This window comes from Micromonospora jinlongensis (genome assembly GCF_013410645.1).
Classification (GTDB): domain Bacteria; phylum Actinomycetota; class Actinomycetes; order Mycobacteriales; family Micromonosporaceae; genus Micromonospora; species Micromonospora zamorensis.
In genome coordinates this window covers 1,539,666-1,597,336 of record NZ_JACCHK010000001.1, presented here as the reverse complement: position 1 = coordinate 1,597,336, position 57,671 = coordinate 1,539,666, and the positions used below count along the sequence as shown (strand labels likewise).

42 protein-coding genes and 3 pseudogenes (2 of these 45 cut by a window edge) are annotated in these 57,671 nt (G+C 70.2%); 24 read left to right on the top strand and 21 right to left on the bottom strand.

Features of this window, described 5'->3' with window-relative positions; genetic code table 11:
• The 3 genes in view from HNR22_RS06770 to HNR22_RS06760 are tightly spaced (each overlapping or abutting the next) and all read right to left on the bottom strand, a layout consistent with a single transcriptional unit that may run on beyond the window.
• Positions 1-1,069, bottom strand: the 5' portion of a protein-coding gene (locus HNR22_RS06770; RefSeq protein ID WP_246380708.1) for a WXG100 family type VII secretion target. Its footprint begins 77 nt before the window's first position; 1,069 of the gene's 1,146 nt are visible here — the first part of the coding sequence; its start codon is at positions 1,067-1,069; the stop codon falls past the left edge of the window.
• Entirely contained in the window at positions 1,066-1,410 is a 345-nt protein-coding gene (locus HNR22_RS06765) for a type VII secretion target (protein WP_179779594.1), read from the bottom strand. Before HNR22_RS06765 ends, HNR22_RS06770 begins: the two co-directional genes overlap by 4 nt.
• Positions 1,397-1,795 (bottom strand): YbaB/EbfC family DNA-binding protein, encoded by a 399-nt coding sequence (locus HNR22_RS06760; RefSeq protein ID WP_179779593.1) that lies wholly within the window; start codon positions 1,793-1,795, stop codon positions 1,397-1,399. Before HNR22_RS06760 ends, HNR22_RS06765 begins: the two co-directional genes overlap by 14 nt.
• Positions 1,796-1,966: 171 nt before the next feature.
• On the opposite strand from HNR22_RS06760, the gene HNR22_RS06755 reads away from it, so the two are divergent.
• From HNR22_RS06755 to HNR22_RS06720, 8 genes are all read left to right on the top strand, one after another.
• Positions 1,967-3,901, top strand: coding sequence for a Na+/H+ antiporter NhaA (locus HNR22_RS06755; protein WP_179779592.1), 1,935 nt, complete (start codon positions 1,967-1,969; stop codon positions 3,899-3,901).
• 163 nt (positions 3,902-4,064) lie between these two features.
• Complete coding sequence (locus tag HNR22_RS06750; RefSeq protein WP_179779591.1) at positions 4,065-5,264, top strand: MFS transporter; 1,200 nt, start codon at positions 4,065-4,067, stop codon at positions 5,262-5,264.
• A 148-nt stretch (positions 5,265-5,412) separates the two neighbouring features.
• Entirely contained in the window at positions 5,413-7,086 is a 1,674-nt protein-coding gene (locus HNR22_RS06745) for an ABC transporter substrate-binding protein (protein ID WP_179779590.1), read from the top strand.
• A 6-nt stretch (positions 7,087-7,092) separates the two neighbouring features.
• Positions 7,093-8,049 (top strand): ABC transporter permease subunit, encoded by a 957-nt coding sequence (locus tag HNR22_RS06740; RefSeq protein WP_099854507.1) that lies wholly within the window; start codon positions 7,093-7,095, stop codon positions 8,047-8,049.
• Positions 8,046-8,930 (top strand): ABC transporter permease, encoded by an 885-nt coding sequence (locus tag HNR22_RS06735; protein ID WP_179779589.1) that lies wholly within the window; start codon positions 8,046-8,048, stop codon positions 8,928-8,930. Before HNR22_RS06740 ends, HNR22_RS06735 begins: the two co-directional genes overlap by 4 nt.
• A complete protein-coding gene (locus HNR22_RS06730; RefSeq protein WP_179779588.1) occupies positions 8,927-9,934 on the top strand; it encodes an ABC transporter ATP-binding protein in 1,008 nt (335 codons plus the stop codon). Before HNR22_RS06735 ends, HNR22_RS06730 begins: the two co-directional genes overlap by 4 nt.
• Positions 9,931-10,932, top strand: a complete 1,002-nt coding sequence (locus HNR22_RS06725) for an ABC transporter ATP-binding protein (protein ID WP_179779587.1) — start codon at positions 9,931-9,933, stop codon at positions 10,930-10,932. The genes HNR22_RS06730 and HNR22_RS06725 overlap by 4 nt, the downstream gene beginning before the upstream one ends.
• A complete protein-coding gene (locus HNR22_RS06720) occupies positions 10,929-12,719 on the top strand; it encodes a gamma-glutamyltransferase family protein (protein WP_179779586.1) in 1,791 nt (596 codons plus the stop codon). The genes HNR22_RS06725 and HNR22_RS06720 overlap by 4 nt, the downstream gene beginning before the upstream one ends.
• On the opposite strand, the gene HNR22_RS06715 is transcribed toward HNR22_RS06720, so the two are convergent.
• Positions 12,716-13,396 (bottom strand): FCD domain-containing protein, encoded by a 681-nt coding sequence (locus HNR22_RS06715; protein WP_179779585.1) that lies wholly within the window; start codon positions 13,394-13,396, stop codon positions 12,716-12,718. The genes HNR22_RS06720 and HNR22_RS06715 overlap by 4 nt on opposite strands.
• A gap of 70 nt (positions 13,397-13,466) precedes the next feature.
• On the opposite strand from HNR22_RS06715, the gene HNR22_RS06710 reads away from it, so the two are divergent.
• The gene (locus HNR22_RS06710; protein ID WP_179779584.1) at positions 13,467-14,183 is read left to right on the top strand and encodes a DUF1275 family protein; all 717 of its coding nucleotides are present in this window, start codon (positions 13,467-13,469) and stop codon (positions 14,181-14,183) included.
• Between the two features lie 2 nt (positions 14,184-14,185).
• On the opposite strand, the gene HNR22_RS06705 is transcribed toward HNR22_RS06710, so the two are convergent.
• Genes HNR22_RS06705 through HNR22_RS06690 form a run of 4 tightly spaced genes read right to left on the bottom strand, consistent with a single transcriptional unit; the run spans position 14,186 to position 17,428 of the window.
• Positions 14,186-14,812, bottom strand: coding sequence for a response regulator (locus HNR22_RS06705; protein WP_179779583.1), 627 nt, complete (start codon positions 14,810-14,812; stop codon positions 14,186-14,188).
• Positions 14,809-16,047 carry a histidine kinase gene (locus tag HNR22_RS06700; protein WP_179779582.1) on the bottom strand — a complete coding sequence of 413 codons (1,239 nt, stop codon included), beginning with the start codon at positions 16,045-16,047 and terminating at the stop codon, positions 14,809-14,811. Before HNR22_RS06700 ends, HNR22_RS06705 begins: the two co-directional genes overlap by 4 nt.
• A 5-nt stretch (positions 16,048-16,052) precedes the next feature.
• Entirely contained in the window at positions 16,053-16,505 is a 453-nt protein-coding gene (locus tag HNR22_RS06695; RefSeq protein ID WP_179779581.1) for an ABA4-like family protein, read from the bottom strand.
• Positions 16,502-17,428 (bottom strand): hypothetical protein, encoded by a 927-nt coding sequence (locus HNR22_RS06690; protein WP_179779580.1) that lies wholly within the window; start codon positions 17,426-17,428, stop codon positions 16,502-16,504. The genes HNR22_RS06695 and HNR22_RS06690 overlap by 4 nt, the downstream gene beginning before the upstream one ends.
• A 308-nt stretch (positions 17,429-17,736) precedes the next feature.
• Here HNR22_RS06690 and HNR22_RS06685 point away from each other — a divergent pair, with 308 nt between their 5' ends.
• Positions 17,737-18,909, top strand: coding sequence for a lactonase family protein (locus HNR22_RS06685; protein WP_179779579.1), 1,173 nt, complete (start codon positions 17,737-17,739; stop codon positions 18,907-18,909).
• A 91-nt stretch (positions 18,910-19,000) separates the two neighbouring features.
• Here HNR22_RS06685 and HNR22_RS06680 read toward each other — a convergent pair whose 3' ends face one another.
• Entirely contained in the window at positions 19,001-19,303 is a 303-nt protein-coding gene (locus tag HNR22_RS06680) for a helix-turn-helix transcriptional regulator (RefSeq protein ID WP_179779578.1), read from the bottom strand.
• A 62-nt stretch (positions 19,304-19,365) separates the two neighbouring features.
• On the opposite strand from HNR22_RS06680, the gene map reads away from it, so the two are divergent.
• Entirely contained in the window at positions 19,366-20,139 is a 774-nt protein-coding gene (map, locus tag HNR22_RS06675; protein ID WP_179779577.1) for a type I methionyl aminopeptidase, read from the top strand.
• An 8-nt stretch (positions 20,140-20,147) separates the two neighbouring features.
• Here map and HNR22_RS06670 read toward each other — a convergent pair whose 3' ends face one another.
• A complete protein-coding gene (locus tag HNR22_RS06670; RefSeq protein WP_179779576.1) occupies positions 20,148-20,492 on the bottom strand; it encodes a DUF1330 domain-containing protein in 345 nt (114 codons plus the stop codon).
• A gap of 131 nt (positions 20,493-20,623) precedes the next feature.
• Between HNR22_RS06670 and HNR22_RS06665 the strand changes: the two genes are divergently transcribed.
• The 4 genes and pseudogenes from HNR22_RS06665 to HNR22_RS06650 all read left to right on the top strand — a co-directional run bounded on the left by HNR22_RS06665 (position 20,624) and on the right by HNR22_RS06650 (position 25,140).
• Positions 20,624-21,433: a helix-turn-helix domain-containing protein gene (locus tag HNR22_RS06665; protein WP_179783440.1), complete on the top strand. Its 810-nt coding sequence runs from the start codon at positions 20,624-20,626 to the stop codon at positions 21,431-21,433.
• A 186-nt stretch (positions 21,434-21,619) separates the two neighbouring features.
• Positions 21,620-22,312, top strand: a pseudogene (locus HNR22_RS06660) (CDP-alcohol phosphatidyltransferase family protein); the annotation flags it as partial.
• Between the two features lie 305 nt (positions 22,313-22,617).
• On the top strand, positions 22,618-24,285 hold the full coding sequence (locus HNR22_RS06655) for a sulfatase-like hydrolase/transferase (protein ID WP_246380702.1): 1,668 nt from the start codon (positions 22,618-22,620) through the stop codon (positions 24,283-24,285).
• A gap of 33 nt (positions 24,286-24,318) precedes the next feature.
• Entirely contained in the window at positions 24,319-25,140 is an 822-nt protein-coding gene (locus HNR22_RS06650) for an FkbM family methyltransferase (RefSeq protein ID WP_179779573.1), read from the top strand.
• 6 nt (positions 25,141-25,146) lie between these two features.
• On the opposite strand, the gene HNR22_RS06645 is transcribed toward HNR22_RS06650, so the two are convergent.
• Positions 25,147-26,715 (bottom strand): TROVE domain-containing protein, encoded by a 1,569-nt coding sequence (locus HNR22_RS06645; RefSeq protein ID WP_218906219.1) that lies wholly within the window; start codon positions 26,713-26,715, stop codon positions 25,147-25,149.
• 535 nt (positions 26,716-27,250) lie between these two features.
• Positions 27,251-34,192 (bottom strand): DUF11 domain-containing protein, encoded by a 6,942-nt coding sequence (locus HNR22_RS06640; RefSeq protein WP_179779572.1) that lies wholly within the window; start codon positions 34,190-34,192, stop codon positions 27,251-27,253.
• A gap of 127 nt (positions 34,193-34,319) precedes the next feature.
• Here HNR22_RS06640 and HNR22_RS06635 point away from each other — a divergent pair, with 127 nt between their 5' ends.
• The 6 genes and pseudogenes from HNR22_RS06635 to nrfD all read left to right on the top strand — a co-directional run bounded on the left by HNR22_RS06635 (position 34,320) and on the right by nrfD (position 42,255).
• Positions 34,320-34,607, top strand: coding sequence for a hypothetical protein (locus tag HNR22_RS06635; RefSeq protein WP_179779571.1), 288 nt, complete (start codon positions 34,320-34,322; stop codon positions 34,605-34,607).
• Positions 34,608-35,302: 695 nt separating this feature from the next.
• Positions 35,303-35,722: an ASCH domain-containing protein gene (locus HNR22_RS06630; protein WP_179779570.1), complete on the top strand. Its 420-nt coding sequence runs from the start codon at positions 35,303-35,305 to the stop codon at positions 35,720-35,722.
• A 92-nt stretch (positions 35,723-35,814) separates the two neighbouring features.
• Positions 35,815-36,798, top strand: a pseudogene (locus HNR22_RS06625) (PrsW family intramembrane metalloprotease).
• A 145-nt stretch (positions 36,799-36,943) separates the two neighbouring features.
• Positions 36,944-40,192 (top strand): annotated as a pseudogene (gene fdh, locus HNR22_RS06620) (formate dehydrogenase); the annotation flags it as partial.
• 30 nt (positions 40,193-40,222) lie between these two features.
• The gene (locus HNR22_RS06615) at positions 40,223-41,266 is read left to right on the top strand and encodes a 4Fe-4S dicluster domain-containing protein (RefSeq protein ID WP_179779568.1); all 1,044 of its coding nucleotides are present in this window, start codon (positions 40,223-40,225) and stop codon (positions 41,264-41,266) included.
• Entirely contained in the window at positions 41,263-42,255 is a 993-nt protein-coding gene (gene nrfD / locus HNR22_RS06610; RefSeq protein ID WP_179779567.1) for an NrfD/PsrC family molybdoenzyme membrane anchor subunit, read from the top strand. Before HNR22_RS06615 ends, nrfD begins: the two co-directional genes overlap by 4 nt.
• A gap of 92 nt (positions 42,256-42,347) precedes the next feature.
• On the opposite strand, the gene HNR22_RS06605 is transcribed toward nrfD, so the two are convergent.
• From HNR22_RS06605 to HNR22_RS06570, 8 genes are all read right to left on the bottom strand, one after another.
• Positions 42,348-43,907 (bottom strand): OFA family MFS transporter, encoded by a 1,560-nt coding sequence (locus HNR22_RS06605; protein WP_179783438.1) that lies wholly within the window; start codon positions 43,905-43,907, stop codon positions 42,348-42,350.
• A gap of 247 nt (positions 43,908-44,154) precedes the next feature.
• Positions 44,155-45,735 (bottom strand): MDR family MFS transporter, encoded by a 1,581-nt coding sequence (locus tag HNR22_RS06600; protein ID WP_179779566.1) that lies wholly within the window; start codon positions 45,733-45,735, stop codon positions 44,155-44,157.
• Positions 45,736-45,808: 73 nt separating this feature from the next.
• The gene (locus tag HNR22_RS06595) at positions 45,809-46,429 is read right to left on the bottom strand and encodes an acyl-CoA-like ligand-binding transcription factor (RefSeq protein ID WP_179779565.1); all 621 of its coding nucleotides are present in this window, start codon (positions 46,427-46,429) and stop codon (positions 45,809-45,811) included.
• 41 nt (positions 46,430-46,470) lie between these two features.
• Complete coding sequence (locus HNR22_RS06590; RefSeq protein ID WP_179779564.1) at positions 46,471-47,331, bottom strand: alpha/beta fold hydrolase; 861 nt, start codon at positions 47,329-47,331, stop codon at positions 46,471-46,473.
• Entirely contained in the window at positions 47,328-48,200 is an 873-nt protein-coding gene (locus HNR22_RS06585) for an SDR family oxidoreductase (protein ID WP_179779563.1), read from the bottom strand. Before HNR22_RS06585 ends, HNR22_RS06590 begins: the two co-directional genes overlap by 4 nt.
• A complete protein-coding gene (locus HNR22_RS06580; protein ID WP_179779562.1) occupies positions 48,190-49,683 on the bottom strand; it encodes a flavin-containing monooxygenase in 1,494 nt (497 codons plus the stop codon). Before HNR22_RS06580 ends, HNR22_RS06585 begins: the two co-directional genes overlap by 11 nt.
• Positions 49,684-49,983, bottom strand: coding sequence for a DUF4873 domain-containing protein (locus HNR22_RS06575; RefSeq protein ID WP_179779561.1), 300 nt, complete (start codon positions 49,981-49,983; stop codon positions 49,684-49,686).
• Positions 49,980-50,708, bottom strand: coding sequence for a TetR family transcriptional regulator (locus tag HNR22_RS06570; RefSeq protein ID WP_179779560.1), 729 nt, complete (start codon positions 50,706-50,708; stop codon positions 49,980-49,982). The genes HNR22_RS06575 and HNR22_RS06570 overlap by 4 nt, the downstream gene beginning before the upstream one ends.
• Positions 50,709-50,756: 48 nt before the next feature.
• On the opposite strand from HNR22_RS06570, the gene HNR22_RS06565 reads away from it, so the two are divergent.
• Positions 50,757-51,653 carry an AurF N-oxygenase family protein gene (locus HNR22_RS06565; RefSeq protein ID WP_179779559.1) on the top strand — a complete coding sequence of 299 codons (897 nt, stop codon included), beginning with the start codon at positions 50,757-50,759 and terminating at the stop codon, positions 51,651-51,653.
• Between the two features lie 39 nt (positions 51,654-51,692).
• Here the strand turns inward: HNR22_RS06565 and HNR22_RS06560 are convergent, their stop codons facing one another.
• Positions 51,693-52,268, bottom strand: a complete 576-nt coding sequence (locus tag HNR22_RS06560; RefSeq protein WP_179779558.1) for a winged helix-turn-helix domain-containing protein — start codon at positions 52,266-52,268, stop codon at positions 51,693-51,695.
• Between the two features lie 285 nt (positions 52,269-52,553).
• Between HNR22_RS06560 and HNR22_RS06555 the strand changes: the two genes are divergently transcribed.
• Together HNR22_RS06555 and HNR22_RS06550 are read left to right on the top strand one after the other, a co-directional pair.
• Entirely contained in the window at positions 52,554-56,879 is a 4,326-nt protein-coding gene (locus HNR22_RS06555; RefSeq protein ID WP_246380700.1) for a S8 family serine peptidase, read from the top strand.
• Positions 56,880-57,027: 148 nt separating this feature from the next.
• A protein-coding gene (locus tag HNR22_RS06550) for a threonine aldolase family protein (protein ID WP_179779556.1) crosses the window boundary here: on the top strand, positions 57,028-57,671 show its 5' portion. The gene runs 457 nt beyond the window's last position; only the first 644 of its 1,101 coding nucleotides appear in the window; it begins with the start codon at positions 57,028-57,030; the stop codon falls past the right edge of the window.

Genomic DNA, 57,671 nt, shown 5'->3' with positions numbered 1-57,671 from the left:
CGTCGATCTCATGACGGGTGGCCGGGTACGGGCGCCCCTGGCGGAGCTCGGCGACGTGGAACCGCTCGTGTTCGAGCGTACGGGCCAGGTCCTCCTCACTGCGGAAGGCTTCTCGACAGAGCATGACCGACTCGTCAGGCTTCGTCAGCCCGCACACACCAGAAACCCGATTGTTGATGATGAGCCGGATGTCGGAGATATCAATCCCGTACTTGGCGGCGAGGCTCGTCACCGCCTCCATCCTCATCGGCATTCGAGGACCAGCTCCGCGACCGCGAACCCGACTGAGGTCGCCCGGGTCTGCCCCGGAACGCTGGAGTCGACCCAGCGCCTGCTTGAGTTTGTCGATCAGGTCGCCGAGTCGGCGTACCTCCGGGATCAACCGCCGCAGGCTGGCCAAAAGCCCCCGCAACAGCCGCGCGATCCGCGCCGCCCACGACGCCACCAGGGTCGTGACCTGCTCCACGACCAGCGGTGCGGCCAGTCCGCCGGTGACGACAAGTTCGCCCGCGTACACGATGAGACGGGACACGCAGGTGGCGATGGCGTCGCGGACCAGGAGCCGGACGGCGGCCACGAGGCCGGCGGCGCCTTCGGTGATCGCGGCCATGGTGTCGGCGCCCCGGGCGAGGCCGGTGATGGCCTGTTGTTGTTCGGCGGCCCAGGCGCGGTAGGCGGGGCCGGCGCTGCCGCCCCATCCGGCGACGTCGGTGCGGACGGCGCGGGTCAGCGCACCGGCCTCGTCCCGGAGCGATGCGGCGACGTTGCGCCACGTCTGGGCGTGAGCGGTGATCTGCGCCGGGTCGCCGGCGAGCCAGTCCAGTGCCTCGCTGAGCGGCTTGACGTGCTCGATGAGCCAGGCGATCCCGTACTGGAGCAGGGCGCCGACCGGGTCGGAGACGAAGGCGAGGGCGTCCAGGCCGGCGCTCACCACGCCGAGGCTGCCGTCGATCCAACTGCCGTTGCGTACGCCCTGGGCGATGAGTTCGATGTCCTCGCAGATCCAGATGCCCGCCCATGCGCTGGGTGGAGTGTCCGCTGCGGCGGCGACGAGCGGGTTGGACGTCACCGGTGCCGCCGCACCTCATCGAGGTGCTGCTGCCGTACCCCGTCGAGCAGTTGCTTCGCGTGGGCGTCGGAGGTTCGGTAGCGGTCCGCTGCGACCAGCAGCTTGCCGGCGGTGTCCCGCACCGACGTGGCGGCGGCGCCGATGCCGTCGACCAGGGTCCGCTGGAGGCCGTCGAGCAGTGTCGGCATCAGCGCGCAGAGCTGGCCGTACGCGTCGGTGCCCAACCGGACGTGTTGGCCTGCCTGTTGGGCGGTGTCGAGGCTGCCGGCGCAGCGGTCGAGGCGAGCGGCGTGGGCGGTCAGGTCGTCCGGGTCGACGTGGATGCCGTCACCGGTCGGCATCGCTCGAACCCTGGTCACCAGCCAGCCGGCTGCGGTACGAGTCGATGATGGCCTGGGCGCTCGCGTCGTCGCCGAGGAACTCCACTGTCAGTTCGCGGACCTGGCGTAGCAGGTCGGTGCGTGCGGCTCGGGTGGTCTCCAGGATCTGCTGGGCGGTGCGCGCCGCGGGTTGCTGTCGGATGCGTTCGTCGAGCCGCAGGCCGATCAGCAGGCCGGAGCATTCGACGGTGACGTCGATCGTCCGGTCGTTGTTGTGGGCGGTGCCGGTCAGCTCCTGCATCCTCGCCGAGAGCGTCTTCGCGCGTGCCGCCCGTTCGGCGAGCGACGACTCCCACTCGTCGAGCCGGCGTCCGGCCGCGCCGAGCGCAGCGTCGTCCGCCCACATGTTGACCCTCCCCAGGGGACCACCGCCGACGGCAGCCGGCGGGATCACCCGCACGTTACCAACTGGTGGCGCTCCGTGTATGCCCCGCGCCCGACCCGGTGCTCGTATCGGCTGGTCGCCATGTGCCCCAATCCGGACCACGCGACGATGAGGTCAACGAAGATTGTCTCCGTGACGAGCGACAACCCGCACCGGGGATGGACCAGCCGAACCGCCTGGGAGGGTCGGTTCAACGCTCCGCTGCGCTCGTTCCTGCGCACCGAGACCGGCGGCGCCCGGGTGGTGCTGGTCGCCGCGGCGGCGGCGCTCGTGTGGGCCAACCTGCACGTGTCGTCCTACGAGTCGGTGTGGGGCACCTCGCTCTCGGTTCGGCTCGGCGACTGGTCCCTGTCACACGACCTGCGTACGTGGGTCAACAGCGGGCTCATGACGTTCTTCTTCCTGGTCGCGGGGCTGGAGCTGCGCCGGGAGTTCGACATCGGCGAGCTGCGGGAGCGGCGTCGACTGGCGTTGCCGATGCTGGCCGGGTTCGGTGGGATGCTCCTGCCGATCGCGATCTATCTCGCGTTCAACGTCGGGCAGACCACCGCCGCGGGCTGGGGCGCGGTGATGGCCACGGACACGGCCCTCGCGCTCGGCGCGCTGGCCGTCTTCGGGCCGCGCTTCTCGGATCGGCTGCGGGGATTCCTGTTGACCGTCGCCGTCGTCGATGACGTGGTCGCGATCGCGGTGCTGGCAATCGCGTACCCACATCATCCCTCGCCGATGGCGCTGCTCGTCGCGGTGGGGATCTTCGGCGTCGTCCTGCTCGTCCGGGCCCTGGGTGTGCGGTTCGGGCCGGTATACGCGCTGCTGGGGGTGGCGGCCTGGGTCGCGGTCTCGGAGTCCGGTGTCGACCCGGTCGTGGTGGGTCTGGTGATGGGGCTGCTGACCTACGCCTACGCTCCCGGGCGCGACGACCTGCAGCGGGCGAGCGACCAGTTCCGCCTCTTCCGGGAACAGCCCACCCCGCAGCTGGCCCGGATGGCCCGGGCCGGGCTCACCTCTGCGTTGTCGCCGAACGAGCGGCTCCAGACCATCTACCACCCGTGGGCGAGCTACCTGGTCGTGCCGCTCTTCGCGCTGGCCAACACCGGAATCGTGATCGACGGCGACCTTCTCGCCAGGGCCGTGGTCTCCCCGGTCACGCTCGGCGTCGTGGTCGCCTACGTCGTCGGCAAGCCGGCCGGGATCGTGGCTGTCTCCTGGCTGGTGGCCCGACTCAGCGGCAACCGGTTCCGACCACCGGTCGGCTGGGTCGCCGTCGTGGGGGTCGGCACGGTCTCCGGCATCGGGTTCACCGTCGCGCTCCTCATCGCCACCCACGCCCTCAGCGGCCCCGCCCTGGACGAGGCGAAGCTCGGCATCCTCGTCGCGACACTGGGGGCGTCCCTCGTCACCTGGCTGGTGTTCCGCTCGGTCGGGCGACTGTCGCCGGCACGGCGGGCGCGCGCGCTGCTCGGTGTCACCGAGGGGATCGTCGACCTGATGCTGCCGGTCGACCCGGAGCGCGACCACATGCGCGGGTCGCTCGACGCGCCGGTGACCGTCGTGGAGTACGGCGACTTCGAGTGCCCCTACTGCGGGCAGGCCGAGCCGGTGGTCCGGGAACTGCTCGCCGACTTCGCCAACGTCCGGTACGTCTGGCGGCACCTGCCGCTCACCGACGTCCACCCGCAGGCCCAAATCGCCGCCGAGGCTGCCGAGGCGGCGGGCGAGCAGGGGGCGTTCTGGGAGATGCACGACCTGCTGCTCGCGCACCAGGACGCCCTCGACCCCGACGACGTGCTGGGCTATGCCGAACAGCTCGGCCTGGACATCGACCAGTTCCGGGAGCACATGGTCAAGCGGATGGGTGTCGACCGGGTCGCCGAGGACGTCGAATCCGCCGACCTCAGCGGTGTCACCGGCACCCCGACCTTCTTCATCAACGGCCGGCGGCACTACGGCGCGTACGACATCACGGCACTCTCGGCGGCGGTGAAGTCGGCGTTCGCCAGCGCGAAGCTGCGTCCCGAGTACCGACCCCGGGAGCCCGGGCCTCCCGAGGGTGGACCGGCGAGCTGACGGAGGCCGAGACGGGGGAGTGTTGGTCGGTGCTTTGGAGCTGAATCGTTTGCGACATCAGCTCCAAAGGCAGCGCACCAACCCTCCTGCCGCGCCGCCACCTGATGCGGGCGTTTAGGGCCGATACCGCACCTCCGCCAAGGTCAAGACCCATGCTGTACGAGTGACACGCTCCGGTTCCACGTCCGGCGCGGTACGGGTCGCGTTCGCCTTCTGGATCACGCTCGTGGGCACCACCGTGCCGACCCCGCTCTACCCGCTCTACGAGATGGAGTTCGGCTTCTCGTCGTTGACGGTGACCGTGGTCTACGCGTTGTACGCGTTGGGCGTGGTCGTCGGGCTGCTGGTCTTCGGGCGGCTCTCCGACCAGATCGGCCGACGCCCGGTCATCCTCGCCGCGCTGCTGCTCTCCGTCGCCGCGGACGCTGTCTTCCTGTTCGCCGTGGACCTGGCGATGATCATCGTCGGTCGGATCCTCGCCGGTCTGTCCGCAGCGCTGATCATCGGTGCGGCGACCGCGGCCTTGGCGGAGTTGATCGACCGGCGGCATCCGAAACGAGCCGCCACTGTGTCGATCTTCGCGAACCTGGGTGGTCTCGCCACCGGCACCCTGCTGGCCGGGATCGTGTCGGACGTGGCGCCCGACCCGCTCCGGCTGCCCTGGGTCATCGTGCTGATCCTGGCGGTGCTGGCGATCATCGCGTTGCGGGGCGTGCCGGAGACGGTGCGCGAGCGTTCACCGGTGACCCTGCGGGTGCAACGGTTGTACGTGCCCGCGACCATTCGCGGCGCCTTCGTCCGCTCGGCGATCACCGCCGGTGCGGGCTTCGCCGCGCTCGGGGTGCTCACGTCGGTGAGTGGGCTCTTCCTCGGCATGGTCCTGCACGAGACCTCGCACACCCTGGCCGCGCTGGTGGTCTTCGTGGCCTTCGCCGGTGCCGCGTTCGGTCAGCTGCTGACCCGCGTGCTGTCCTCGCGCGCCGCGTTGGCCAGCGCCTGCGTCGGCCTGATCGTGGGGGCCGGCCTGCTCGCGTTCAGCATGTGGATGGCGCTGCTGGCGACGCTGCTCGTCAGTGCGGCGCTGATCGGGGTGGCGTCCGGGGTGGCGGTCGGCGACGGCATCGCGACGATCACCATGAAGACCGAGCCGCAGCACCAGGCCGAGGCGGTGTCGACGTTCTTCGCCATCCTGTTCGCCATGCTCGGCGTGCCCGCGGTAGGGGTCGGTCTGCTCATCCAGACGATCGGTCTGCGCCCCGCCGGCGAGGTCTTCAGCGCGGTGGTGGCGGTGCTCGCGGTCGTCGTCCTGCTCAGCCTCCTGCGGCGTGACGCGGCCCCGCCCGCGGCCCGGTCCGCGCCCTGAGCTGACGACGGGAGGCCGGCGGCTGGCCGCCCGGTCGGCAGGAGATGCCAGCGGTCTTCTGGGCTGCCGAAAGCCAATTCACGGAGGTCTTGCGGCGGTCATCGTATACAACATACGCTCCCCGAATCGCCCACCCGAGGAGCTCTCCATGACGAACCTCTCCGCCAGCGAAACGCGCCTGCCCCGCCGCCGCGTGCTCCGGGCCGCAGTGGCGGCGGCCGCCGCTGTCTGCACGATCGTTGCCTGCTCACCGGTGTCGAACAGCGGCGGCGACACGTCCGGCGACAACCAGTCGGCCGGCCAGGATTCCTTCGGCACGCCGGCAGACCCCGCCGCCGTGAAGCAGGGCGGCAAGTTGGAAATCGCCCTCTCCGCAGAGCCCGACGCGCTGGACCCGACACTGTCGAGAAGCCTCTACTCCCGCTACGTCTTCCAGGCGATGTGCCAGAAGCTCTACGACGTCGACGAGAAGGCGCAGGTCGTACCGCAGCTCGCGACCGCGCTGCCCACCACGAGCGGCGACGGCCGGACGGTGACCATCCCGCTGCGCCCGGGCGTGCGCTTCGCGGACGGGACGCCGTTCGACTCGGCCGCGGTGAAGGCCACAGTGCAACGCCACCTCACCAACGCCCGGTCGGCGCGCAAGAGCGAACTCGGGCCCATCGACGGCGTCGACACCCCGGACGCGCAGACCGTCGTCCTTCGACTGAAGCAGCCGTTCGCGCCGCTGCTCGGTGCCCTCGCCGACCGGGCCGGCATGATCATGAGTCCCAAGGCGTTGCAGAGCCTGGGTGACGACTTCGCCTCCGCGCCGGTCTGCGTCGGCCCCTTCAAGTTCGCCAAGCGGGTGCCACAGAACTCGATCGAGGTGGTGAAGGACCCGAACTACTACGACGCGAGCAAGGTGCACCTCGACACCATCTCGTGGCGAATCCTCACCGACGCGAGCATCCGCGCCGCCAACCTGCGCTCCAGCGACGTGCAGGTCGCCGACAGCGTCTCCACCCAGGACTTCGCCGCCCTGCGCCAGGACGCCGCGGTCTCGGTCCTGCAGTCGCAGTCCCTCGGCTACCAGGGTCTGACGATCAACATCGGTAACGTCGACGGCATCGGCACCGCGCCCAAGCCCATCAACCGTCCGCTCGCGCAGAACGCCAAGGTACGGCAGGCCTTCGAACACGCAATCGACCGCAAGGCCCTGGTCGACGCGGTGTTCAACGGTCTGCACGCCGTCGCCTGCTCACCGATCTCGCCCGCGAGCGCGTTCTCGTCGGCGGAGGCGCAGACCTGCCCGGCGCACGACCCCGCCAAGGCCAAGCAGTTGCTGGCGGAGGCGGGTGTGCAGACGCCGTACACGGTGACGATGCTGGCCTCGAACACACCCGACACGCTGCGTCTCGCGCAGGCGCTCCAGTCGATGGTCAAGGACGGCGGGTTCGACCTGAAGATCAACCCGGTGGAATACTCGTCGCTCCTCGACGAGCAGGACCGCGGCAACTTCGAGCTGTTGCAGCTCGGCTGGAGCGGGCGGATCGACCCGGACGCCAACATCACGAACTTCGTCGGCACCAAGGCGAGCCAGAACGTCGCCGGCTACAGCAACCCGCAGCTCGACACCCTGCTGACCCAGGCCCGTCAGGCCGGCGACGTCGAGGAGCGTAAGAAGCTGTACGGGCAGGCGGTCACCCTGCTCCAGCAGGACGACGCCCTGATCTACCTCTACCGGCAGCGCAACCTGACCGCCGTGAGCAAGCAGCTCCAAGGCTTGCAGGTCTTCCCGGACGGTGTGCTCCGGGCGGCCTTCGCCGGCTTCGCCAAGTAGGTCACAGTGGCCCGCTACCTGCTCACCCGCGCCTGGCAGTCGGCGTTGACCCTGCTGTTGTCGACGATCGTGGTCTTCGTCGGCGTGCGGGCCCTGCCCGGTGACCCGGCCCTCGCGCTGGCCGGGGAGGACCGCTCGCCGGAGGCGCTGGAGGCCATCCGCCGGCACTACGGGTTGGACCAGCCGCTGCCGGTCCAGTTCGCGCAGTACGTGGAGCGCATGGCGCAGGGCGACTTCGGGGTGTCGATCCGCACCGGTACGCCGGTGTCGTCGATGCTCACGACCGCCCTGCCGGTGACCGTCGAACTGTCCGTCCTGGCGATCCTCATCGCCTCGGCGCTCGGGGTCGGCGCGGGAGTGCTCGCGGCGGTGCGTCGCGGGCGGCCCGCGGAGTGGCTCGCCAACGGCCTGGCCCTGGTGGGCCTCTCGGTGCCGCACTTCTGGCTCGGGCTGCTCGCGATCCTCTACCTGTCCGTGGCGACCGGGCTGTTCCCCGCCTCCGGCTTCGTGCCGATCCTGGAGGATCCCGTGGACAACCTGCACCACATCGTCCTGCCGGCGGTGATCCTCGGCACCGGCCTCGCCGCCATCATCATGCGGCAGACCCGGTCGGCGATGCTGGACTCGCTCTCCTCCGACTACGTGCGCACGGCCAAGGCGAAGGGTCTGCGACCGCGCGCCGTCATCACCCGGCACGCACTGCGCAACAGCCTCATCGTGGTGGTCACCGTCGTGGGTCTCCAGCTCGGTGGCCTGATCTCGGGCGCGGTCGTCACCGAGCAGATCTTCGGGCTGCCGGGCTTCGGCAAGATGACCATCGACGCGGTGTTCCAACGGGACTACCCGGTGATCCAGGCCGTCGTCCTGCTCACCGCGACGGCCTACATCGTGATCAACTTCTTGGTCGACCTGCTCTACTCGGTCATCGACCCCCGCATCCGGGTGACGGGAGATCCGGCATGACCGTCCTCACCGTACCGATGGCGGAGACCTCGGTCAGCGTCACCCGGCGCGCACGGGTGCTGCGACGGTTGCGCCGCAACCCACTCGCCGTGGTGAGCTTCGTCGTGCTCGCGCTGGCGGCGGCCACCGCGCTGCTCTCGCCGTGGATCGCGCCCTACTCCGTCGACCAGACCGACTTCGCCCGTACGTTCGCACCGCCCGGCACCTCCGGACACGTGCTCGGCACCGACGATCTCGGCCGGGACGTCCTCTCCCGCATCATGCTCGGTGCGCGGGCGTCGTTGCAGGTGGGGCTCCTGGCGGTGGCCACCTCCCTGGTCATCGGGGTGCCACTGGGGCTCGCGGCCGGTTACTTCCGGGCCTGGGACGCGGTGATCTCGCGTTTCACCGACCTGTTGCTCGCGTTCCCGTTCCTGATCATGGCGGTGGGGCTGGCGGCCATTCGGGGCGCCAGCCTCGGCAACGCGGCGGTGGCCATCGGCATCGCCCAGATCCCCGGGGTGATCCGGGTCGTCCGCTCGGACACGCTGCGCCTCAAGTCGCTGGACTTCGTCGCGGCGGCCGTGGTCGACGGGGCGAGCGACCTGTGGGTGCTGGCCCGGCACATCCTGCCGAACGCGACGTCGGTGATCCTGGTGCAGGCCACCGTCGCGATCCCGGCCGCGATCCTCGGCGAGGCGGTGCTGTCCTTCCTCGGCCTCGGCATCCAACCCCCGGCACCCAGCCTGGGCACCATGCTGGCCAATGCCCAGCAGTTCGCCGCCCGGGCACCGTGGGCCGCCGTCCTTCCCGGTGTCGTGATCATGGGCTTGGCGCTGGCCTTCAATGTCTTCGGTGACGCCCTCCGCGACGCCCTCGATCCGAAGGGAGACCGGCGATGACCACGGCGACCGTGCCGGTGCTGGAGATCCGCGACCTCTCGGTGTCGTTCCCCACCGAGACCGGCACCGTCTCGGCGGTGGACGGGGTCAGCCTTGACCTCGCACCCGGGGAGATCGTCGGAATGGTCGGCGAGTCGGGGTGCGGCAAGAGCGTCACCGCGATGAGCATCGCCGGCCTGCTGCCCGGCAGCGCCCGGATCACCGGCTCCGTACGCCTCGACGGCGCCGAACTGGTCGGCGCCCGCGAGTCGGCCCTTCGTCGGGTACGTGGCCAGGAGATCGCCTACATCTTCCAGGAGCCGATGACGTCCTTGAACCCGGTGCTCACCGTCGGGCGGCAGATCGCGGAGGTGCTCCAGGTCCACGAACGGATGCCCCGACGAGCCGCGCGGGCCCGCGCCGTCGAGCTGCTGACGCTGGTCGGGATCCCGTCCGCTGCCCAGCGGGTCGACACCTACCCGCACCAGCTCTCCGGGGGCATGCGTCAGCGCGTGATGATCGCGATGGCGGTGGCCTGCGGCCCGAAGGTGCTGGTGGCCGACGAGCCGACCACGGCGTTGGACGTCACCGTCCAGGCCGGCATCCTCCAGGTGCTGCGGGACCTGCGCGACCGGCTCGGCACGAGCATCCTCATCATCACCCACGACCTCGGCGTGATCGCCGACATCGCCGACCGCGTCGTCGTCATGTACGCGGGACGGGTGGTGGAGCGGGCACCGGTCGACGACCTGTTCGCACACCCCAGGCACCGCTACACGGCCGGGCTCCTGTCGGCGTCACCGCAGCCGGGCCGGCACGCCGGCACGGACCGGTTGACCGAGATCCCCGGGCTGGTGCCCGTCCTGTCGACCCAACCCGACTCGTGCACCTTCGCGGACCGGTGCCCGGCCGCCGACGCGACGTGCCGCGACTCCGCCCCGCCGTTGGAGGGCGTCGGTGGCACGGACCACGTGGCGGCCTGCTGGCATCCCTGCTCGACGGCACCCCAGGAGGCGACCCGATGACGCCGCAGCCCAACGCTTTGGAGATCGAGGACCTGGTGATGCACTTCGGCCCGGTCCGCGCCGTGGACGGGGTGTCCCTGACGATCCCGAGAGGCCGGGTCACCGCCCTGGTGGGGGAGAGCGGTTCCGGGAAGTCGACGGTGGGTCGATGCGTGGTGCGGCTCGTCGAGCCGACCGCCGGCACGGTCCGGATCGCCGGAATGGACGTCACCCACTTGTCCCGACGGCGACTGCGTCCCCATCGCGGCGCGGTGTCGATCGTCTTCCAGGACCCGGCCGGGTCACTGGACCCCCGCATGCTGGTGGGCGACATCGTGGCCGAGCCGCTGCGGCTGGCCGGCAAACGGATCTCCCGGCGGGACCGGGACGCCCGCGTCGCCCCCCAACTCGAACGGGTGGGCCTGCGCGCCGAGGTGGCACGCCGCTATCCGCACGAGCTGTCCGGCGGGCAACGCCAACGGGTCAGCATCGCCCGAGCACTGATCTCCGAGCCCATGCTGCTCATCGCCGACGAACCCACCAGCGCACTCGACGTCTCCGTGCAGGCGTCGGTGCTCAACCTCCTCGCCGACCTGCAACGCGACATCGGGTTCGCCTGCCTCTTCATCACCCACGACCTGTCCGCGGTCGAGTACCTGGCCGACGACATCGCCGTCATGTACCTGGGTCAACTCGTCGAGCAGGGCAGCCGCGAGCGGATCTTCGCCCGGCCCGCCCACCCGTACACGCAGGCGCTGCTGTCCGCCGCGCCGGTGGCGGACCCGGTGCGCCAACGCGAGCGTCAGCCGGTGCTGCTCGGCGACGACCTGCCGTCCGCGCTCGACCCGCCGTCCGGCTGCCGGTTCCGGACCCGGTGCCCGCTCGCGTTCGACCGGTGCGCGACGGAGGTGCCGGCGCAGAGGGCCATCGGCGACGGCATGGCCGCGTGCCACCTGGTCCTGCCGGACGGCACCGGTCCCGACGTTCGCACCGCAGATCCCAGTGAGGTGTTGTCATGACGTTCACCACCCGACCCACGCTCCAGGGCACCTTCGGCATGGTGTCCTCGACGCACTGGCTCGCCAGCCAGGCGGCGATGGGCATCCTCGAACGCGGGGGGAACGCCTTCGACGCCGCGGTCACCGCCGGGTTCGTCCTGCACGTCGTCGAGCCGCACCTGAACGGGCCGGGCGGCGAGGTACCGGCCATCGTGGCTACCGCGGCGGACCCGAGGCCGAAGGTGCTGTGCGGTCAGGGGCCGGCGCCGGCCGGTGCCACCATCGCGCATTTCCGGTCCCTCGGCATGGACCTCATCCCGGGGGCCGGGCCGCTCGCGGCGGCCGTGCCGGGCGCGGTGGACGCCTGGCTCCTGCTGCTGCGCGAGCACGGCACGCTCACCCTCGCCGAGGTGCTGGAGCCGGCGATCGGCTACGCCGGCGCCGGACACCCGCTGGTGGGCCGGGTCGGCGACACCGTGGCGGCCGTGCGGTCGCTGTTCGAGGAACACTGGCCCACCTCCGCCGCGCTCTGGCTGCGCGGCGGCCGGCCACCCGCCGCCGGGGAGATGGTCACCAACCCGGCGTACGCGGACACCCTGCGCAGGCTGGTCGAGGCGGGCCAGGCGGCCGGCGCGGACCGGGAGGCGCAGATCGAGGCGGCGCGTCGCGCCTGGAGTACGGGCTTCGTCGCCGAGGCGATCGACGCGTTCAGCCGCCAGCCGTTCCAGGACTCCAGCGGTCGGCCGAACGCCGGGTTGATCACCGGTGACGACCTGGCCGCGTACTCGGCGACCTGGGAGGCGCCCGCCACCCTCGACTGGCACGGCTACTCGGTGGCGAAAACGGGTTTCTGGGGCCAGGGCCCGGTCCTGCTGGAGTCACTGGCCACCCTCGACGCGCTCGAGGACCCCACCGCGTACGACCCGGGGACCGCCCATGGTGTGCACGCCCAGGTCGAGGCGCTCAAGCTCGCCTTCGCCGACCGGGAGGCCTGGTACGGCGACGACGTCGAGGTGCCCGCCAAGGCGCTGCTCTCCCGGGAGTACGCGCGGGAGCGGGCGGCCCTGATCGGTGACCGCGCGTCGGCGCAGTTGCGGCCGGGGCGTCCCGACGGGGCGCTGCCACGGCTGGCGGCCCACGTCCGACCCGGCGCCGCCCGGCGTACCGACCCGACGGATGCGACGACGGGGGAGCCGACAGTGCAGTCGGACGGCGTGACCCGTGGCGACACCTGCCACGTGGACGTGGTCGACCGGTGGGGCAACATGATCTCCGCAACGCCCAGTGGTGGCTGGTTGCAGAGTTCGCCGACCATCCCGGAACTCGGCTTCCCGCTGGGCAGCCGCTTGCAGATGTTCTGGCTGGAGGAGGGGCTGGCCTCGTCGTTGGCCCCCGGCCGCCGGCCGCGTACGACGCTGAGCCCGACGATGGTGCACCGCGACGGGGAACCGGTGCTGGCCTGCGGGACACCCGGCGGCGACCAGCAGGACCAGTGGCAGTTGCCGTTCCTGCTGCGGCACCTCGTCGGCGGCCAGTCCCTTCAGGAGGCCATCGACGCGCCGGCGTGGCACACGCTCAGCCTGCCGGGGTCGTTCTACCCACGGAGCATGGAGCCCGGCGTCCTGGTGGTGGAGGACCGGTTCGACGACGAGGTGCTGGCCGCCCTGTGGACGTACGGGCACGAGGTGCGGGTCACCGACGGGTGGAGCCTCGGTCGGCTCTGCGCGGTGAGCCGCGACCCGGCGACGGGCGTGCTCTCCGCCGGTGCGAACCCCCGGGGGATGCAGGGCTACGCGTGCGGGCGTTAGCGGGCGCCGTAGCCACCTTCGGCGTTCTCGTGGGCCGCTGCGGACGCCGCGTCGAGATGGTCGAGCGCGGCCCGCTCGGCGCGGTCGCCGTCGCCTGACTCGATGGCGTCGACGAGCTGGATGTGCTCGGCCCACGAGTGTGGCGCGCGTTCGGCCGCCCCGAGCCGGAAGACCCACTGGACATGGAGGTAGAGCGACTTGGCGATCGACGACAGCCAGGGGTTTCCGCTGACCTGGAGGATGCGCAGGTGCAGGGTGCTGTTCAGCTCGGCCACCCGGGCCAGGTCCTGCCGCTGCGTCGCCTCGCGTCCCTCGTCCAGCAGGGCACGCAGGGCCACCACGTCCGCGGCGGTCGCCCGCTCGGCGGCCAGCCGGGCGGCCAGCGTCTCCAGGCGTACGCGGACGGCGAACATGTCGGCGATGGTGCCGCTGCTCGGTGAGGCGACGACCGCTCCCCGGCGGGGGAGGATCACGACGAAGCCTTCCGCCTCGGCGACGCGCAGGGCCTCCCGGACGGGGTTGCGGGAGACGCCGAAGTCTTCCGCCAGCCGGTCCTCGGTGAGCCGTTCACCGGGCAGGTAGTTGCCGTCGATGATGGCGGTGCGCAGGGCGGCGAGAACCTGATCGCGTAGCGGCAGGTGTTGCGCGCCGAGCTTGTCCCGCAGATCTTCAGCCACCTGGTCGCCTCTCCGTGAACACATCCGGACAAAGTGTATACGAAGAACAATCCTTGGAGGGTGGCCGACCGTGTCGAGCACAGTGCCCAGCGTCATCCAGCCCCGCCCCGCGGCTCAGCAGGACCCGCGCCTCCTGCGTCGACGGCACGCGCTCGTCGTCGTGCTCACCTTCCTGACCGGTTGCGCCGACGCCATCGGGTTCCTCTCCCTCGGCGGCGCCTTCGCCAGCGTCATGACCGGCAACATGGTCCTGCTCGGACTCTCGGCGGGCCGAGGTGACGCCGAGCTGGCCCTGACGTCCGGCTGCGCCATTGTCAGCTTCATCGTCGGTGTCCTCGCCGGTGCCCGCGTCGTCGGCTCGGCACGACCGGGCGACCCGGTCTGGCCCCGGCGGGTCACCTGGGCGCTCGTCCTGGAGCTGCTGGTGTTCGTCGTGTTCCTCGTCGTCTGGGAGGTCACGCTGCACGCCCCCGACGCGCGTGTCCACCTCGCGCTGCTCATGCTGTCGGCGGTCGCGCTGGGCGTGCAGAGCAGTGCCATCCAACGGTTCGGCGTGCCCGGCCTGTCGTCGACGTACCTGACCGGCACCCTCACCAGCCTGATCGCCGGCGTCGCCGCGCGCAGCCCGTGGGGCAGCCTGCGCCCCAAGGCCCAGGTCTTGCTGGCCCTCATGGTCGGCGCCGCCGTCGGCGCACTGGTCGCCCTGCACCTGCCGGTCGTCGCCCCGGCGTTGCTGATCGTGCCGCTGGTGCTCGTCATCGGCGTGTCCGCGCGGATGCGGGCCTGACGTCAGACGCCCCGGGCGAACAGGGCCAGACGGACCCGGTTGGGACTGTCGGTCTTGGTCATCAGGCTGGTGATGTGGGTCTTGACCGTGGTGACGCCGATGTGGAGGCGGTCCCCGATCTCGGTGTTCGACAGGCCGTCGGCGACCAGGTTCAGCACCTCCTGCTCGCGGGCGGTCAGGCCCTGCACCGACCGTGGTGTCTCAGGACGGGCGTGCACCGCGCGCTGCACGAGACGTCGCAGCACCTCCGGGCTGAACGGGCTGTCACCGACGGCGGCCCGGCGGATGCCGTCCAGCAGCTCGGTCGGGGGCGCGTCCTTGAGCAGGAACCCGCAGGCGCCCGCGGTCAGGGCGGGATAGAGGTGGTCGTCGTCGCCGAACGTGGTCAGCACCAGGATGCGGGCGGCGGGGCGCTCGGCGAGGATCCGGCTGGTCGCGGTGATCCCGTCGACGCCCGGCATGCGCAGGTCCATCACGACGACGTCGGGAAGGAACCGGGCGGCGAGCGCGACCGCCTCCCGGCCGTTGTCTGCCTCCCCGACGACCTCGATGTCGGGTTGGGCCGCACAGAGCATCCGCAACCCGGCCCGGATGAGGTGCTGGTCGTCGACCAGCAGCACCCGGATCACGCCGGCTCCGGCGTGCGGGACGCGGCCGGAGCCGTACGCTCGCGGGGCACCGCCCCGGCGGACGCGGCCGCCGCGGCCGGGAGGACGGTACGCACCCGCCACCCGGTGTCGGTCGGGCCCGTCTCCAGCCGGCCGCCGAGGACCTCGACACGCTCGCGCATCCCGGTGATGCCGTGCCCGCCGCCGGCCGGCACAACCGCCGGCACCCCGCCGCGCCCGGTGTCGGCGACCTCCCAGTGCACCGCGCCGTCGCGAACGGCGACGACGAGCCGCGCCACCGCTGACGTCCCGGCGTGTTTGGCCACGTTGGTCAGCGCCTCCTGGGTCAGTCGCAGCACCGCCATACCGCGTACCGCGTCGAGTGAACCGATCGCCGGGTCGAGATCGGCCTCCACAGTCACACCCGCCTGCCGGGCCCGGTCGATGGAGGCGCCGAGCGCCGCCGGCAGCGCGGCGGGCTCGATCGCGGTCAGCGCCGCATCGCCGCGTACCCCGTCGGGGTTTCGCAGCACCGCGACCAGCCGGCGCAGCTCGGCGAGGGCCGCGGTGCCGGTGCCGTGCACGTCGTCGAAGACCTCGCCCACCCGGGGGTCCAGGTCGGTGAGCACGTGCCGGGCGACACCGACCCGCAGGACCATCGACGCCACGTGGTGCGCGACGACGTCGTGCAGCTCGCGGGCGATGGCACTGCGCTCGTCGGCGCGTGCCGCGCGGCTCTCCGACTCGTGCTGGCGTTGCTCGGCAAGGGCCCGTTCCAACGCCTGCCGACTCAGTTCCCGGTTGGCGCGGATGACGAGGCCGAGCAGCACCGGCACGCCGACCTCCACGGCGAGCCCGACGACTCCGGAGGCGAACCGGCGTGGCGGGTCGCCGATCGAGTCGGTCAGGTCCACCACCACCAGCAGCGCCGCGGCCAGCCAGATGGCCCGGGAGCCGCGCGCCCGCATGGTCATCTCGAACAACGCCCAACTGGCGCCGACCTGGTTGATGGTGAAGTCGTCGATCAGGCTGATGGCGACCGCCAGCAGGGCGGCCTGCGCCACCATGTTGACGACCGGTCGGCGGTGCGCCGCCAGCGCCACTGTGAACGCCGGCACCGCGAGAATCCACTGTGTCGTCGTGGGCGTGCCGGTGGAGTGCGGGACGACAAGCAGGTAGCACAGCCCGGTGAGGTCGAGCAGCATCATCCGCACGAGCGTGTCCCGCAGGTCGAACAGTCGCCCCAGCCAGCTCACGACGGTCAGCCTAGGCGCTGCGGGCCGGTGGCGGCGATCGTCGGTCGCCGCCACCGGGTCCGGACCGCGAGGTAGGCGGCCAAGCCGAGCGGTCCGAGCAGGATGGTCAGCAGCAGCACCGGAGCCATCACCAGCGCCGGCACCCCCCGTTCCCTGCCGTCCAACCACGCCCACCGCCCGACGAACAGGTCGAACGCGATCATGTGCGCCCAACCCGCCGCCGCCCCGGCGGACGTGCCGAGCAGGTCGCGAACTCCGGTCAGGGTCGGCGACGCCACCGCCGGCAGCACGTCACCGAAGGTCGACAGCACCAGCAGCGCGTAGATCAACACGACCGGCAGCACGATCAGCGGCGAGCCGATGATCCGGGCCGTCCACGACCAGCGCGGCAGCAGGATCATCAGCGCCCAGAACGGCGCGGCCACCGCGAAGGTCAGGGAGAACAACGCCTCGGTCATGCCGCCAGCGCCAGTTCCGGTCGGCGACGGCGCGCCAGCACGAGCCCGCCGGTGGTCGCGGTCGCGACCACCAGGGCAGCGACCGCGGCGAGGGTGAGGCCGTCCGGCCGCAGCAGCGGCTGCCCGCGCAGCGCCTGCCAGGTCAACAGCACAGTGAGGACGCCGTACGCCGCGCCCGCCACGACCAGCAACCGGGCACGGGTGCGCTCGTCCAAGCGCGTGGCGAACCGGCTCAGCAGGATCGCCAGGATCGGCAGGGCCTGCAGGGCGTGCAGCCCCACGAAGTGCCCGATCCGCAGGTCACCGCCCGTGGTGCTCCAGCCGACAACCGGCAGACCCGCCCCACCGTCGACCACGCCGACGCTGTGCGCCCCGGAGATACCGTCGATTCCCGGCTCCTGCATGGGGAGCACCATCGGCACCGCCGCGAGCATGCCGAGCAGCGACAGGCCGAGCCCCCACCCGACGGCCGTCGCGGCGGCCCGGTCCGGGATCCGCCGGATGAGCACCACGATGCCGACCACGAGGTGCGCGAGGAACAGCACCATGATCGCCGCGCCCATCACCGAGAACAGTGCGCTGTTCAGGGCGGAGGTGCCGTTGAAGTGGCTGGTCTGCCCACGTACCACCTGACCGACGATCACCACCATCTCGACCAGCGACATCGCGACGATGACTGTGGCGGCCCACTCGGCGGCTCGACTGCGTCGCGGCAGCAGGGTGAGCATCCAGGCGAGAGTCGCGCCGTACAGCACGAAGGACACCGCGAACTTGAACGGTTTGAGCCAGATCGGCGCGCCGACCAGGACGCGTGGGTCGACGAGAACGCCGACCGCGCAGACGACGGCGAGCACCGCCATCGCGTACACGAAGAACATCAGTGGGCGGTGCCAGCGTGCCGCCCGGCGCAGGTCGATAGTCATGTCTGTAGATGGTCGCGGTCGTGCCCGCCGGTCGCGTCCGACCGCTGGCCCCGGTCGCGGCCGCCGGTCGGAGCGGGACCTCCCCCCTGGGTAGGAGGCCACGTGGTCAGGCCGCAGTCTGCCGCCGGGTTCCTGCCGGGACGAGCCGTTTCGTCATACGGCACAGTCGCCCAGCGGTCCCCTCATTCGACGGAAAGGCGCAAAATTACCGCTTTAGGGTAAGCGAGGCAATCTCCCGTAGCTTCTCCGATTGCTTCGAAGGAGAGGAAAACTCGTATTCCTCCCTTCGGGTGCATAAGGAGTCAGTGATGAAGCTCAGCATCGCGCTCGCGGCAGCCCTCCTGGCGGGTCTGACCAGCGTCGGTTCGATCCCCGGGACCGCCTTCGCCGACGGCGGTGGCCCCGGGTACCACGACGACCGCAAGGGAGGTGATCACCAGTACGGCGAGGAGGGCGCGGTCTTCGTCCAGACCAACAAGGCCGAGGGCAACACCGTCAAGGTGTACGACCGCGACGAGGACGGCCGTCTCACCAAGGCGGGGGAGTACGAGACCGGCGGCCTGGGCGGGTTCACCATCGGCGCGCCGTTGGACGCGCTGGCCTCGCAGGGGTCTCTGACCTACCACAAGGGGCTGCTCTTCACCGTCAACGCCGGCAGCAACACGGTCACCGTCTTCGGCGTCGAGGGCACCAAGCTGCACAAGCTCCAGGTCATCTGGTCCGGAGGTCTGCTGCCCGTCAGCATCGCGGCCCGGGGCGACCTGGTCTACGTGCTCAACGCCGGTGGCGAGGGGTCGGTGCAGGGCTTCGAGCTGCACAAGGGACGTCTGTCCCGGATCGAGGACGCCAACCGCTCACTCGGGCTGCACAACGGCAACCCGCCCGCGTTCGGCACCGCGCCCGCACAGGTCAAGATCGACCCGGACAGCGAGTTCGTCCTGGTGTCGACCAAGGCCGCCAACGTCATGTTCAGCTACGAGATCGGTCGCCACGGCGAGTTGGCCCGCAACCCGGTCATCAGCGACGCGGGCAACACCCCGTTCGGCTTCACCTTCGACACTGACGACACGCTGCTGGTCACCGAGTCCGGGGCGAACGCGGTCAGCCGGTTCGAGCTGGAGGAGGACGGCGCGCTGGACCAGATCGGGCCGTCGGTGCCCAACGGCCAGCAGGCGACGTGCTGGATCCAGCGCGTCGGCGACTACTTCTACGTCGCCAACGCCGGCACCTCCACCATCAGCTCCTACCGGGTCAACGACCACGGCAAGCTCGAACTCGTCGAGGCCGTCGCCGCGGACACCGGCGGCGGGTCGATCGACATGACCACCAGCGACGGCTTCCTGTACGTGCAGAATGCCACCGCCGGCAACGTGCAGGGCTACGAGGTGCACGAGGACGGCTCGCTGAAGCTCGTCACCACCGTCGAGGGTCTGCCGAAGTTCACCGACGGCATCGGCATGGAGGGCATCGCGGCCTCCTGAACGCGTCACCCGCTGGTCCCGGTCGTTCATCGACCGGGACCAGCTCCTTGTGCTGCACGGCATGTCGGGGGAGGCGCGACGGAGTCGGCCCTTACGAGGCCAGTCGCTCGACCGTGTCACGACGTGGTCCTGACAGCCCGGCCCCCTCGTCGGTGTGGTTGATCTCCGACCACACCGCGTCCAGGGAGAGGCCGAGGACGTCGGCGATCGCGGCGATGGTCGGGAAGGCGGGAGTTGCTATGCGACCGGACTCGATCTTCCGGAGCGTCTCCGGTGAGACACCCGCGTCCAGCGCGGTGAGGAGCATCGAGCGCTCCCCGCGGGCTCGACGCAGGAGGGCGCCGAGGCGCTGTCCGCGTTCGACCTCGGCAGGAGTGAGCGGCAACCTGACCATGACCCGATTCTAGTACCGGGATAATATGGCCGGGATACTTATTGGTGTGAGGAAGGCCCCGCATGATCGAGATCCTGAGCCCCACCGACCTGCCGCGCGCCCGGGACACCGGCGCGCTGGTAGCCGGCATCCTGCAGACGTTGAAGGGCCGCAGCGTGGTCGGCACGAACCTGCTGGAGATCGACGCGTGGGCGCAAAGCATGATCATCGAAGCCGGTGCGCAGTCCTGCTACGTCGACTATGAGCCGTCCTTCGGGCGCGGCCCGTTCGGCCACTACATCTGCACCTCGGTCAACGATGCCGTGCTGCACGGGCTGCCGCACGACTACACCCTCGCCGACGGCGACCTGCTCTCGCTCGACCTCGCCGTCTCCCTGGGCGGAGTCGTCGCCGACTCCGCCATCAGCTTCATCGTGGGCGAGGCCCAACCGCCGGAGAGCGTCGCGCTGATCGACGCCACCCAACGCGCGTTGAGCGCCGGCATCGCCGCCGCCGGTCCCGGCGTCCGCGTCGGTGACATCTCCCACGCCATCGGCTCGGTCCTCGGCGCGGCGGGATACTCGATCAACACCGAGTTCGGTGGCCACGGCGTCGGCTCGACGATGCACCAGGACCCGCACGTGTCCAACACCGGACGGCCCGGCCGCGGCTACCGCCTGCGCCCCGGTCTGCTGCTGGCCCTGGAGCCGTGGGTCATGGCGGACACCGCCACGCTCGTCACCGACCCGGACGGCTGGACCCTGCGCAGCGTGACCGGCTGCCGGACGGCGCACAGCGAGCACACGATCGCCATCACCGAGGACGGCGTCGAGGTGCTCACCCTGCCGAGGTCCTGACCCCGTCGTCAGTGACCACCGGCCCGGCGGATCGCGGCAGCCATCGCCGACGAGTCGTGGTCGGCGTCAACTCCCTCGACGAGGATCACCTCGCCCGCGAGGTGCCTCGTCCGCAAGGGCTTGATCTCCTGGTACGCGCTGGAGCGGTACCAGGAGCGTGCCCCGCTCAGGTCCGGAAACTCGATGACGACCAGGTCGCCCGGCCAGTCGCCCTCCAGCACCTCGACGGGCGCACCGTGGACGATGAACCGGCCACCGAAGGGCAGGAGGGTGGCCTGGATACGCTCCAGGTATTCCAGCACCTCGGCATGCAGGGGTGCCTTACGCAGATGAGCAAGCGCGTACGCGGTCATGACTCTCCATTCGTCTTCGGTCGGGTCGTCGCCCGCATTCGATGATCGCGAGCGCCGGTACGAGTTGTCGATTACGTGGCAGGTAAAGCGGCGTACACAGGCGGGGTCACTAGGGTCGGGGTGTGACGACCATGGTCAGGCCGGGGCGACCGCTGGGGGAACTCCTGCGCGAGTGGCGCCGAACTCGCGGAATGAGTCAACTCGACCTGTCGATCGAGGCGGGGGTGTCGGCCCGTCATCTGAGCTTCGTGGAGACCGGGCGATCCCGGCCGAGCCCGGAACTGATCCTGCGGCTGGCGGAGCAGCTCGACATTCCGCTGGCAGAACGCAACACCATGCTGCTCGCCGGCGGATACGCCCCCGCCTACCCCAGCCACCAGCTGACCGACCCGGAACTGGCCCCGCTGCGGGCAGCGATACGGCAGATCCTCGACGGACACAGCCCGTACCCCGCAGCGCTCGTCGACCGACATTGGCACCTCGTCGAGGCCAACCCCGCAGTGGCCCTGTTCACTGCCGGCGCCGACCCCCACCTACTTGCCCCGCCGATCAACGTGCTGCGGCTCACCCTGCACCCCGGCGGTATGGCCCCGCGAATCGTCAACCTCTCCCAGTGGCGGGGCCACCTGCTTGGACGGTTGCGCCAGCAGACCCTGGCAACCAACGACGCCGCCCTGTCCGACCTGCTCGAGGAGCTTCGTGGCTATCCCGGCGGTGACGATGTCGCGGCACCGGAGGGCGACGACCTGTCCCATGTCGTCATCCCACTTCGGTACCGCCACGGTGACCGGGAGCTGTCCTTCGTCAGCACGACCACCCTCTTCGGCACTCCGCTGGACGTCACCGTCTCCGGGCTGGCCGTCGAGGCGTTCTTCCCGGCCGACCCGGTGACCACCGCCACGCTCCACGCCCTCGGCACGTCCGCGGCCGACGTGACCTGACCTGAACACCCGTCGTCGCGTCCGGGGCGTCGTCGGCTGCGACGGCTGCACTCACTGCGACGACTAATCCGCATCCGGCGGGGCACGTCCCTCCGTATACATGGTGAGGCTCGTTCAGAATGAACCGATCGGTCATGTTTTCCGTGATGACGGTCAGGGTCACCCCACTGGAGTCACGGAGGCGCGATGTCAACGGTTCGAACGGGTCCGGTCATCGGACTGCTCGCGCAGATCGGTGTGCTGGCGGTGCTCGCGCAGACGGTCGGCCTCGGCCCTGTCGGGTGGACGGCCGGGCTGGTCTACGGAGTGGTCCTGTGCGCCCTGCTCAGCCGGGGGATGTCCCGCGCGGGCGCTCCTGATCTGAGCCCGGCCGACCGGGTGACCCTGAGCCGGGCGATCCTCGTCGGCGGCGTGACGGCCCTGGCCGCGGACTCGTTCACCCGGCCGGCACCGGTCACGCTGATGGTCGTCCTCACCAGCGTGGCGCTGGCCCTCGACGCGGTGGACGGATACACGGCCCGCCGCACCGGGACGTCCAGCGAGCTCGGTGCACGCTTCGACATGGAGATCGACTCCTTCCTGGTCCTGGTGCTCTGCCTGTACGTGACCCCCTCGACGGGTGCCTGGGTGCTCGCGATCGGCGCGATGCGGTACGTCTTCGTCGCCGCGAGCTGGGTGCTGGACTGGATGCGCGGCTCGCTGCCGCCGCGCTACTGGCGCAAGGTCGTCGCCGCGGTCCAGGGCGTGGTGCTGACGGTGGCGATGGGTGACGCGTTGCCCGGTCCGCTGACCACAGTCGTCCTGGTGGCGTCACTGGCGCTGCTGGTCGAGTCGTTCGGGCGGGACGTCAGATGGCTGTGGACGACCCGTCACCTTCGCCGCGCTCTCGTCCACGACGCGGTCGACCAACTGGCGGGCGTCGCACACGGGTCGAACGCGATGGCCCACGCGGGCAACCAGCCGAGCCACAGCGCCCCGAGCGCGGGCGCGGGCCTGGCCGGTCTGGGCCACGGCAGGACGGATGTGCGGCCCTGGCCGGAGCACCGGCCGGTCGCCGTGGCCCGACGCGGGACCGCCCGCGTCTGAACCGCCCGGATGCCGCACCCAACGAAGATCATGGAAGGATGCCCGGGTTGTCGCTCTTGACGCGCGTACGTCAGCTGCCGAGCCAGGGACGGAGGGCGATGAGGGGCGAACTGTCGGACGACACCGACGGCACCGACACCGACGGCACCGCACCCGAGGGTCGGCCGAGCCGCTCCATCGTGGCCCGACTGGTCACCCTGCTGGCCGTGCTGCTGGTGCTGCTCGTGCTCACCCTGCCGTACGACTTCGGCCGGTTCAGCCCCGGCGCGTTCGTGCGGATCCCTTTGGAGGCGCTGCTCGCCGTCGCCCTCCTGCTCGCCCTGCCGCCGCGCGCGAGCCGGTTCGTCGCCACCCTCGCCGGCGTGGCCCTCGGCCTGCTCGGCCTGCTCAAGCTGTTCGACCTGGGGTTCACCGCATCGCTCAGTCGGGCCTTCGACCCGGTGCTCGACTGGGCGCTGCTCGACGAGGGTTTCGCGTTCCTCAGCGAGTCGTACGGTCGGCCCGCCGCCATCGGCGTGGCGATCGCGCTGGCGGTGGTGGCGGTGGGCCTGCCCACCCTGGTCACGCTGTCGATGCGCCGACTGCGCGGGCTGGTGATCCGGCACCGCGCCGGGACCACCCGGACCGTGGCGGCGCTGGTGGTCGTCTGGGTGGTCTGCGCCGCGTTCAACGTGCGGCTGGTCGAAGGCGTGACGGTCGCCGACACGTCCGCGACCACGCTCACCAACGGCCACGGCTTCCAGGTGCGCCTGCGACTCGACGACCGGGAGAAGTTCGCCGCGCTGCTCGACGACGACCGGTTCGCGCAGACTTCCGGCGACCAACTGCTCACCGCGCTGCGCGGCAAGAACGTGGTCATCTCCTTCGTGGAGAGCTATGGCCGCGATGCCGTCGAGGACCCGGAGTTCGCCCCACAGGTCGGTGCGGTCCTCGACGGCGGGACCAGCCGGCTGAACGCGGCGGGGTTCGCCGCGCAGAGCGGCTTCCTCACCTCACCGACGTTCGGCGGCGGTAGCTGGCTCGCCCACGACACGCTGCTCTCCGGCCTCTGGGTGGACAACGACCAGCGGCACCGCACCCTGCTGGCGAGTGACCGGATGACCCTCAACGGCGCCTTCCGCCGGGCGAGCTGGCAGACCGTGGGCGTGATGCCCGCCGTCAGCAAACCGTGGCCGGAAGGCTCCTTCTTCGGCTACGACCGGTTCTACGACGCCAGGAAGCTCGCGTACCGGGGACCGAAGTTCAGCTTCGGCACCATGCCCGACCAGTACACCCTCGCCAGTTGGCGGCGCCTGGAGCAGGCGACGCGCGACGGCAACCCGACGATGACGGAACTCGCGCTGGTGTCGAGCCACGCGCCGTGGACGCCCGTCCCGGACCTGGTCGACTGGGCCGCCATCGGCAACGGGGCGATCTTCAAGGGGACCGCCAAGGAGTCCGACGACAAGCGACGCAACACCGAACAGATCCGCGCGGACTACCGGCACTCCATCGAGTACACGTTGAACGCGCTCATCTCCTACGTGCAGACCTACGGCGACGATGACCTGGTGTTCATCTTCCTCGGCGACCATCAGCCCGCCGCGGTCGTCACCGGCGAGAACGCCAGCCACGACGTCCCGATCACGATCATCACCCGGGACCGGGCCGTCCTGGACCGGATCTCCGGGTGGGGCTGGCAGGACGGGCTCAAGCCCGGTCCGCAGGCACCGGTCTGGCGGATGGACACCTTCCGGGACCGCTTCCTGACCGCCTTCGGGCCGTAAGCCCGGCCAACCTCACGGACTGGACTCAGACAGATGACGGCTGCCACCGACACCAGGATCGCCGCGCTCAGGACCGACCCTGCGATGTCCCTCCTACACCGATCGCTGGACGTCTACTACGGCGACGCCGAGCGCGACGCGCGGATGGACGCCTTCTACTCCCGGTTCGTCGCCGAGGGCGACCTCGTCTTCGACGTCGGCTCGCACGTGGGCGACCACATCGCCAGCTTCCGTCGCCTCGGGGCGCGGGTGGTCGCCGTGGAGCCGCAGCCGCTGTGCCTCCGCGCCCTGCGGGCCATCTACGCCGACGACGACCAGGTGACGCTCGTCGAAGCGGTCTGCGGGGCGACCCCCGGTAGCACCCGGTTCCACGTCAACTCCGCCAATCCCACGGTGTCCACCGCCTCGCCCGACTTCGTGCGGGCGGCGGAGGGCGCGGGCGGGTGGGAGGGCGAGGTGTGGGACGCCGACATCGAGGTCCCGGTGGTCACCGTCGACGCGCTCATCGCCGAGTATGGCGTGCCGACGTTCGCGAAGATCGACGTGGAGGGTTTCGAGGACGAGGTGCTGGCCGGGCTGACCCGCCCGCTGCCGGCGCTCTCGTTCGAGTTCACCACGATCGCGCGCCCGGTCGCCCACCGGTGTCTCGATCGGCTGACCGCGCTCGGCTTCGACGGTTTCGACGTGGCGTTGGGCGACGACAAGTCGATGACGTTCCAACGCTGGGTCTCCGCGACCGACATGACCACGCACCTGGCCGCACTGCCGCACGACGCGAACTCCGGCGACGTGTACTGCGTGTCCGGCGGCGGGTCGCGCCGGCCACCGCCGCATCGCGACCCGAAGCGGCGGTAGCCGGCGTCAGAAGGGCCACCGCTCGTGACTGCCGGCCTCGATGAGCGGGATCATCGCGAACGCGGCGTCGGACAACCCGCCGAAGGTGTGCCGGTTCGCCACGGTCGGCGTGTGCCCGATCCGGTAACCGGCGAGGTTCCAGGTGTACACCGGAACCTCGGCGGGCACCGCTGCGGCGACGTCCGAAGCGTTGTGCCAGTGGGCCTGCTCGTCGGTGAGGATGACGACCCGGTCGTGCCGGTCGTAGTGCTGCCGTACCGCCTTCTCGGTGTCGGTGCCCATGCCGAAGAAGTAGCCGTCGTCCTTGAACCGCCGTACCCCCGCGAGCACCGACTCGCCCGCCACCGACGGAAACACCCGGCTGTCATGGGAGAACGACACCACAGTGGCCGTTCGCGCCCGGGCGGCCAGCGCAAGGCCGAACACCGTCGCGGCGTCCCAGCAGAGCAACGTGCCGTCCTTGCTGAACGGACTCTGCATCGACCCTGACGTGTCGATGAGGATGAGCGTCCGTCGGTCCAGAGCAGGCACGTTGGCCAGGGCATGCTGCAGGGCCTTCTCCAGCGGGTACGCCCACCGCAGACTCGGTGCGGCGTTGTACGCCGACAGGAAGCGCATCGGCAGCACCCGGGAGGCGGCGACCTGTGCTGGATCGGAGAGCTTGGCCGCAACCGTCTCCGCCACGGTGTCGCTGACCCCGGCCTGGTCGAAGTTGCGCAGGTTGCGCAGCAACGCCAGGTAACCCATGGTCGGGATGACGGACTCCCACGCCGAGGCGTCCATCGCGCTCTGTCGCCAGCCGGCCAGGGCCTCCCACGTCATGCCGGCCGCGCCCAGCACCGCCGGATCGGTGACCTCCCGGCGCTGCTCGACGGGCAGCGCCATGAGCGCATCTCGTGCCGCCACCATCCGGAGCGACGCCGGCAACGGATTGTCCCGCCGGTGCCGCCGGTCCAGCGCGTACCGGAACAGGTCGCCCTGCCGGTCGTCCTTCGCTGTGGGATGGGTCAGGTCGATGACGTCGCCGAAGCGCACGGTGCCGCCGACGGAGTCGTACTTCAGCAGACTCCGCTCGGTGTACAGCCGGACCGCCGCGTCGGCGATGCCCCGCTTCACCGGCTTGGGGAGCTTCCGGCCATGGCGAGCCAGCCAGTACGCCAGAGCCTCCGCGGGCTCGTCCGCACGCTGCAACGCGGCATCCACGACCGTCCGCGAACCAGGAATCTGTGCGGCGACCTGGGCGCGAGCGCCCTCGACAGCCGCCACCACGGCCGCCGAGCGCATCATGGCGCCGGACCGAAGCCACGGTACGAAGCGAGCGAACCAGTCCGGATCGGCGACGGCGACGGTCGCGACCAGGTCCCGGAAGCGAGCGTCCCGGCCCGCAGCGCCCTCGTAGAAGGTGTCCTCGCCGACCATGGCGGAGACACCGAGCAGGAACAGCTCGACGCGCGGCTCACGGGCGAAGCCGGGCGCGCCCTGGGCGGCCATCGGCTGCCGACGGCCCTTGCGCAGCTTGATGTTGAACTTGGCCATGACGTCCCCCACGTCAATCAGCTCGAATACGCCACCCATGGCCGCTGCCAGCGCACAGGGTTTGCGGTGTGGTCGCGCGTGCCGAGGTCCAGGTCGATGACGGACGGTCCTGCACCGGGGTCTGAACCCCTCAGAGGCAACCGTCATCTGCGCACCGGGAAGTGCGGGCACGACCGTAGCGACGGCGGCGGCAGCGGGGCAACGGATTTACGATCTTGCGAGCGGGGAAGGTGGTAACGCCGCACACCAGAGATCAGATTGGACACGGTGTTGCGGGCTCGAACCGCGGGTCCCTCGCGGGACCTTCACCAAGAAGTAACCGTGTCCGTCGCACCGGTGTGCGGCGTGAGTGCGTCTCCCGAGATCGAAGCGGCGACGGCGACTGGCCCTTGCGGGCCAAGGTGACCTGGGCCGCTGGTCGACGCCACCTGAGATGGCGGTGGGATTCGAACCCACGTCTCCCCGTTGAGAGCGGAAGTAGCCGTTGCCTGCGCACCGGAAGGCGCGTGACGACGATAGGCCCGCACCGACGCCTGGACAAGCGGATTCCGGGGCCAGGCGGCGGCGACCATGGTCAGGGCTCGCGGCGAGTGCGTAGGCGTATCAGGGCCAGGCCGCCAACGAGGAGAACACCGAGGGCGGCGACAGAGGCTCCAAGTGCGGCGATGGCTGTCAGACGGCCACCCGTGACCGGCATGGGCGGAATCGGACCGGTGAGGACCACCGTCGAGGAGCAGTTCGGTGTGCAGTCCGGGTCGGTGACGCCGTCGGGTGGGGTGAGGGTGGCGGTGTTGGTGAGGTCGCCAGCGGTGCCCTTCGGCACTGTTCCACTGATCGTGTAGGTCACGGTTCCGCCCGCGAGGACGGTGATGGTGTCGTTGATGCTGCCGGTGCCCGACGCGGTGCAGGAGCTTCCGGTGGATGCCGCGCAGGTCCAGGTGAATCCGGCCAGTGGTGCGGGCAGTGGGTCGGTCAGGTTCGCGCCGATCGCGTCGGATGGTCCCCGGTTGGTCACGGTCACTGTGAAGGTCAGCGGTGCACCCGGCACGTAGGGGCTCGGGGTTGCTGTCTTCACGACAGCGAGGCCGACGGTGGGTGCGGCGGGGGTCACGACCGTCGACGAGCAGGTCGGCGTGCAGTCCGGGTCGGTTGCGCCCTCGGGTGGGGTGAGGGTGGCGGTGTTGGTCAGGTCGCCCGCGGTCTCCGGCGGGACGGTTCCGCTGATCGTGTACGTCACGGTCCCGCCGGCCAGGACGGTGATGGTGTCGTTGATGCTGCCCGTGCCGGAGGCGGTGCAGGTGCTTCCGGTGGATGCTTCGCAGGTCCAGGTGAATCCGGCCAGTGGTGCGGGCAGTGGGTCGGTCAGGTTCGCGCCGACGGCGTCGGACGGGCCGCCGTTGGTGACGGTCACGGTGTAGTTGAAGGGCGTGCCCGGCACGTAGGGGCTGGGTGATGCGGTCTTCACCACTGCCAGATCCACCGTCAGCGCGGCTGGGGTCACGACCGTCGACGAGCAACTGGGGTTGCAGTCCGGATCGATCGCACCGCCCGGTGGGGTGAGGGTGGCGGTGTTGCTGAGATCGCCGGTGGTCCCGGACGGCACGGTTCCGCTGATCGTGTAGGTCACGGTCCCACCGGCCAGGACCGTGATCGTGTCGTTGATGTCGCCGGTGCCCGAGGCGGTGCAGGTGCTTCCGGCGGATGCCGCGCAGGTCCAGGTGAATCCGGCCAGTGGTGCGGGCAGTGGATCGGTCAGGTTGGCCCCGACCGCGTCCGACGGGCCGCCGTTGGTCACGGTGACCGTGTAGGTCAGCGAGGTGCCTGGCACGTATGGGCTCGGGGTTGCCGTCTTGGTCACCGTCAGATCCACGGTGGGAGCGGCCGGGGTGACCACGGTAGACGAGCAGTTGGGGGTGCAGTCCGGGTCGATCGTGCCGGGCGGTGGGGTGAGCGTGGCGGTGTTGCTGAGGTCTCCCGTGGTGCCGGAGGGCACGGTTCCGCTGATCGTGTAGGTCACTGTTCCGCCGGCGAGGACGGTGATGGTGTCGTTGATGCTGCCCGTGCCGGAGGCGGTGCAGGTGCTTCCGGCGGATGCTTCGCAGGTCCAGGTGAAACCGGCCAGCGGTGCGGGCAGTGGGTCGGTCAGGGTCGCCCCGACGGCGTCGGAAGGTCCGCCGTTGGTGACGGTGACCGTGTAGGTGAAGGGCGTGCCCGGCACGTAGGGGCTTGGGGATGCGGTCTTCACCACTGCCAGGTCCACGGTCAGCGCGGCTGGGGTGACCACTGTCGACGAGCAGGTCGGCGTGCAGTCCGGGTCGGTGACGCCCTCGGGTGGGGTGAGGGTGGCGGTGTTGGTGAGGTCGCCGGTGGTGCCCGACGGCACCGTTCCGCTGATCGTGTACGTCACCGTCCCACCCGCCAGGACGGTGATCGTGTCGTTGATATTGCCCGTGCCCGAGGCGGTGCAGGTGCTTCCGGCTGATGCTTCGCAGGCCCAGGTGAATCCGGCCAGTGGTGCGGGCAGTGGGTCGGTCAGGTTGGCCCCGACGGCGTCGGAGGGTCCGCCGTTGGTGACGGTGACGGTGTAGGTGAAGGGCGTACCTGGCACGTACGGACTTGGGGATGCCGTCTTCACCACTGCCAGGTCCACCGTCAGTGCCGCCGGTGTCACCACGGTAGACGAGCAGCTCGGAGTGCATTCCGGATCCGAGGCTCCGGCGGGCGGGGTGAGCGTGGCGGTGTTGCTGAGATCGCCGGTGGTGCCGGAGGGCACGGTTCCGCTGATCGTGTAGGTCACTGTTCCGCCGGCGAGGACGGTGATGGTGTCGTTGATGTTTCCGGTGCCCGAGGCGGTGCAGGTGCTTCCGGTGGATGCCGCGCAGGTCCAGCTGAATTCGCTCAGCGGTGCGGGCAGTGGGTCGGTCAGGTTCGCGCCGACGGCGTCGGAGGGTCCGCCGTTGGTGACGGTGACCGTGTAGGTGAAGGGTGCGCCCGGCACGTAGGGGCTTGGGTTTGCGGTTTTGACCACAGCGAGGTCCACCACTGGTCCGGCGGGAGTGACCACTGTCGACGAGCAGTTGGGAGTGCAGTCCGGGTCGATCGCGCCGGGTGGTGGGGTGAGCGTGGCCGTGTTGGTCAGATCGCCGGTGGTGCCCGAGGGCACGGTTCCGCTGATCGTGTACGTCACGGTTCCGCCCGCGAGGACGGTGATGGTGTCGTTGATGCTGCCCGTGCCCGAGGCGGTGCAGGTGCTTCCGACGGATGCTTCGCAGGTCCAGGTGAAACCGGCCAGCGGTGCGGGCAGTGGGTCAGTCAGATTCGTCCCGACGGCGTCGGAAGGTCCGCCGTTGGTGACGGTAACGGTGTAGGTGAAGGGTGCGCCCGGCACGTAGGGGCTGGGTGATGCGGTCTTCACCACTGCCAGATCCACGGTCAGCGCGGCCGGGGTCACCACGGTCGACGAGCAGGTCGGCGTGCATTCCGGATCGGAGGCGCCTGCCGGTGGAGTGAGCGTGGCCGTGTTGGTCAGATCGCCGGTGGTCCCGGAGGGCACGGTTCCGCTGATCGTGTACGTCACCGTCCCACCCGCCAGGACGGTGATGGTGTCGTTGATGCTGCCGGTGCCCGAGGCGGTGCAGGTGCTTCCGGTGGATGCCTCACAGGCCCAGGTGAATCCGGCCAGCGGTGCGGGCAGTGGGTCGGTCAGGGTCGCCCCGACGGCGTCGGACGGTCCGCCGTTGGTCACGGTGACCGTGTAGGTCAGCGGTGCGCCCGGCACGTACGGGCTCGGGGATGCCGTCTTCACGACGGCGAGGTCCACCGTCAGTGCCGCCGGGGTCACGACCGTCGAGGAGCAGTTCGGTGTGCACTCTGGGTCGGTGACGCCCTCGGGTGGGGTGAGCGTGGCGGTGTTGCTGAGATCGCCGGTGGTGCCGGAGGGCACGGTTCCGCTGATCGTGTACGTCACCGTCCCGCCCGCGAGGACGGTGATGGTGTCGTTGATGCTGCCGGTGCCCGAGGCGGTGCAGGTGCTTCCGACGGATGCCGCGCAGGTCCAGGTGAACCCGGCCAGGGGCGCGGGAAGCGGGTCGGTCAGGGTCGCACCGACCGCGTCGGACGGCCCACCGTTGGTCACGGTCACCGCATAGGTCAGCGGTGTGCCTGGCACGTAGGGGTTCGGCGTTGCCGTCTTCACGACGGCGAGGTCCACCACTGGTCCGGCGGGGGTGACCGCTGTCGACGAGCAGTTGGGGCTGCAGTCCGGATCGATCGCACCGCCCGGTGGGGTGAGGGTGGCGGTGTTGGTCAGATCGCCGGTGATGCCTGACGGCACGGTTCCGCTGATCGTGTACGTCACCGTCCCACCGGCCAGGACCGTGATGGTGTCGTTGATGCTGCCGGTGCCGGAGGCGGTGCAGGTGCTTCCGGTGGATGCCGTACAGGTCCAGGTGAATCCGGCCAGCGGTGCGGGCAGTGGGTCGGTCAGGTTGGCCCCGACGGCGTCGGAGGGTCCGCCGTTGGTGACGGTGACCGTGTAGGTGAAGGGTGCGCCCGGCACGTAACGGCTAGGGGAAGCGGTTTTCACCACTGCCAGGTCCACCGTCAGTGCCGCCGGTGTCACGACCGTGGACGAGCAGTTCGGTGTGCAGTCCGGGTCGGTGACGCCCTCGGGTGGGGTGAGGGTGGCGGTGTTGGTCAGATCGCCGGTGATGCCTGACGGCACGGTTCCGCTGATCGTGTACGTCACCGTCCCACCCGCCAGGACGGTGATCGTGTCGTCGATGCTTCCCGTCCCAGACGCGGTGCAGGTGCTACCGGCGGATGCCGTACAGGTCCAGGTGAACCCGGCCAGCGGTGCGGGCAGTGGGTCGGTCAGGTTCGCCCCGACCGCGTCGGACGGGCCGCCGTTGGCGACGGTGACGGTGTAGGTGAAGGGCGCGCCTGGCACGTAGGGACTGGGGGACGCGGTCTTCACCACAGCCAGATCCACCGTCAGTGCCGCCGGGGTCACGACTGTGGAAGAGCAGTTCGGGGTGCAGTCCGTGTCGGTGACGCCGTCGGGTGGGGTGAGGGTGGCGGTGTTGGTCAGATCGCCGGTGGTGCCTGAAGGCACGGTTCCGCTGATCGTGTACGTCACCGTCCCACCGGCCAGGACGGTGATGGTGTCGTTGATGCTGCCCGTGCCGGAGGCGGTGCAGGTGCTTCCGGTGGATGCCTCACAGGTCCAGGTGAATCCGGCCAGCGGTGCGGGCAGTGGGTCGGTCAGGGTCGCCCCGACGGCGTCGGAGGGTCCGCCGTTGGTGACGGTGACCGTGTAGGAGAAGGCTGCGCCCGGAATGTATGGGTTGGCGGACGCGGTCTTCACGACGGCCAGGTCGACCACTGGTCCGGCGGGGGTGACCACTGTCGACGAGCAGTTGGGGGTGCAGTCGGGGTCAGTCGCGCCGGGCGGTGGGGTGAGGGCGGCGGTGTTGGTGAGGTCGCCGGTGGTGCCCGACGGCACCGTTCCGCTGATCGTGTAGGTCACCGTCCCACCCGCCAGGACGGTGATCGTGTCGTTGATATTGCCCGTGCCGGACGCGGTGCAGGTGCTACCGGCGGACGCCGTACAGGTCCAGGTGAATCCGGCCAGCGGTGCGGGAAGTGGGTCGGTCAGGGTCGCCCCGACGGCGTCGGAAGGTCCGCCGTTGGTGACGGTGACCGTGTAGGAGAAGGCTGCGCCCGGCACGTAGGGGCTGGGTGATGCGGTCTTCACCACTGCCAGATCCACCGTCAGGGCCGCCGGGGTCACGACCGTCGAGGAGCAGTTCGGGGTGCATTCCGGATCGGAGACGCCGTCGGGTGGGGTGAGGGTGGCGGTGTTGGTCAGGTCGCCGGTGGTGCCGGAGGGCACGGTTCCGCCGATCGTGTAGGTCACCGTCCCACCCGCCAGGACGGTGATCGTGTCGTTGATATTGCCCGTGCCGGACGCGGTGCAGGTGCTACCGGCGGACGCCGTACAGGTCCAGGTGAACCCGGCCAATGGTGCGGGAAGTGGGTCGGTCAGGGTCGCCCCGACGGCGTCGGACGGGCCGCCGTTGGTCACGGTGACCGTGTAGGAGAACGGCGCGCCTGGCACGTACGGACTTGGGGACGCCGTCTTCACGACGGCGAGGTCCACCGTCAGGGCCGCCGGGGTCACGACCGTCGAGGAGCAGTTCGGGGTGCAGTCCGGGTCGGACACGCCGTCCGGCGGGGTGAGGGTGGCGGTGTTGGTCAGGTCGCCGGTGGTGCCGGAGGGCACGGTTCCGCCGATCGTGTAGGTCACCGTCCCACCCGCCAGGACGGTGATCGTGTCGTCGATGCTTCCCGTGCCGGACGCGGTGCAGGTGCTACCGGCGGACGCCGTACAGGTCCAGGTGAACCCGGCCAATGGTGCCGGCAGTGGGTCGGTCAGGGTCGCCCCGACCGCGTCGGACGGGCCGCCGTTGGTCACGGTGACCGTGTAGGAGAACGGCGCGCCTGGCACGTACGGGCTTGAGGACCCGGTCTTCACCACAGCCAGATCCACTGTCGGGATGACGGTGAGGGTGGCGGAGCCAGGCGGGTTGATACCGACGATGGTGGGGAAGTTGCTCTCACAGCCGGGGATCGTGGAGCCGTCCGGTGCGACGCATCCGGTGTTGGTGTACGAGCCGACGACAGTGCTGGTCACCTGGACGGAGATCATGCAGGAGGCGACACCCAGATCTATGTTGCCGGCGAAGTCGACAGACGTGGCACCGGCGGGCGCGGTCACGGTGGCTCCCGAGCACGTGGTGCTGTTGACCCCGGTGGCGGTCACATTGGCGGGAAGGGTGTCGGTGAAACTCATCCCGTTCTTGGCTTGCAGATCGTTGGTGTTGGTGATGGTGAACGTCAGCGTGGACGTCTGCCCCTGCCCGATGGTGGTCGGGCTGAAAGCCTTGTCGAGCTGTGGGGTCACGTCGACGATCTGCGGAAGGTCGAACGCGACGTCGTTGCCTATGCCCGTTGCGGTCGCGTTGTAGAGGCGCAGGCCCAGGGTCGGTGTGTCAGCCACCGACAATTGCAGGGCCAGCGATCGCAGTTGGGCTATCCAGGTGTTGTTGATGATCTCGGCGCCGGGGTCCGTGCATGGGCTCAGGTTCTCTGCGAGCACCGTCGGCACGCCGTTGAGAAGCAGCTCGAACCGAAGCCGCGCCCGCTGGGCAGAGGGGACGGTGCAGTTCCTCTCAGCGAAGATCGCCGAGACCTCATAGAAATGGCCACCGATCGCCGGGATGGTGTTGTTGTCGGTCTCCAGTTGGTATCCGGGAAGCTGCGCGCCTGTCGGGCTGTTGGTGTACTCGGTGAGTACCTGGTTAGTGGCGGCCTCCTCAGCGCTCTGCCCCTGAAACAGCCCCATGTCACGGGCCATTTCCTGTAGCCGGCCCCACGCGTCTGAACGACCGCACTGGTCGTTGTTGGTGATCGGCGGGCTACCACCGTTGGGCGGCAGCGGCGAATCCTGCCGCATGATCCAGCCGTTGCACGCGCCCGCGCCGGGGCTCCACGCGGGATCCGCCGTATAGGTCTCACCGTCCGCGCCGCTGCCACCCGGCCCCGGCACGTAGACGGAACCTGGTGATCCCGTGTAGGAGCCGATGCGAATCGGCGCAGCAGCCGCGCTCTCGTTGGAGAAATCCTCAGTGAAGATCGGAGTGCCGGGCTGGGGGGTTCCGGGCAGGCCCGGCACGGTCGCCAATGCGGGTTGGCTTGACGCCACAACCACCAGCGTGGAGGAGGCCACCAACGTGCCGACCGCCGCCAGCGCCGATGTGAACCATCGGCGTTCTCCGCGAAGCATGTTCATTTCCCCCGTTGTGCGGCGTGCAGAAGGTGCAGGTGTGGCGTTCCGGCCGCGCCTGACGATCGCAGACTGCGAAGGCTGAGCAGATTCACCCGATACGTGGTCACCCAATCGAGTGAGCGGATGACGACCCGAATGCAATGACGGCGATGCGCCGGAATTCGCACTCTCCTCCTGAATGGATCGATGAGGGCGACGAGGCCGGTGCCGCCGCGCGTCGTCCACGGCGAGTGCGTCGGTCGGGTGAATCACTGATGGCGGTGGGGCGCTTCGCAGGGGGATGATCGAGGTTCGTCTCGACGTCGAGCCGGGCCATCACCGCCGCCAGTTCGCCCGGCGGGTCGCTGTCCCACCCGTCCGATCCGATCACCACCGCCGCCCGCGTACGACGTCCGCGTGGTGGGGGTGAGCAGGGAGCGCAGGTTCGTGGCGATCCGCACCGCCTGCGAGGCCGGTGTGGGGGGAGGCGGCGCTGGCCCGGCTCTGCTCACCGATCGGGCTGGACCTGGGCGCACGGGACACCCGAGGAGACGGACAGTTACCGTTCCGCCCGAACGGTAACTGTCCACGACCGCCGGGTGTGGCTGGCCTGGGCACGGGGACAGCCGGGCTCGTACGGACGCGGGCCACTCCACAGCGGGTGCGGCTCGTCCGCTGTCAGACCTGTCTCCTCCAACAACTCACGGCGGCCGCCTCCTCCGGCGCGCGGTGTCATGCCGCCGGCAGCTTGGTCGACGACGGTTCCTCGCGGCGCGCCGGGTCGCGTACCCTCCGCTGATGGACCTCGATGATCTTCCGCTGGCCGAATTCGCGTTCCCGGGGCCGCTGCGGGACAAGCTCGTGGGCGCGATCCTGTCCGGCGCGAAGACCTCGACCACTGGCCTGCTGGTCGGGTACGAGTGCGCGAACGAGCCGCTGCCCGAGGTCGGTCAACTCTCCGCCGTGGTGGACTCCGCAGGCCGGCGGGTGGCGGCCATCGAACTGACCGAGGTACGGGTGATCCGCCTCGCCGACGTCGACCTGCGACACGCGCTGGACGAGGGCGAGGGCGACGAGTCGGTGGCGCAGTGGCGGGCGGGGCACGAGACGTTCTGGAACAGCGCGGAGGTCCGCGAGGAACTGGGCGACCCCGACTTCACGGTGGACGACGACACGATGGTGGTGACCGAACGCTTCCGGCTGGTGCACGTGCTCTGACCAGCCGGACCAGTCGCCGTCGTGACCAGAGCGCGGCCGGTGGGAGGCGATCGGCCTCCGGAGCAGACGTTCGTCGGCAGCTCAGCAGCGCGATGCTCGGCGTGTCGAGCTGCTCAGCTGCCAACGATCAACGGACCGACCACGCCGTCGAGCCCGATCCGCGTGGGCTGATCCTGGTAATCGTCCTTGAGACGCGCGTACACCTGTTCGCGGGTTTCGAGAGCCACCCCTCGACGCCGGGGCTGGTCTTCGAACCTTGGTCCGCCAGACTGCGCGCTATGGGTGATCGTTGGCGCCGGTGGGCGTGGGTTCCAGTCTTCGTCGTCGGGCTGATCCTTTACCTGGTGGTGCTGCGGACCCTCGTCAGCACCAAGAACCCGAACTTCGTACCGGCGTTGATCCTGCTCGGGGCGACGCTGGTGCCGCTGACGTTCCTGACCTTCGCGCAGGCGCGCACCGGGCGATGGCAGGTGCCGGCGTCGGTGCTGGTGACGTCCGCGTTCTTCGGTGGTGTGATCGGCACGGTGGTCGCCGGCACGCTGGAGTACGACACCCTGCGCGGGCTCGGCACGCTGCCGATGCTGTTCGTCGCGCTGATCGAGGAGTCGGCGAAGCTGATCGTCCCGGTGGTCCTGCTGTTCACCGTGGTGGCCCAGCGTCGTCGCCGGGTGCCCTCCGACGGTTTGATCATCGGGATCGCCGCCGGCATGGGGTTCGCCGCGCTGGAGACGATGGGCTACGCCTTCAGCGCGCTGCTGAGCTCGCAGGGCAACATCGGTGCGGTGGAGCAGACGCTGTTCATCTGAGGTCTGACCGCGCCCGCCGGTCACACCGCCTGGACCGGGCTCACCGCCGGCGCGCTGTGGGCGCTGTTGGCCAGCCCGAGCGCCCGCCGGCTCTTCGGGTTCATCGGCACGTTCCTGGGTGTCGTCGTCCTGCACACCCTCTGGGACACGTTCTCCGGCTCGTTGGTCTTCATCGTGCTGGCGATCATCAGCATCGGCTGGCTGTTCTGGGAGCTGCGCCGTTACCGGACCTTCGGCGAGCACCCCGTCGGTCAGCTCCAACCGAACTGACCATCGCCGTACTTCGTGCCTCTCCCGGCCCGCACGATCAGGCCGGGGGAGGCATGACTGTTGGTGATCCCGCTGCGACCGGACCGGCACCTCATCTAACGTCAGAGTGTTCATATTTGGCGTGCTTGGTCGGGAAGGTGCGGCAATGGGGGTGCGCAGCTGGATCGAGGGCTGGCCGGTCTACCGCCAGCTCACCGGCACCGACCCCCTCGGTCGGGGTGCCGCCGCCAAGTCCGACGGATCCCGGGCGCTCACCGCTCGCACCGACACCGCCGACTCGGTAGCCCGGTCCGTCTGCCCGTACTGCGCCGTTGGTTGCGGTCAGCGGGTGTTCGTCAAGGACGGGCAGGTCAGCCAGATCGAGGGCGACCCGGACAGCCCGATCTCGCGGGGTCGGCTCTGCCCGAAGGGCGCGGCCAGCAAGAGCCTGGTAACCAGCCCGCTGCGGCAGACCAAGGTCCGTTACCGCCGGCCGTACGGCACGGAGTGGGAGGACCTCGACCTCGACACGGCGCTGAACATGATCGCCGATCGGGTCCTGGCCGCCCGGGACGAGACCTGGGAGGACGTCGACGCCGAGGGTCGACCGCTCAACCGGACGCTGGGCATCTCCAGCCTGGGTGGGGCGACGCTGGACAACGAGGAGAACTACCTCATCAAGAAGTTGTTCACCGCGATGGGGGCGCTCCAGATCGAGAACCAGGCCCGTATTTGACACTCCTCCACCGTCCCCGGTCTGGGGACCAGCTTCGGTCGTGGCGGCGCCACCCAGTACCAGCAGGACCTGTCGAACTCCGACGTCATCATCATTCAGGGTTCGAACATGGCCGAGGCACACCCGGTGGGCTTCCAGTGGGTGATGGAGGCCAAGCGTCGGGGCGCGAAGGTCTTCCACGTCGACCCGCGCTTCACCCGCACCAGCGCGCTGGCTGACTCGTACCTGCCGATCCGGGCGGGCACGGACATCGCGCTGCTCGGCGGGGTGGTGCGCTACATCCTCGACAACGAGCTGGACTTCCGGGAATACGTCGTCGCCTACACCAACGCCGCGACGATCGTGACCGAGGAGTACGCCGACACCGAGGACATGCACGGCCTCTTCTCTGGCTTCAACGACGACAACGCCACCTACGACCAGGCCAGTTGGCGGTACGAGGGCCACCCGCAGAACCAGACGACCCGCGACAGCGAGACGCAGCGGGAGACGGCGGCCGGGCTGGAGAACGAGTCGCACGGCGCGCCTGTCGGCGGCGAGACCGAACGTGACGAGACGTTGCAGCACCCGCGCTGCGTCTACCAGATCCTCAAGCGGCACTTCGCCCGCTACACCCCGGAGATGGTGGAACGGGTCTGTGGCGTCCCGCAGGAGAAGTTCCTGGAGTTGGCCCGGGCGTGGACGGAGAACTCCGGCCGGGACCGGACCGGCATGCTCGTCTACTCGGTGGGCTGGACGCAGCACAGCGTCGGCGTGCAGTACATCCGCACCGGCGCGATCATCCAGCTGTTGCTGGGCAACGTGGGCCGCCCGGGTGGTGGGGTGATGGCCCTGCGCGGGCACGCCAGCATCCAGGGGTCCACCGACATCCCGACGCTGTTCAACCTGCTGCCGGGCTACCTGCCGATGCCTCACCATGCCGAGCACCCGACCCTGGACGAGTGGGTGAACAGCATTGCGCACCCCGGGCAGAAGGGCTTCTGGGGCAACGCCCGCACCTACGGCGTCAACCTGCTCAAGGCGTACTGGGGTGACGCCGCCACCGTCGACAACGACTACTGCTACGGCTACCTGCCGCGGATGACCGGCGACCACGGCACCTACCAGCAGGTGCTGAACATGATCGACGGGAAGATCAAGGGCTACTTCCTGCTCGGGCAGAACCCGGCTGTCGGTTCGGCGCACGGCCGGGCGCAGCGTCTCGGCATGGCCAACCTCGACTGGCTCGTGGTCCGGGACCTGTTCGAGATCGAGAGCGCCACATTCTGGAAGAACGCGCCGGAGATCGAGACCGGGGAGATCGTCCCCGAGGAGTGCCGCACCGAGGTGTTCTTCCTGCCCGCTGCCTCGCATGTGGAGAAGGAGGGTACGTTCACCCAGACGCAGCGCCTGTTGCAGTGGCGGGAGAAGGCCGTCGAGCCGCCAGGCGACGCCCGCTCCGAGTTGTGGTTCTTCTACCACCTCGGTCGCGTCATCCGGGAACGGCTGGCGACGTCGACGAAGCCGCGCGACCGGGCGCTGCTCGACCTCGCCTGGGACTACCCCACGCACGGTCCGCACGTCGAGCCGAGCGCCGAGGCGGTGCTGCGTGAGATCAACGGGTACGACGTGGCCACCGGCCGGCCGCTGGCGTCGTTCACCGAGATGAAGGACGATGGCTCGACCGTCGGCGGGTGCTGGATCTACACCGGGGTGTACGCCGACGGCGTCAACCAGGCCGCCCGCCGCAAACCCGGTTCGGAGCAGTCCCTGGTGGCTCCCGAGTGGGGTTGGGCGTGGCCGGCGAACCGGCGCATCCTCTACAACCGTGCATCCGCCGACCCGGACGGCAACCCGTGGAGTGAGCGCAAACGCTACGTCTGGTGGGACGCGGACAGGAGTGAGTGGACCGGCTACGACGTGCCGGACTTCGAGAAGACCAAACCGCCGTCCTACCGACCGGAGCACGACGCCTCGGGTGTGGCGGGCATTGCCGGTGACGACCCGTTCATTCTTCAGGGCGACGGCAAGGGCTGGCTGTACGCGCCCACCGGCGTGATTGACGGACCGATGCCCACCCACTACGAGCCGGTCGAATCGCCGGTGCGCAACCCGCTCTACCGACAGCAGGCCAACCCGACCCGCAAGGTCTACACCCACCCGATCAACACGCTCAACCCGAGCCCGCCGGAACCGTACAGCCAGGTGTTCCCGTACGTGTTCACTGTCAGCCGGCTCACCGAGCACCACACCGCCGGTGGGATGAGCAGGATGGTGTCGCCGCTGGCCGAGTTGCAACCGGAGATGTTCGTGGAGGTGTCCCCGGAGCTGGCCGTCGAACGCGGCCTCACCCACCTCGGTTGGGCGCACCTGATCACCGCCCGTGCGGCCATCGAGGCGCGGGTGCTGGTGACCGACCGGCTCACCCCGTTGCGGGTGGACGACCGGATCATCCACCAGGTGTGGTTGCCGTACCACTTCGGTTTCGAGGGTCTGGTGACCGGCGACTCGGCCAACGATTTGTTCGGCATCAGCCTGGACCCGAACGTGCTGATCCAGGAGAGCAAGGTCGGCACCTGCGACGTCCGATCCGGGCGACGCCCGAGAGGCGCCGAGCTGATGGCTCTCGTCGTCGACTACCGGCGACGGTCCGGGGACCTCAGCCCGCACTATCCACCGCAGGTCACGACCGACTCCGCCGACAGCGGCCCGGACCAGGAGGTCTGACCCATGCCCCACAGCAATGCCCTGTACGGGCCCCTGGATCCAGCGCCGGACGCCGGTTACGAGGACGCGCCGCCGCGGATGGGGTTCTTCACCGACACCAGCGTCTGCATCGGCTGCAAAGCCTGCGAGGTGGCCTGCAAGGAGTGGAACGGCGTCCCGGAGAGCGGGCTCGACCTGCTCGGCATGTCGTACGACAACACCGGGGCGTTGACAGCGAACTCGTGGCGACACGTCGCGTTCGTCGAGCAGCCCCGTCGGGCCGGGATGGCGACCCCGGCGTTCGCGGGGGATCCGGACGGGCCGGCGATCAGCCCGGTGACGGCGGCGGTCGGCGCGCGTACCAGCACCGACACCGGCACGGACCCCGGCCTGCCCACCGGCTCGCCCGCAGCGGCGGCCCGCATGTCGGGCGGCCCGGAGTTTCTGGGGATGCCGGGGGCGCAGCCGCCGGGGAGGGGTTCGGGTGCGGAAGGGCGGACGGATTTCCGCTGGTTGATGATGTCGGACGTGTGCAAGCACTGCACCCACGCGGCATGCCTGGACGTCTGCCCGACAGGTTCCCTGTTCCGGACGGAGTTCGGGACGGTGGTGGTGCAGGAGGACATCTGCAACGGGTGCGGTTACTGCATCTCCGCCTGCCCGTACGGCGTCATCGATCAGCGCAAGAATGATGGTCGGGCGTGGAAGTGCACGCTGTGCTACGACCGGCTCGGGGTGGGGATGACGCCAGCGTGTGCGCAGGCGTGCCCGACGGAGTCGATCCAGTACGGGCCGCTCGACGAGTTGCGGGAGCGGGCCGCCGCGCGGGTGACGAAGCTGCACGAGCGGGGAGTGGCGGAGGCGCGGTTGTACGGGCACGACCCGAACGACGGCGTCGGTGGTGATGGCGCGTTCTTCCTGCTGCTGGACGAGCCGGAGGTGTACGGGCTGCCACCGGACCCGATCGTGACCACCCGCGACCTGCCGGCCATGTGGAGGCGCGCCGGCCTGGCGGCGATGACGATGGCGGTCGCCACGGCGGTCGCGTTCCTGGGTAGGCGGCAATGACCGACGAGAGGACCCACAGGCGACGTGGCGACGGAGGCGAGCAGCTCACGGTGCCGCCGGCCGACTTCGCCTCCTACTACGGCCGGCCGGTTCTGAAGCCACCGGTGTGGAAGTACGACATCGCCGGCTACCTGTTCACCGGAGGCCTCGCCGCCGGAAGTGCGCTGATCGGCGCGGGCGCCCAACTGACCGGACGGCCCGGGCTGCGCACTGTGGGCCGCTGGACGGCCCTCGGTGGCGTCGCCGCAAGCACGTACCTGCTGGTTCACGACCTCGGCCGGCCGGCCCGGTTCCATCACATGCTCCGGGTCGCCAAGGTGACCTCGCCGATGTCGGTGGGCACCTGGATCCTCGCCGCGTTCGGGCCACTGGCCGGGGTGGCCGCGGTCGCCGAGCTCGCGCCGCTGCTCCCGCAGCACGGCGTGCTCGGCCTCGCCCGTCGGATCGCACCGCCGATCGGCAACGTCGCCGGCCTGGCCGCCGCGGCCACCGCGCCGGCGCTGGCGACGTACACCGGGGTGCTGCTCGCCGACACGGCCGTGCCGTCCTGGCACGACGCGTACCCGTCGCTGCCGTTCGTCTTCGCCGGCAGCGCGCTCGCGGCGGCGTCCGGGGTGGGACTGATCGCGGCGCCGGCCGCGGAGACCGCCCCACTGCGACGACTCGCCCTGGCCGCCGCGGCCGTCGAGTTTGGCGGAGGGCACCAGATGGAGCGGCAGGGCCTGACCAGCGAGCCCTACCGGCACGGACGCAGCGGCCGACTGGTGAAGGCGGGACGCGTCCTGCTCGCCGTGGGCACCGCCACCGCCCTGCTCAGCCGACGCAGCCGGGTCCTGTCGGCGCTCTCCGGCGCCGCCCTCGTGGCATCGTCGGTCGCCACCCGGTTCGGCGTCTTCGAGGCGGGACGGGTGTCGGCCCGCGATCCGAAGTACACGGTCGTACCACAACGGGAGCGGCTCACCGAGAACCGGGCGGCCACCCCGTTCTGAGCGGATCGGCGAAACGGAAGGCGCCCCTTCAAGGGGCGCCTTCCGTTGTGATGCACGACGAGGTCCTGGCCGCGAGGGGCCGGCGCGCGGCGTCAGCCGGTGAACAGCTTCGCGGCGGTGATGGCGGTCTGGACGATGCCGTACCCGAGCAGCACCGCGACCAGCAGCCACGACAACCAGAGCCGTCCGGTCTGGCTGCCGACGCGCGGCGGCGCGGGCGGTTGACTGTCCCGCCCGAGAGCGACCGGCTCGGTGACAGTCGCCTTCGCCACGGGCGAGGTCGGCCCTCGGTCCGGTTCGTGGAACCGCTCGGGCACGGAACGCACCAGCAGGTTCGCGATGAACCCGATGGCGAGGATGCCGACCATGGTGAACAGCGCGGGCCGGTACGCCGCCGCGGTGAGGGTGCCGGGCTTGCCCTGCGTGTCGAGGATCCCGTTGACGATCAGCGGGCCGGCGACACCCGCGGCCGACCAGGCGGTCAGGATCCGGCCGTGGATGGCCCCGACCTGGAAGGTGCCGAACAGGTCACGCAGGTAGGCGGGCATGGTGGCGAAGCCACCGCCGTAGAAGGAGATGATCGCGGCGGCGATCAGCACGAAGACCGCGGTCGCGGAGTGGCCGGCCACGGCGAGCAGCACGTACAGCACCATGCCGACGCCGAGGTAGACCATGTAGATGGGCTTGCGGCCGATGAGGTCGGACGTCGTCGACCAGACGAACCGCCCAGCCATGTTGAACAGCGACAGTACTCCCACGAAACCGGCCGCCGCCGACACCGAGACGGTGGTGGCGGTCCCGTTGTCCCGAAAGAAGTCCTGGATCATCGGGCTGGCCTGCTCCAGGATGCCGATGCCCGCGGTGACGTTGCAGAACAGCACGATCCACAGCAACCAGAACGACCGGGTACGCACGGCGTTCGACGCCGACACGCTCGCCGTCGTCACCAGAGGTTTGGCGGCGACGGTCGCGGGGTCGAACCCGGCGGGCCGCCAGTCCGGTGCCGGGACCCGGACGTTGAACGGGCCGAACATCATGATCACGAAGTACCCGATGCCGAACGTGACGAACAGCGCCACGAGGGCGCTGCCCGACGCCACGGCGGCCGGGTTGTCGGGGTTGTAGCCGGAGTCGTAGAGCGAGAGCAGTTGGCGTGCGAGCGGGCCGGCGACCAGGGCGCCGCCGCCGAACCCCATGATGGCCAGACCGGTGGCCAGGCCGGGGCGGTCCGGAAACCACTTGATGAGGGTCGAGACCGGCGAGATGTAACCGATGCCGAGCCCGATGCCGCCGATGACGCCGTACCCGAGGTAGAGCAGCCACAGCTGCTGGGTCGCGATGCCGAGCGCCCCGACCAGGAACCCGACGGCCCAGAAGCACGCCGAGACGAACATCGCCCGGCGCGGCCCGTTCCGCTCCACCCAACGGCCACCCACCGCCGCGGACGAACCCAGCATGACGATGGCGATACTGAAGATCGCCCCGATCGCCGTCTGGCTGGTGTCGAAGTGCGCGATGAGGGAGTTCTTGTAGACACTCGTCGCGTAGACCTGGCCGATGCAGACGTGCACCGCCAGTGCCGCGGTCGGGATGAGCCAGCGGCTGTATCCCGGGGGAGCGACCGTGTGCCGGGGATCGAAGACCGACAGCATGGGCATCGTCCACACCTCCAGCGGCTGAGTAGGCCGCGACGTTGCCGAGCTGTCCCGACCCGGCAGTTGGCCGAGCGGCGCCGCCGCAGTGGCGGCCCGGCGCACGTCTGGCGTCAGCCGATTACCGGCTTCACCTCACGTTACGTGGCAGCCGGTTCACACCATGTCGTTACCGAAAAACGCGGCGGCAGGTGGGCGCAGAACGGGGGCGGGCCCACCGGCCCGCCCCCGACTGCTGTCGTACCGCTCAGTGGATCGCGGCCTTTGCGGCCGCCTCCTCCTGGACGCGTCGTTCCTCCCCGCTGAGGGTGTGCAGCGGCTTCTCCCTGATGAACAGCACGACGATCAGCGCGAGCAGCGCGAACGGCGCGCCGACCAGGAAGAGATCCGCGGTGGCGATGCCGTACACGTCCTGCACGATGCGCAGCACCGGCTCGGGCAGGGTGGACAGGTCAGGCACCTCGGCGGAGCCACCGCCGGCCGTCGCCGCCGGGCCGAGCCGCTCGGCGGTCAGCGAGGCCACCCGGTTCGCCAGGACCGCGCCGAGGGCACTGACCCCGATGGCGCCGCCCATGCTGCGGAAGAACGTCAGCACGGAGGTGGTGACGCCGAGCTCGTGGGCCGGTACGTCGTTCTGTGCGGCCAGTACGAGGTTCTGCATGAGCATGCCGACGCCGATTCCCAGCACGACCATGTAGAGCGACAGCACGATGACGCTGGTGTTGGCGTCGATGGTGCCCAGGAGCAGCATCCCGACGCTCATCACCGCGGCGCCGGCCACCAGGTATGCCTTCCACCGGCCGTACTTGGTGATGAGCTGTCCGGCGACCGTCGACGAGACGAGCAGTCCGAAGATCATCGGGAGGCTCATCAGGCCCGCGACGGTGGGCGACTTGCCCAGCGAGATCTGGAAGTACTGGGACAGGAAGACGGTGCCGCCGAACAGCGCGACACCGACCAGCACGCTGGCGACCGTGGCCAGGGAGACCGTGCGGTTGCGGAAGATGCCCAGCGGGACGATCGGCTCGGCGGCGCGCGATTCGACGAACACGGCCAGCGCCAGCAGGACCAGACCACCGACCACCATCAGGGCCGTCCAGCCGGAGGCCCACTCGAACTTGTTCCCGGCCAGGGACGACCAGATCAGCAGCGTGGAGACACCAGAGGTGATGAGCAGGGCGCCCAGCCAGTCGATCTTCGCCTTGCGGCGGACGACCGGCAGGTGCAGGGTGCGCTGGAGCAGGGCGATGGAGATGATGCTGAACGGGACGCCGATCAGGAAGCACCACCGCCAGCCCAGCCACGACGTGTCGACGAGCAGGCCACCGATCAGCGGTCCGGCGATGGTGCCCACACCGAAGACCGCGCCGAAGATGCCGGCGTAGCGGCCCAGCTCACGGGGCGGGATCATCGCCGCCATGACGATCGTGGCCAGCGCCGTCATGCCGCCCGCGCCGATGCCCTGGACGACACGGCTGAGCAGCAGCACCTCGACGTTCGGCGTGAAGCCCGCGATGAGCGAACCCACCACGAACAGGCCCAGCGACAACTGGATCAGCAGCTTCTTGCTGTACAGGTCGGCCATCTTGCCCCACAGCGGCACCGTCGCCGTCATGGCGAGCAGTTCGCTGGTGACGATCCACGTGTAGACGGTCTGGCTGCCGTTCAGATCCGCGATGATCCGCGGCAGCGCGTTCGCCACCACCGTGGAGGCGAGGATGGACACGAACATGCCGACCATCAGGCCGGAAAGGGCCTGGAGAACCTCCCGACGCGACATGCGCGTGCCGACCTCGGCGGTGTCGGCGGGCGGGACGGTGGTGGTCATTGACGCTCCCTTGTCGGGTTTGTGACGAGTTGACTGGCCCCGAAGCTGGTGCGGCGGGGCGGGCAGTGGTGGGTCAGGAGGGGGACGGCGGATCCGGCAGCCCCGCGGCGATCGCGGCGAACGCCTCGTCGACGAAGTCACGCAGGGGGCGGGCGTCGTCGCCGGCGGACCAGCGCAGCATCGCGGTGTGGAAGGCAGCACCGGTGACAGCGGTGATGAGCGGCGGGAGGCCGTGATCGGGACCTAGGCCGAGGCGGGTGGCGATGACCGAGACCATGGCTCGCTCCGTCGCGATGTTGCCGGACACCAGCCGGGGCAGCAGCGCGGGGTTCTGGGTGATGACGGCCAGCCGCAGCCGCCACAACTCCCGGTCGGCCTGGATCGTGTCGATCGCCTCGTCGAGGGCCAGCCGGACGGCCTGCAACGTCGGCACCTGCGCAGGTGTGGCCGCCAGGCGCGCCACGACCGGGTTGCCGTCGAGCGCCGGATCGTCGGTGAGTGCCTCGTCCTTGCAGGTGAAGTAGTTGAAGAAGGTCCGCGAGGACACGTCCGCGGCCTCGCTGATCTCCTCCACCGTCACGTGCTCCAGACCGCGTTCGGCGACCAGTCGCAGCGCTGCGGCGGTCAGCGCGGCCCGCGTCTGCGCCTTCTTGCGGTCGCGACGCCCGGGCGCGGCTTGGTCGGTGTCGGTCACGCGAGCGAGATTAGGAGCGAACTTGCACAGCCTGCAAGTTTTTAGAGTGTGAAGTGATCTTCCTGACTCGAGACGCTGGTCGGAGACGGACGTACCGTTCGCTCGGTGCGGGGCACGGCACCGGTGGTCTCCAGGATGAGCCCGGCGACCAGGTCCGGGTCGTCGCTCATCGGCACGTGCCCGCACCTGGGCAGCGTCACCACCCGTGCCGCCGGCAGGCCCGCCCGGGCGCGCTCGGCCTGGTGGACGCCGAAGATCCGGTCCCGGTCGCCCCAGCCGATGGTCACCGGCACCGTCGCGTCGGAGAGCCGAAGGCAGTCGAAGCGATAGTCGCGGGCGGCTCGGGCCACGGCGTTGAAGCCGAGCCCCCGTCGCAGGGCGAGCGCGTCGCCCACCGCGCGCTCGACATCCAGCAGCGTCGGGCGGGCCATCAGCGGCGCGAAGCACAACGCCCGCAGGTACGCCGAGCGCAGCGCGACCCGCATGATCGGGGTGGGCAGGTGCGAGTTGGCCCGCAGCATCCGGAGGATGGCCAGCGCGCGTCGGCGCTCCGCCGGGGTGAAGAAGCCGGCGGGGGAGAAGGCGGTGGCCGAGGCGGCCGCTCCCGTCGCCGCAAGCTCCAGGGCGATCGCCCCACCGAGGCTGTAGCCGGCGACGTGCGGACGCTCCAGCCCCCACTCGGTCAGGACCGGCAGGACCCCGGCCACGGTGGCGGCCATGTCGGCGGGCATGCCGGTGCCGGGCACCGGAGAGTTCCCGAATCCGGGCAGGTCGAGCGCGATCACCTCGTGGTGGGCGGTGAGCCGGTCGAACACCGGCTCCCACGCCTGATGGCGGTGACCGATGCCGTGGATGAGCACGAGGGGCTCGCCGCTGCCCGCACGCCGGAAATGAATGCTCATGACTGCCCTCCCACCGACGTCCTGCCGAAGGAACGCCCGAGCTGGCGTACCTCGTCTTCCATCTGGCCGACCATGGTCTGGCCGCCGAAGCGGGTGATCAACCCATCCGAGAGGCCGCTCAGCACCACCGGCCGCAGCGCCTGCACCATGGCGAGCGACCGGGGCACGTACACCTTGCGTTTGCGGCGCTCGATGCCGCGGAGCAGGGCCTCGACGCACTGCTCGACCGGGACGACGGTGGACAGCGGCCACGGCAACCGGCGCAGCGTGGCGCGGAAGGACGCCAGGTCGTCACGGATGTCGCGGACCAGGTCGGTGTCGATCCAGATCGGATGCGCCGTGCCGACGGTGACGCCGCGTGCGCGGGTCTCCAGGCGCAGCACGTTGGCGAACTGCTCCACACCTGCCTTGGACGCGCAGTAGGCGGCCATCCCGGGCATCGCCGTGAAAGCGGCGGCCGACGAGATGATCAGGACGTGGCCACGGGCGGCGGTGACGTGGGGCAGCGCCGCGCTGACCGTGCGGATCGCGCCGCAGAGGTTCACCTCGACGGTACGGACCAGCGCGTCGACCGGTCCCACGGCGACGGTACCGAGGTTCGCGATGCCGGCGTTGGCCACGACAACGTCGATGCCACCGAAGCGGTCGACAGTGGACGCCACGGCCGCGTCCAACGCCGCCTGGTCGGTGACGTCACACTCGTACCAGTGCGCGTCGAGGTCGGCACCGAGCTGCTTGAGCAGCTCGCCCTCCAGGCCAACGACGGCGACCTGGGCGCCCCGGGCGACGGCCTCGCGGGCCATCTGCGCCCCGATGCCGCGCGCCGCGCCGGTGATGAGCACCGTCCTGCCCGCCAGGTCATACCGCATCGGCGTGCTCCCGTTCCGTGTCGTTGGGGGTGTTCCTGGCCGTGGCGACCTGGTAGTCGGCCGGGCGGAACCGGCGCAGCCGCATCCGGAAGCTGGTGGCGAAGCCTGGCCAGATGGTGGTGTTTCGGCCGGTGCTGTCGAGATACCAGCTCTGACAACCGGTCTCCCACACGGTGCCGGTCATCTTCTGATCGATCCGTTCGGTCCAGCGCCGTTGCGCGTCATCGGTGGGCTCGATGGCCCCGATGCCCTTGGCCCGCATGTGACGCAGGGCCGCGAGCACCAGGTGCAGCTGTGCCTCGATCATCAGCACCACGGAGGTGTGCCCGAGCCCGGTGTTCGGGCCGAGCAGGAAGAACAGGTTGGGGAAGCCGGCGATGGTCGTGCCCCGGTACGCGTGCATGCTGGGGGTCCACGCCTGTGCCAGGCTGCGCCCGTCCCGACCGTGGATGCGCCGGACGACGGGGGAGTCGGTGACGTGGAAGCCGGTCCCGAAGATGATCGTGTCCGCCCGGTGGTGGACGTCGTCGTTGGTGACGATGCCCTCCGGCACGATTCGAGCGATGCCGGCGGTGACCACGTCGACGTTCGGTCGGGTGAGCGACGGCCAGTAGTCGTTGGAGATCAGCACCCGCTTGCAGCCCATCGCGTAGCGGGGGGTGAGCTTGTCCCGCAGGTGCGGGTCGGGGACCTGACGCCGCAGCGTACGCAGGGACAGGCGCGAGGCGAGGCGGTTGACCGCCGGGTGCAGGAAGCCCAGGCCCATGCCCTCGCGTACCAGATAGAGCCCCGCCCGGGCGGCCCGTTGCGCGCCGGGCACCGTGCGGAACGCGGCCTGCTCGACCCCGCTGATCCGGCGCGACAACCTCGGCATGATCCACGCGGGCGTGCGCTGGAAGAGCGTCAGCCTCTCGACCGTCGGCTGGATCTGGGGCACGAACTGGACGGCCGACGCGCCGGTGCCGACCACCGCGACGCGGCGACCGGTCAGGTCGTGGTCGTGCCGCCAACGGGCAGAGTGGAACACCGTGCCGGCGAACCCGTCGATCCCGGGCAGGTCGGGGATGGCCGGGTCACTGAGCGGGCCGGCCGCACAGATCAGGACCCGGGCGCTGTGGTCGCCGCCGGAGGTGCGCAGCAGCCACCGTTGGCGCTGCTCGTCCCACCTCGCCTCGTGCACCTCGTGGCGCAGGCGCAACCTCGGGCGGATCCCGAAGCGGTCGACGCAGCCACGCAGGTAGTCCCAGATCTCCGGCTGACCGGAGAACGTGTTCGACCAGCGGGGGTTGGGGGCGAAGGAGAACGAGTAGAGGTGCGACGGGACGTCGCAGGCGCAGCCCGGGTACGTGTTGTCACGCCAGGTGCCGCCGACGTCGTCACCCCTGTCGAAGACGAGAAAGTCGGTGAAGCCGGCCCGCTGGAGGCGGATGGCGGCGCCCAGGCCACCGAAGCCGGCGCCGATGATGGCAACGTCTGTCTCCATTCACCCCTCCGTGGGCTCGGGCGCGGAAGTCGAGTCGGCAACGGGCGGCCAGGGCGGATCGCCCACGCCGGTGATCCGTACGCCGCCCCACGGATCGACCTCGGCCAGTCGGGCGGCCCGGACGCGATCGGCGATGCGCACCTCGACGTCGCGCCGACCGGAGCGCAGCAGGTGGGCCACCCGTGGCTCGGGCTCGATCCGTCCGCCCCAGTGGAAGCGGCCGTCGACCGGCTCCCACCGCCCGCTGAGGTGCACCCGGACCGAGGTGCCCTCGACACCCGCCGGGCCGTGGTAGCTCACGGCACGATCCGCTCGTGGGCGCGGGTGAGCTCGTGCGGCAGGTCGGCGCTGGCCCGTACCCCCTCGATGCCGCTCCACAGCAGAGCGGTCAGGTAGTCGGTGAGGGCGGCCCGGCTGATCGGCTGGCCGTGCGTGGTCCACCAGTCGCCGACCGCCTGCACGAAACCCACCAGGCCGTACGCCCAGGGTTCGGCGGGACCGGCGTCCAGGCCCAGCGTACGGAGCCGGTCGCCGATCACCCGGGCGAGCCCGGCAGCCACCTGCCGGCTGGTGCCGGCGATCACCTGGTGGATGCCGGGGTCGCCGGACTGGTGCATCAGGAACCGGTAGAGCCTCGGCTCCGACTCGATCACGCCCAGGTAGGCGTCGATCGTCGCCTCGACCAGGCCACGTTCCTCGCGGACCTGTTCGACGGCGGGCGCGATGGCGTCGACCACCCGGGCCGCCACCACCTCGCTCACCGCGACCCAGAGCTGCGACTTGTCGGCGAAGTAGCGGTACAGGACCGGTTTGCTGACGCCTGCCGTGGCGGCGACCTGTTCCATGTCGACCTCCGGCCCGTGCCGCAGCAGCGCCTGTACGGCAGCCCCGACCAGCTCCTGCCGTCGTTGCTCACGATGGTCTGCCCAGCGGTCCCGACGGCCGTTGCCCTTCGCCTTCGGACCGCCGTCGGGGGGCGTGGCCGGCGAGTCGGATGCATTGACATCGTTGAGCGGCGATTGCATGCTACTACTCGTAACAGTTACCCGTCGTCACGTCAATATGGAGGAGCCATGGAGGCCGCACCGGCGGAAACCGGGCGTGCGGCGGTCGCCGAGCGACTACTCACGTCCTCACTGCGGACCAGCTACGACCCCACAGTCGAAATCGACTGGGACGCCCCGCACACCCCCGGCGCCTACTGGCTCCCGCCGCAGCGCAGCAGCCTCTACGGCACGCCACTGTGGGAGCAACTCAGCGAGGAGCAGCGCGTCGAGCTCACCAAGCACGAGGTGGCCAGCGCCGCCAGCGCCGGGCTGTGGTTCGAGACCATCCTCATGCAGATGCTGATCCGGGAGTACTACCGCGCCGACCCGACCAGTCGACAAGCCCAGTACGCGTTGACCGAGGTCGCCGACGAGTGCCGGCACTCCATCATGTTCGGCCGGCTGATCGAGGCGATGGGTTGTCCGGTCTACCGCGCGAGCACGGTGGACCACCACCTCGGGCGCTTCCTCAAGGCCACCGCCAGCGGCCCCCGGATGTACGCCGCGATCCTCATCGCGGAGGAGATCCTCGACGCGTTCCAACGCGAGATCATGGCGGACGAGTCGCTCCAGCCGCTCATCCGGATGGTCTCCCGCATCCACGTGGTCGAGGAGGCGCGACACGTCCGGTTCGCCCGTGAGGAACTCGCCGCCGCGGTCGCGGCCACCGGCCCGGCGGGCATGGCGTACGCCCGGCTGTTGGTCGGTCGCGCCGCCTACACGATCGCCAACCGCCTGGTCCATCCCGACGCGTACGCGGCGGTGGGCATCCCACCGGCGGTCGGTCGTGCCGCTGCCCGCGCCAACCCGCACTGGCGTGCCACCCTGCGCTGGTCGGCGGCGCGGGTGCACGCCAACCTGGCGGGCGTCGGCCTGGTGGCCGGGCCGGGACGTCTGCTGTGGGCCCGGGCCGGGCTGATCTGACCCGCCGTCCCTCGGTGGAACGGCAGGGGCGTTCTGCCGTCAGGCTCGTTCGACCCGCGCCTGCTGGTGGTCGGTCAGCCGGAGCCCCACCCCTCGAACCACGTCGATGGTGGCCCCGGTGCCGAGGTCGTGCAGCTTGCGGCGCAGCCGCTTCACCAGCGACTGCACGTCCGCCTTGCGTTCGCGCCCCTCGTCACCCCAGACCGACCGGTGCAACTCCGCGTAGCTCCAGACCCGGGCCGGCTCGGTGATCAGGCAGGTCAGCAGGTCGTGTTCCAGGCGGGTGAGATCGACTTCACGGTCACCGCAACGGGCGCTGGAGCGGGACGAGTCGATCACCAGGGCGGCGGCCGGCGCCTGCTCGGACGCGGCGGCGGCCACCTGCTGTGGGGCGGCGATCAGCCGGCGTAGCTCGTCGAGGTCGGCCACCAGCAGCAGTGGCGCGATGCCGTCGAGGCGCTCCGCGAGCCGGATGCGCTCGGCCGGCGACGGGGTCACCGCGATCAGCAGCGGGAACGGCTCATCGGCCGGATCACCCCTGTTCAACGTTGCCTCGTCGTCCTCGGCCACAGCACCGCCCGGGATCGATGGGCATCCCTGCCCAACTCTCGTCATGGTCCTGACAATGATTGGCAAGCGCGCCGCCAGCAGGGCAACTCTTAGCGACAAGTTGCTCACGGCAAGTTCTTGATCGTCCTTTCTTCTCGATCATAGTGTCCACTCGGGCAACCGGCGTGACCCGCGCGGTGCATGGGGGAGGTTCGCCATGGCCCATCTTCACCCTGGGTCGTTCTGAGGGAGGCAGCACCGATGTTCAGACGTCCACGATGGCGGCGCGCGGCCAGATCACTGGTGAGCGCCGGGGCGGCGACGATCCTCGCCGCGACATGCTTGGCCACCATGGGCTCGGGCGCGCAGGCCGCGCCGGGCGGCGGGATGGGGGCGGGCGCCCCGACCGGCGACAAGATCCGACCGGAGCTCGCCAGGCAGCTCCAGGCCAAGAGTGAAGGGGACTTCTGGATCCGGTTCAAGGACCGGGCGGACCTCAGCAAGGCCAGCGCCATCAAGGACTGGTCGAAGCGTGGCACCGCGGTCGCGGACGCTCTGCGCAAGACCGCCGCGGCGAGCCAGGGCAAGATTCGGGCCGACCTCGACAGCTCGGGCGCGAAGTACCAGACCTTCTGGGCCACCAACGCGATCAAGGTGAGCAGCGGCTCGCTGGCGATGGCGCAGAAGTTCGCCGGCCACTCGGAGGTCGAGGGCCTCTACGCCCCGGTTGCCTACAAGGTGCCCGAGACCACCAAGGGCACCGACGAGAAGACCGTGAACGCCCTCGAGTGGGGCGTCGCCAACATCAACGCCGACGACGTCTGGTCCCAGTACGGCGTCAAGGGCGAGGGCATCACCGTCGCGAGCATCGACAGCGGGGTCCAGTTCGACCACCCGGCGCTGGTGAACTCCTACCGCGGCAACAACGGCGACGGGACGTTCGACCACAACTACAACTGGTTCGACGCCGCCGGCACCTGCGCGACTGCCCCCTGTGACGACGACGGCCACGGTACGCACACGATGGGCACCATGGCGGGCTCCGACGGCGCGAACCAGATCGGTGTCGCCCCCGGGGTCAGGTGGATCGCGGCGAACGGCTGCTGCCCCAGCGACGCCGCTCTGATCGAATCCGGTCAGTGGATGCTCGAACCGCTGGACCTCAACGGCCAGAACGCGGACGCGAGCAAGCGACCGAACGTCATCAACAACTCGTGGGGCACCCGGGACCCGTCCAACGAGCCCTTCATGGAGGACGTGACCAACGCCTGGACCGCGTCCGGGATCTTCGGTGTCTGGTCCAACGGCAACAGCGGACCGGCATGCCAGACCAGCGGCTCGCCGGGCAGCCTCGCCAGCAACTACTCGACCGGCGCGTACGACGTCAACAACAACATCGCCGGCTTCTCCGCCCGGGGCACCGGGCAGAACGGCGAGATCAAGCCCAACATCTCGGCCCCCGGCGTGAACGTCCGGTCGAGCATTCCCGGCAACTCCTACGGCAGCATCAGCGGCACCTCGATGGCCGCGCCGCACCTCGCGGGCGCGATCGCGTTGCTGTACTCGGCGGCCCCGTCGCTCATCGGTGACGTCGACGCGACCCGTGCGCTGCTCAACGGCGCGGCCATCGACAAGGCCGACGACCAGTGCGGTGGCACTGCGGCCGACAACAACGTCTACGGAGAGGGCCGGCTCGACGCCCTCGCGTTGCTCAACGCCGCTCCGACCGGCGACATCGGCACCCTGGCCGGCACGGTCACCAACGCGGCCACCGGCGCCCCGATCGCCGGCGCGACCCTCACCCTCACCGGCCCGAGCGCCCGTGAGCTGACCACCGGCGCGGACGGCAAGTTCTCGACCCAGCTGCCCACCGGTGACTACCAGGTCGCCGTGGCGGCCTTCGGCTACGCCAGCACCACGAAGCCGGCGACCGTCACCAAGGGCACGACCACGACGCTCACCGTCGCGCTGACGCCGGTGCCGAGTGTCAACGTCACCGGCGCGGTCACCGACGGCTCCGGCCACGGTTGGCCGTTGTACGCGAAGGTGACCGTCACTGGCGTGTCCGGCGTCTACGACTACACCACCCCGTCGAACGGCCGCTACAGCATCTCGCTGCCGGCCGGGCAGACGTACACCCTGAAGTACGAGTCGCAGTACCCGGGCTACCAGACCGTCACCAAGGAGGTCGTGGTCGGTTCCGGCAATGTCACCGCCAATGTCGCGGTGCCGGTGGACACCACCGCCTGCACCACCGCCCCCGGATACACGTTCGGCTCGGACGGTGAGTACGAGACCTTCGACGGCACGACCACGCCGGCCGGCTGGACCGTCGTGGACAACGCGGGCAGCGGTCAGGTCTGGAAGTTCACCGACGACGGCGACCGGGGCAACCTGACCGGCGGCACCGGCAACTTCGCGATGATCGACAGCGACGCGTACGGAGCGGGCAGCAGCCAGGACACCTCGCTGGTCAGCCCGGTGGTCGACCTGACCGGTGTCACGGCACCGGTCGTCCGGTTCAACCAGGACTTCAACCAGCTGGCCGACGACACCGCCGACGTCGATCTGAGCATCGACGGTGGCACCACCTGGACCAACCTGCTCCGGCAGGAGACCGACGTGCGGGGACCGAGGGTGACCGAGATCCCGATCCCGCAGGCAGCCGGCCAGGCGCAGGTGCAGGTGCGGTTCCGCTACTACGACGCCTCGTACGAGTGGTGGTGGGAGGTCGACAACGTGTTGATCGGCAGCCAGGTCACCTGCGTGCCGGTCGACGGCGGTCTGGTCGTCGGTAACGTCCGCGACAAGAACGACAACAGCTACGTCAACGGCGCGACCGTCACCAGCAAGGACCGGCCCGCCGAGAAGGCCGTCACCGTGGCGACCCCGGACGACCCGGGGCTGGCCGACGGCTTCTACTGGATCTACTCGACGGTGACCGGGGCGCACCCGTTCATCGCCAGCGCCGGCAACTACGTCAGCCAGACCAAGCAGGTCGACGTCGAGGCCGACTGGGCGACAGTGGCGAACTTCCAACTCGCGGCCGGTCGACTGTCGGTGACGCCGACGCAGGTGAGCGCGACGCTCCAGATGCCGGGCGGCAAGGCCAGCAGGACGTTCACCGTGACCAACACCGGCGGCGCGCCGGTCGAGGTGAAGTTCAGCGAGCGGGACAACGGGTTCGAACTCCTCCGCGCGGACGGGTCCACTGTCACCAGGCAACAGGTGCTCGGGGCCAGCGGCGCGCCGGAGCAGCGGCTCAACGCCCCGACGTCGTTCGCCGCCAAGGCGTCCGGCACGTTCGCCAAGGCCGCCGTCGCCGGGGTTGGCCCGAACGCGGCACCGTGGACCGACATCGCCAACTACCCGTCCGCGATCATGGACAACCGGGTGGTGCACCTGGACGGCAAGGTGTACTCGCTCGGTGGTGGCGACGGTAGCGCCTCCACCACCAAGAACTACGCCTACGACCCGGCCACCCAGGCCTGGACGGCGATCGCCGACCTTCCGGGTGCCCGCAACGCCCTGACCGTGGGTGTCGCGGACGGGAAGATCATCGCTACCGGTGGCTGGGGCGACGCCGGCCCGGACTCCGCCACCTGGTCGTACGACCCGGGGGCCAACACCTGGACGGCGCTGGCCGCCAACCCGGCGCCACGGGCCGCGGCCGGTCAGGCCGTCGTCGACGGCAAGCTGTACGCCGTCGGTGGCTGCACCACCGCGGACTGCCTGCCGATGTCGAACAGCGTCGTCCGGTACGACCCGGCCGGGAACACCTGGGAGACGATGGCCAACTACCCGAAGTCGGTGGCCTTCGCCTCCTGCGGCGGGATCGACGGCATCCTCTACTGCACCGGCGGCAACGACGGTTCCGCCTCGCAGAAGTCCAGCTACGCCTTCGACCCGGGTGCCAACACCTGGACGGCGATCGCCGACGCGCCGGCCGACAACTGGGCCAGCTCGTACGCCGTCGCCAACGGCAAGCTGCTCGTCGTCGGTGGCTCGCAGGGTGGGGCCATCAGCAACGCCGGCTTCGCCTTCGACCCGGCCGCCGGCTCGTGGTCCAACCTGCCGAACGCCAACACGGCCCGCTACCGCGGTGGTGCGGCGTGCGGCTTCTACAAGATCGGCGGTTCGTCCGGCAGCTTCAACGCGGCGGCCAACAGCGAGGTGCTCCCGGGCTTCGAGGGGTGCGCCGAGTCGGCGGCCGACGTCAGCTGGATGACCATCGACAAGTCGTCGGCCACCCTCGCGCCGGGCGCGAAGGTCACGGTCACCGTCGGAATGACGGCGAACGTGGACCAGCCGGGCACCTACTCCGGCGCGGTCGGGATCTCGGAGAACACCCCGTACTCGGTGGCACCGGTCGCGGTGACCATGACCGCGAACCCCCCGAAGACCTGGGGCAAGCTCATGGGTACGGTCACCGGCACCAGCTGCCAGGGTGCGACCTCGCCGATCACCGGCGCGGTCGTCCAGGTCGACTCGTGGGCGGCGTCGTACACCTTCGCCACCGATGCCGAGGGCAGGTACGCCTACTGGTTGGACCGCCGCAACAACCCGCTCACCATGATCGTCGCCAAGGACGGCTGGAAGCCCCAGACCCGTCAGACGAAGATCGCCACCGCCGCTCCCACTGTGGAGAACTTCGGGTTGACGCCCATCAAGTGCTGACACCTGAGCGGTAGCGAACACCTCCGGCCCGCCTGGTCACCGACCAGGCGGGCCGGACCGTGTCCCGAGGATCGTCGCGGGCCGACACCGCTCGCCTGCCGTCGCCAAACTGATTGGCCCCCGCGCGCTGAAGTGCGAAGATCCGCCGATGTCCCACAACACACGGCAGCGTCGGCTGGCCGCACAGCGCGCCTGCGACCGAATCCTGTCCGGCAGCCGCCCCGCGACAATGCGGGAGCGGCTCGCCGACCTGGCCGCGGGCGGCGACCTGGATGGCCAGCCCGACTTCTACGGCGACGGCCCGGTCACCACGCTGGAGGAACGCGTGGCGGAGCTGTTGGGCACCGAGGCCGCCGTCTTCTTCCCGACCGGCACGATGGCACAGCAGGTCGCGCTGCGCTACGGCGCCGAGCGCAGCGGACACCCGACGGTGGCTCTGCACCCGCTCGGCCACCTGGAGGTGCACGAACGGCATGCCTACGCCAACCTGAGCGGGCTGCGCAGCACCTGGCCGACCACCGAACCCCGAAACCCCACCGCCGCCGAGATCGGCGCGCTCGCCGAACCCGTGGGCAGCGTCGTCATCGAACTCCCGCTGCGCGACGCCGGCTTCGTCCTCCCCACCTGGGACGAACTCGCCGCCGCGTCCGCCGCCGCGCACTCCATCGGCGCCCGCCTCCACCTCGACGGCGCCCGACTGTGGGAATCCACCCCCTATCTGGCGCACACCCTCAGCGAGATCGCCGACCTCGCCGACAGCACCTACGTCTCGTTCTACAAGACGATCGGCGG

What these genes read in the sequence shown, in the direction of transcription:
- HNR22_RS06585 (WP_179779563.1), bottom strand. Translation starts at nt 48,200, where the DNA reads ATGCGGTATGACCTGGCGGGCAGGACGGTGCTCATCACCGGCGCGGCG.
- HNR22_RS06650 (WP_179779573.1), top strand. Translation starts at nt 24,319, where the DNA reads ATGACGGCTGCCACCGACACCAGGATCGCCGCGCTCAGGACCGACCCT.
- HNR22_RS06645 (WP_218906219.1), bottom strand. Translation starts at nt 26,715, where the DNA reads ATGGGTGGCGTATTCGAGCTGATTGACGTGGGGGACGTCATGGCCAAG.
- HNR22_RS06685 (WP_179779579.1), top strand. Translation starts at nt 17,737, where the DNA reads ATGAAGCTCAGCATCGCGCTCGCGGCAGCCCTCCTGGCGGGTCTGACC.
- HNR22_RS06725 (WP_179779587.1), top strand. Translation starts at nt 9,931, where the DNA reads ATGACGCCGCAGCCCAACGCTTTGGAGATCGAGGACCTGGTGATGCAC.
- HNR22_RS06720 (WP_179779586.1), top strand. Translation starts at nt 10,929, where the DNA reads ATGACGTTCACCACCCGACCCACGCTCCAGGGCACCTTCGGCATGGTG.
- HNR22_RS06735 (WP_179779589.1), top strand. Translation starts at nt 8,046, where the DNA reads ATGACCGTCCTCACCGTACCGATGGCGGAGACCTCGGTCAGCGTCACC.
- HNR22_RS06730 (WP_179779588.1), top strand. Translation starts at nt 8,927, where the DNA reads ATGACCACGGCGACCGTGCCGGTGCTGGAGATCCGCGACCTCTCGGTG.
- HNR22_RS06680 (WP_179779578.1), bottom strand. Translation starts at nt 19,303, where the DNA reads ATGGTCAGGTTGCCGCTCACTCCTGCCGAGGTCGAACGCGGACAGCGC.
- HNR22_RS06570 (WP_179779560.1), bottom strand. Translation starts at nt 50,708, where the DNA reads ATGCAATCGCCGCTCAACGATGTCAATGCATCCGACTCGCCGGCCACG.
- HNR22_RS06665 (WP_179783440.1), top strand. Translation starts at nt 20,624, where the DNA reads ATGGTCAGGCCGGGGCGACCGCTGGGGGAACTCCTGCGCGAGTGGCGC.
- HNR22_RS06670 (WP_179779576.1), bottom strand. Translation starts at nt 20,492, where the DNA reads ATGACCGCGTACGCGCTTGCTCATCTGCGTAAGGCACCCCTGCATGCC.
- HNR22_RS06765 (WP_179779594.1), bottom strand. Translation starts at nt 1,410, where the DNA reads ATGCCGACCGGTGACGGCATCCACGTCGACCCGGACGACCTGACCGCC.
- map (WP_179779577.1), top strand. Translation starts at nt 19,366, where the DNA reads ATGATCGAGATCCTGAGCCCCACCGACCTGCCGCGCGCCCGGGACACC.
- HNR22_RS06600 (WP_179779566.1), bottom strand. Translation starts at nt 45,735, where the DNA reads ATGACCACCACCGTCCCGCCCGCCGACACCGCCGAGGTCGGCACGCGC.
- nrfD (WP_179779567.1), top strand. Translation starts at nt 41,263, where the DNA reads ATGACCGACGAGAGGACCCACAGGCGACGTGGCGACGGAGGCGAGCAG.
- HNR22_RS06695 (WP_179779581.1), bottom strand. Translation starts at nt 16,505, where the DNA reads ATGACCGAGGCGTTGTTCTCCCTGACCTTCGCGGTGGCCGCGCCGTTC.
- HNR22_RS06565 (WP_179779559.1), top strand. Translation starts at nt 50,757, where the DNA reads ATGGAGGCCGCACCGGCGGAAACCGGGCGTGCGGCGGTCGCCGAGCGA.
- HNR22_RS06555 (WP_246380700.1), top strand. Translation starts at nt 52,554, where the DNA reads ATGGGCTCGGGCGCGCAGGCCGCGCCGGGCGGCGGGATGGGGGCGGGC.
- HNR22_RS06690 (WP_179779580.1), bottom strand. Translation starts at nt 17,428, where the DNA reads ATGACTATCGACCTGCGCCGGGCGGCACGCTGGCACCGCCCACTGATG.
- HNR22_RS06745 (WP_179779590.1), top strand. Translation starts at nt 5,413, where the DNA reads ATGACGAACCTCTCCGCCAGCGAAACGCGCCTGCCCCGCCGCCGCGTG.
- HNR22_RS06590 (WP_179779564.1), bottom strand. Translation starts at nt 47,331, where the DNA reads ATGAGCATTCATTTCCGGCGTGCGGGCAGCGGCGAGCCCCTCGTGCTC.
- HNR22_RS06635 (WP_179779571.1), top strand. Translation starts at nt 34,320, where the DNA reads ATGCGAATCGGCGCAGCAGCCGCGCTCTCGTTGGAGAAATCCTCAGTG.
- HNR22_RS06760 (WP_179779593.1), bottom strand. Translation starts at nt 1,795, where the DNA reads ATGTGGGCGGACGACGCTGCGCTCGGCGCGGCCGGACGCCGGCTCGAC.
- HNR22_RS06560 (WP_179779558.1), bottom strand. Translation starts at nt 52,268, where the DNA reads ATGACGAGAGTTGGGCAGGGATGCCCATCGATCCCGGGCGGTGCTGTG.
- HNR22_RS06655 (WP_246380702.1), top strand. Translation starts at nt 22,618, where the DNA reads ATGAGGGGCGAACTGTCGGACGACACCGACGGCACCGACACCGACGGC.
- HNR22_RS06640 (WP_179779572.1), bottom strand. Translation starts at nt 34,192, where the DNA reads ATGCGGCAGGATTCGCCGCTGCCGCCCAACGGTGGTAGCCCGCCGATC.
- HNR22_RS06605 (WP_179783438.1), bottom strand. Translation starts at nt 43,907, where the DNA reads ATGCTGTCGGTCTTCGATCCCCGGCACACGGTCGCTCCCCCGGGATAC.
- HNR22_RS06615 (WP_179779568.1), top strand. Translation starts at nt 40,223, where the DNA reads ATGCCCCACAGCAATGCCCTGTACGGGCCCCTGGATCCAGCGCCGGAC.
- HNR22_RS06630 (WP_179779570.1), top strand. Translation starts at nt 35,303, where the DNA reads ATGGACCTCGATGATCTTCCGCTGGCCGAATTCGCGTTCCCGGGGCCG.
- HNR22_RS06580 (WP_179779562.1), bottom strand. Translation starts at nt 49,683, where the DNA reads ATGGAGACAGACGTTGCCATCATCGGCGCCGGCTTCGGTGGCCTGGGC.